The sequence below is a fragment of the Burkholderia sp. lig30 genome, assembly GCF_000687455.2.
Lineage (GTDB): Bacteria > Pseudomonadota > Gammaproteobacteria > Burkholderiales > Burkholderiaceae > Burkholderia.
The window spans coordinates 1-56,121 of sequence record NZ_JGVW01000069.1 but is presented as its reverse complement, the minus strand read 5'-3'; the positions used below and the strand labels follow the sequence as shown (position 1 = coordinate 56,121).

Sequence of the window (56,121 nt, the reverse complement as noted above, 5' to 3'; positions counted from 1 at the left end):
GCATCCCCGACGACGTGACGATCGAAGTGCTCGTGCAGTCGCGCGAGGACCTGATCGCCCGCACGTTCGACGCGCTCGAAGGCGTGCCGCGCGCGATCGTGCACCTGTACAACGCGATCTGCCCGTCGTTCCGCCGCATCGTGTTCGGACAGTCGAAGGACGAGGTGAAGGCGCTCGCGGTGGAAGGCACGCGGCTCATCAAGGCCTGCGCACAGGCGCGCCCGGACACGCACTGGACCTACCAGTATTCGCCGGAAACCTTCAGCATGACCGAGCTGGCGTTCGCGCGCGAAGTATGCGACGCGGTCGCACAGACCTGGCGGCCGACCCGCGAGCACAAGATGATCGTCAACCTGCCGGCGACCGTCGAAGCCGCGATGCCGAACGTGTTCGCCGACCAGGTCGAATGGATGGACCGCAACCTCGGCTTCCGGGACAGCATCGTGCTGTCCGTGCACCCGCACAACGATCGCGGCACTGCGGTCGCGGCCGCGGAGCTTGCGCTGCTCGCCGGCGCCGACCGGATCGAGGGATGCCTGTTCGGCAACGGCGAGCGCACCGGCAACGTCGATCTCGTCACGCTCGCGCTCAACCTCTACACGCAGGGCATCGATCCGGGCCTCGATTTCTCGGACATCGACGCAGTGCGCCGCATCGTCGAGCGCTGCAACCAGATCCCCGTGCATCCGCGCCATCCGTATGCGGGCGACCTCGTGTTCACCGCGTTCTCCGGCTCGCACCAGGACGCGATCCGCAAGGGTTTCGCGCAGCAGCGCCCGGACGCGATCTGGGAAGTGCCGTACCTGCCGATCGACCCGGCCGATCTCGGCCGCAGCTACGACGCGGTGATCCGGGTCAACAGCCAGTCCGGCAAGGGCGGCGCGACCTATCTGCTCGAGCGCGGGATGGGCTTCACGCCGCCGCGCCGCGTGCAGATCGAATTCAGTCACGCGGTGCAGACGCTCGCCGACCGCTCCGGCGAGGAAGTGACGGCCGACGCGATCTGCGCGCTGTTCAGCCGCGAATTCCTCGAGACCGACGGCCCGGCCGTGCGCAACGGCGGCGGGATCGGCTGGGCACGGCGCGAGATCGCCTGCGCGCTGCCGGGCGGTGCGGCGCCTGAGCAGGCCGCGGCACGCGCGGCCGCCGCGTTCGCCGCCGCGGCGAACATGACGATCGACGTCGCGTCGTGCGAAGACGCGCGCGCGGCCGACGGCCGCACCGCGGTATTCGTCGGCTGCCGGGTCGGCGACGCGCCGCTGCGGCACGGGGTCGGCGTGCATGCCGACCCGGCGGCGGCCGCGCTCGACGCGGTCGTCAGCGCGGTCAACCGCTCCGCGCGGCACTGCGCGGACCACCGCGCGGCGGCGTGACCGCGCGTTTCAGGTTCTGAGCAACAGCGAGCGGTGCGAGACCGCCCGTGCGACGCGCGATCCGCGCGCACGGGCAAAGAAAAAGCGGCCCACGAGGCCGCTTCGGATCGGGAACGACAACGCGCGCCACACGCGCTCAGGTCTCGGTCGCGCACCGCGTCGCCTGCCAGGCGAGCAGCCGCCAGCGCCCCTGCTCCTGCGCCTGGACGGCGGTATACGCGATCGGAAACACGAGGCCGCCGTTGTTGGTTTCCATCTCGATCAACGCGCGCCCGGCGATGACGCACAGGTCGTCGCCCACGGTCAGCACGTCCTGCGACTGGATTTCGATCTGACGATAACGGCGGCGGCCGGAGGCGATCGAGTCGATGAACTGCTGCTTGGTCTCCCGTTTGCCGCTGGTGTGCACGTAGAACACCTTGTCCGACAGCAGCGCGTCGAGCGCCTCGCCGTCGCCGTCCACCATCGCGCGGAACCGATCGCGCTCGAGTGCGCGGATCGCATCGATCACCTTCGCCATCGCCCTGCTCCTCGGCAACCCGCACGCCGTGCGCGAACGCGCGGATCAGAAGTTGTATTGCACGTAGAACTGGTGGAAATCTATACCAGGATTCGGCTCTTTGATACCCACGTTCGACACGTGCTGAAAGCGGTAGCCGAGCTGATACTGCTGGCGATCCCCGAACTGCGCGCCGACGCCGGCCATGGAGGCGACCTGGAACGCCGTCGACATCGAGTAATCCGACCCGATCGTCGGGTGCGTCAGCAGGCGCGGGCCCGCGCCGACCTCGACGAACGGACGGACGGCGCCCGCGCTCCTGACGAAGCGAATCACCGGGGTCGCGCCGAATTCCCACACGCTCGAATGGATGTTGCCGTTCGTGTTCCAGTAGCCGACGTGGCCCTCGACCAGGAACGCGAAGTGCCAGCCGCCGATCTCCCACCACGTCCAGTCCGGATCCCACACCACGCCGAGGTCGCCCTTGTGGATCCCGCGACGATCCGAGAAGCCGCCGCCCGCCTGGATCCCCCAACGATCGGCGCATGCCGCGCCGGATCCCGCCAGCAACGCCGCCGCGAGCGCCACGTGCAGCATCAATCGGCCACCCCGCCGACTATTCTTATTGTTCATATGAACTCCAGCTTCGTGGGTTGAATGGAGCCTGCCACTGAGCTGGCCTGCTCGCGCGGCCAGCATCTTATGGTAAAGAATTTTTCCTATCGGCATCAGGAATCGAAATGGTTTACTTCAAAATCTACAAAAATCGAAGCCGTTCGCCAAATCGCAGCTGAAAACAACCACTTAAGGAACCTGCGAGAAAAAGTCGCAGTCTCAAGAATGCTATCGGAATATAGAATTCGATAGAAAACTGGAACTCGAAAGCCCGCGCGCCCTCTAAGGATTAGCACTCAATTTGCGGGAGTGCTAAGATTGACCGCGGAATCATCCGATACCGGGGTTCATCCCTGATTCCAAAGGAGTTCTCTTACGTGAGCAACGCATTGACCCTCCCGAACACCCTGCGCCCGGCGTCCGCTCTGGCCGAATCGGCAGGCTCGCTGGCGCTCGCTTCCCATTCGATGCTGCCGGGCCAGCTGGGCAACATCGACGCCTATATCCAGGCAGTCAATCGTATTCCGCTGCTGACGCCCGAGGAAGAGCGCCGGTACGCGACCGAATTCCGCGAGCAGAACAACCTCGGCTCGGCCCGCCGCCTGGTGCTGTCGCACCTGCGGCTCGTCGTGTCGATCGCCCGCAACTACCTGGGTTACGGCCTGCCGCACGGCGACCTGATCCAGGAGGGCAACATCGGCCTGATGAAAGCGGTGAAGCGCTTCGACCCGGCGCAGAACGTGCGCCTCGTGTCGTACGCGATTCACTGGATCAAGGCCGAGATCCACGAATACATCCTGCGCAACTGGCGCATGGTGAAGGTTGCCACAACCAAGGCGCAGCGCAAGCTGTTCTTCAACCTGCGCAGCCACAAGAAGGGCGTGCAGGCGATGACGCCCGACGAGATCGACGGCCTGGCGCAGGAGCTCAACGTCAAGCGCGAGGATGTCGCCGAGATGGAAACCCGGCTGTCGGGCGGCGACATCGCGCTCGAAGGGCAGGTCGAGGACGGCGAGGAATCCTATGCGCCGATCGCCTATCTGGCCGATTCGCACAACGAGCCGACCGCCGTGCTCGCCGCGCGTCAGCGCGACGCGCTGCAGACGGACGGCATCGCGCAGGCGCTCGACGCGCTCGACGCGCGCAGCCGCCGCATCATCGAGGCGCGCTGGCTGAACGTCGACGACGACGGCTCGGGCGGCTCGACGCTGCACGATCTGGCTTCGGAATTCGGGGTGTCGGCCGAACGCATCCGCCAGATCGAAGCGAGCGCAATGAAGAAGATGCGCACCGCCCTCGCCGCATACGCGTAACGCGCCCGCGCGATCGTCGCCAGCCCGCTGCCTCGCAGCGGGCTTTTTTCTTTTCGGCGCCGCCCGCTTGCCTGCCGGCCGGTCGCGCCGGTCCCCACACCGGTCCCCACACCGGTCGGCAGCGTACGCCTCTCGTGCGACAAATCATCACGATCCGAAACGCGGCGCGCGACGATACAATCGTTGTCCGGCATTGACGCCGGTACCGCGTCGCCAGCCGTGCGGCACGCCCTTTGCGCCCTTCTATGACGCCTCCCTCCTCGCATCTCAACAAGACCCTCGACGCGTGGCTCGCCCGCCGCGCCGTCACCGCGCGCGCGAGCCTGCGCGTCGCGGTCGCCGCCAGCCTCGCCGCCGGCATGCTGGTGATCGCGGCGTCCGCGCTGCTCGCATGGACCGTCAACGCCGTCGTCGTCGGCCACGCGACGCTCGGCGACGTCTGGCCCGCGCTCGCCGCGATGCTGCCCGTGTTCGCGGCGCGCTTCGCGCTCGTGCTCGTCTCCGAGCGGCTCGCGTTTCGCGGCGCGGCGAATGTCCGCGGCGAACTGCGTTCGCAGCTCGTGCGCAAGATCCATGCGCTCGGCCCCGCATGGGCCAAGGGACAGGCCACGGGCGCGCTCGCGGCCCACGCGGTCGCCGGCATCGACGCACTCGAAGGCTACTACGCGCGCTGGCTGCCCAATCGCGCGCTGACGGCCATGCTGCCCGTCGCGGTCCTCGTCGTCGTGTTTCCGATCGACTGGGTGTCAGGGCTCGTGCTGACGCTCACCGCGCCGCTCATCCCCGTCTTCATGATCATCGTCGGCAAGCGCTCGGTCGAGATGAACCAGCGCCAGTGGCAGCAGCTCGCGCGGCTCTCCGCGCGCTTCCTCGACACGCTGCAGGGCCTCACGACGCTGAAGCTCTTCAACGCGAGCCGCCGTGAGGCGCAGATCGTCGCGCGCCTGTCGGAAAGCTACCGCCAGAGCACGATGCAGGTGCTGCGCATCGCGTTCCTGTCGGCTGTCGTGCTCGAGTTCCTGTCGACGGTCAGCATCGCGATCGTCGCCGTGCTGATCGGCTTCAACCTGCTGTACGGCAAGGTCCATTTCCAGCCCGCCTTCCTCGTGCTGCTGCTCGCGCCCGAGTTCTACCTGCCGCTGCGCACGCTCGGCACGCACTACCACGCGCGGATGGAGGCGATCGGCGCCGTCGAGCGCATCGCCGAGGTGCTCGACCTGCCGGAACCGGATGCGCGCACCGGCCGCCCGCCGCTTGCGGCCGCCGATCGCTACGCGATCGCGTTCGATGCGGTCTCGTTCGCGTACGAGTCCGACAAGCCCGCGCTCGAGCGCGTGAGCTTCACGCTCGAGCCCGGCCGCGTCACCGCGCTCGTCGGGCCGAGCGGCGCGGGCAAGAGCACGGTGCTCAACCTGCTGCTCGGCTTCGTCGCCGAGCAGGAGGGCGCGATCCGCATCAACGGGCAGCCGCTCGCCGACATCGATCCGGCGAGCTGGCTCGAACACGTTGCCTGGGTGCCGCAGCGCGCGCACGTATTCCTCGGCAGCGTCCTCGACAACCTGCGGCTCGCGAACCCCGACGCCTCGCTGGAAGCGGTACGCGCCGCCGCCGCGCAGGCTGGCGCCGACGACTTCATCATGGCCCTGCCGCAAGGCTACGACACGCCGCTCGGCGAGCGCGGCGCCGGGCTGTCGGGCGGGCAGATCCAGCGGCTCGCGCTCGCGCGCGCGTTCCTCAAGGACGCGCCGGTGCTGCTGCTCGACGAGCCCACCGCCCACCTCGACGCGCTGACCCAGACGCAGATCCACGACACGCTGCGCCGGCTCGCGCGCGGCCGCACGGTGCTGCTCGTCGCGCATCGCCCGAGCACGGCGCGACTCGCCGACCACGTCGTCGTGCTCGACGGCGGCAAGGTCGCGCAAAGCGGCACGCACGACGCGCTCGGCGCGCAGGCCGGGCTGTACTGCGACCTGATCGGCTCGCCGCCCGAGAATGCCGCGAACGCCGCGCCGCAAACCGTGAACGAGTGAGACCCAGATGACGTCCCCCAATCCGATGGCCGCGCCCCCGCAGGCCGCACACGCGGACGACGCCCGCGCAGATTTCGCGCGACTCGTGGCCCTGTTCCGGCCGTACTGGAAATGGATGGCAGCCGGCATCGCGGTGTCGCTCGTCACGCTGATCGGCAACGTCGCGCTGATGGCGATCGCCGGCTGGTTCATCACGTCGATGGCGCTCGCCGGCATCAACCACGTCGCGATCGACTACTTCACGCCGGCCGCGATGATCCGCGGCTGCGCGATCGTGCGCACGGGCGGCCGCTACATCGAGCGGCTCGTCACGCACGAGGCCACCTTCCGCCTCCTCGCGAAGCTGCGTGTGTGGTTCTACACGCGCATCGAGCCACTCGCGCCCGCCTGTCTGCAGCACACGCGCGGCGCCGATCTGCTCGCGCGCATCCATGCCGACATCGAAAGCCTGAACCACGTCTATCTGCGCGTGATCGTGCCGATGGCGACAGGCGCGCTCGGCACGCTGCTGATCGTCGCGACGATGGCCGCGTTCAGTGTCGCGGGCGCGCTCGTCACCCTGTTCTTCCTCGCGCTCGCGGGTGTCGTGCTGCCGGCGCTCGTGTTCCGGCGCACGCGCGGGCCGGCCGCGGCGGGCGTCGCGCAGCGCGCGCAGCTGCAGGATGCCGTCGTCGACGACCTGCAGGGGCTCGCCGAGCTGCGCGTGTACGGTGCGACGGAACGCCATGTGCAGCGCGTCGAGCGGCTGTCCGGCACGCTGATCGACACGCAGGTCCGGCTGAACGACGTGAAGGCGCTGTCGCAGGCCGCACTCGGCACATGCGCGTCGCTCGCGATGTGGGGCGTGCTACTGATCTCGATTCCGCGCGTGAGCGGCGGCACGCTGCCCGCCGCGGATCTCGCGATGCTCGCGCTGTTCACGCTCGCGAGCTTCGAGGCCGTGATGCCGCTGCCGCTCGCGACGCAGATGCTCGGCGAGAGCCTCGCCGCCGCGCGGCGGATCTTCGCGCTCGCAGATTCGGCGCCCGCGGTGCACGACCCGGAGGTCGCGACGCCGCTCACGGCCGGCAACGACCTTCGCTTCAGCCACGTCGGCATGCGCTATCCGGGCGCGAGCCGCGCGGCACTCGACGACGTGTCGTTCGAGTTGCCGGCGGGGCGCCGGATCGCAATCGTCGGCGAAAGCGGCGCGGGCAAGAGCAGCATCGCGAACCTGCTGCTGCGCTTCTGGGACTACGAGAAAGGCAGCATCACGCTCGGCGGCGTCGAGCTGCGCGACGCGTCGCCGACCGAGCTGCGCGCGCGCATCGCGGTGGTCGCGCAGGACACGTATCTCTTCAACGCGACGATCCGCGAGAACCTGCTGCTGGCCCGGCCCGATGCCGGCGCCGACGCGCTCGTCGCGGCATGCCGCACCGCGCAGCTGCACGATTTCATCATGAGCCTGCCGCAGGGCTACGACACCGAAATCGGCGAGGCCGGCACGCGCCTGTCCGGCGGCCAGGCGCGGCGTCTCGCGATCGCGCGCGGCCTGCTGCTCGACGCGCCGGTCCTGATCCTCGACGAGCCGACGGAAGGGCTCGACACGGTCACCGAAGCGGCACTGCTGCGCACGATCATGGAGCTGATGCGCGGGCGCAGCGTGCTGCTCGTCACGCACCGGCTGTCGGCGCTCGCCGAGCTCGTCGACGAGGTAATCGTGCTCGACGACGGACACATCGCGCAGCAAGGGCCCGCACCCGCACTGCAGGCGGCGAACGGCCCGTTCCGCACACTGCTGAGCCATCACGGTTCGGTGCCGGCCTGACACGCGCGTCCCGTCGCGCCGCATGACGGCGGCGCCGGGACAGCCGGCGCCCGCACCTGCGCGCGGCTGCGATACCGCCGCACACGCCCCTTTCGTACCCGCACCATGCCGACGGGCGCGCGCATTTGTCGCGCCGCTCGGCAAGCCCTCGCCGCGCGCGCCTCCAGTCATCTCCCGATACGCGTCCGGGCCGTCCCGCCACGCGCTTCACGCTTATTTACGAGATAGCGAGAACCCGCTTCAAGCCGTGCGCTGATCGGCGAATGCCTTGCTGCCTGCGACAATGCGCCCCCCCGTATGAAATTGCAGTTTTGATTTGAGACAAATATGCTGCGCATGGAAATCCATACCATCGCTCTGTACGCGCCGGCTATAGGGGAATAGCCCACGCTAACGTGTGCCGTGTCCGCAGTATCGGCTGCGGACACCAGACGGATGCCTGTGCGGGCTCGATCCTGCAACCGATTCAAATCGTCTTGACTGGAGTGTCAAATGATCAACAATACCGTGGTTGAGCTGTCGCGGATTCAGTTTGCCGCCACCGCGCTTTACCACTTCCTTTTCGTCCCGTTGACGCTGGGCATGTCGTTCATGCTCGCGGCGATGGAGACCGTCTACGTGATCACCGGTAAGCAGATCTACCGGCAGATGACGGAATTCTGGGGCAAGCTGTTCCTCATCAACTTCGCGCTCGGCGTCGCGACCGGGCTCACGATGGAGTTCGAGTTCGGCACGAACTGGTCGTTCTATTCCGGTTTCGTCGGCGACATCTTCGGCGCACCGCTCGCAATCGAAGGCCTGATGGCCTTCTTCATGGAGTCGACCTTCATCGGCCTCATGGTGTTCGGCTGGAAGCAGCTGTCGAAGGGCAAGCACCTGATCGTCACCTACCTGGTGGCGTTCGGCTCGAACTTCTCGGCGCTGTGGATTCTCGTCGCGAACGGCTTCATGCAGCACCCGGTCGGCGCGACGTTCAACCCGGTCACGATGCGCATGGAACTGACCAACTTCGGCGCGCTCATCTTCAGCAGCGACGCGCAGACGAAGTTCGTCCACACCAGCATCGCCGGCTACGTGACCGCGGCGATCTTCGTCACCGCCGTCAGCGCGTACTACATGGCACGCAAGCGCCACGTCGAGCTCGCGAAGCGTTCGTTCCAGATGGCGAGCATCTTCGGCGTGCTGTCGGTCGCCGGCGTGCTGACGCTCGGCGACGCGCTGGGCTTCGTCGATGCGCAGGCGCAGCCGTCGAAGCTCGCGTCGATGGAAGCGATGTGGAAGACCGAGCCGACGCCGGCCGCGTTCAACCTCGCCGCATGGCCGGACAACGCAGCCCGCACCAACACGTGGGCGCTGCAGATTCCGTACGTGCTGACGCCGCTGATGACCCACACGCTGGACACGCCGGTGGCGGGCGTCGAGCAGATCGAAGCGGAAGCCGTGCAGCGGATCAAGAACGGGATCCCGGCCGTCCAGGCGCTCAAGACGCTGAGCGGCAACCCGACCGATGCCACGGCGCTCGCGCAGTTCAACGCACATAAGGCCGACCTCGGCTACGGCTTCCTCGTGAAGCGCTATGCGGAAGGCCAGGACGTGTCCAACGCGACCCCGGAGAACATCGTCAAGGCGTCGCAGGACACCGTGCCGAACGTCTTCCTGATGTTCTGGGTGTTCCGCGCGATGGTCGCATGCGGCCTGCTGATGCTCGCGTACTTCGTGATCGCGGTGATCCTGTCGCTGCGCGGCGACGTCCACCGTCAGCAGTGGTTCCTGAAGCTCGCGCCGTGGATGATCCCGGTCCCGTTCCTCGCATGCGAGATGGGCTGGCTCACGGCTGAAATCGGCCGCCAGCCGTGGACGGTGTTCGGCCTGCTGCCGACCTGGATGTCCGCATCGAGCCACACTGTCGGCTACATGGTGTTCTCGCTCGTCGGCTTCGTGCTGCTCTACACGATCTTCATCATTGTCGAGATGTACCTGATGGTCAGAGCGATCCGCAAGGGTCCGGACGAAGACCACGTCGACGCCGGCCTGACGCCTGGCTCCCTCAACCCGGCGCTCGCCGCCGAATCGACGCGATGATCGGCAAGGAATAAAACCATGGAACTCTATCTCTTCCTGAAAGTGCTCTGGTGGCTGCTGCTCGGCGTGCTGCTGATCGGGCTTGCAACGATGGTCGGCATGGACATGGGCGTCGGCGCGCAGCTGCGCTTCGTCGGCCGCACCGACGTCGAGCGGCGCGTCGCGATCAACACGATCGCGCCGCACTGGGACGGCAACCAGGTGTGGTTCATCCTCGGCGGCGGCGCGATCTTCGCGGCGTTCCCGCTGATCTATGCGACCGCGTTCTCCGGGCTGTACGTCGTGATGCTGCTGCTGCTCTGGACGATGATCATGCGCCCGCTCGGCTTCGAGTACCGCAGCAAGCTCAACTCGCCCGCATGGCGCAACGTCTGGGACTGGGTGCTGGTCGTGAGCGGCGCCGTGCCGATGATCGTCTACGGCGCGGGCATGGGCAACATGTTCGTCGGCGTGCCGTTCCACTTCAACTGGGATCTCACGTCGTACTACACCGGCAGCTTCATTTCGCTGCTCAACCCGTTCGCGGTGCTGTGCGGCGTGCTGTCGCTGTCGCTGTCGCTGTACATGGGCGCGACGATGCTCTACGGCCGTACCGAAGGCGCGATCCAGGAACGTGCGCAGCGCGTCGCGACGGTCGCGATCGTGATCGCGGTCGTGGTGTTCTCGGTGTGCGGCGTGTGGGTGTCGCAGATGGACGGCTTCCGCCTGGTGCACTCGGTCGCCCCGGGCCTCGCGCAAACGCCGCTGCAGCAAAGCGTCGAGCGCGTATCGGGCGCATGGCTCGACAACTTCCGCCTCCACTCGATCCTGTGGATCGTGCCCGCTCTCGGCTATATCGGGATGATCTTCGGGCTGCTGTCGCTGCGCGCAGGCCGTTCGACGTGCGCATGGTGGCTCGGCGCGATCGCATGGATCGGCGTGATCGGCACGGCCGGCACCGCGCTGTTCCCGTTCATGATGCCGTCGTCGAGCACGCCGGACCAGAGCCTCACCATCTGGAACTCCATCTCGAGCCGCCTGACGCTCCTGTGGATGACCGGCTGGGCCGCGGTGTTCGTGCCGATCATCCTCGCCTATACGAGCTGGGCATTCCGCGTGATGCGCGGCAAGGTCAAGGCTGAACGCATCGAATCCGATCCGCACGCATATTGAGGCATTTACGATGAAAACCCTGTTCCACTTTCTCATCCTCGCTGCGCTGGTCGTGATTGCGGTCGTGATCGGCGTGGTGCTCGGCGCCTATGGCGCGTGGTACTTCTCGTGGCTCGTCGGCACGATCATGATCGTGCTGTTCGCGGCGGCGGGCGGGGTGCTCTACGACACCCAGCAGAAGGAGCGCAAGGCGAACGGCAGTTAAGCCGCAGCGCTTTGGCACGATGACGCAAACGGCACCTCAGGGTGCCGTTTGTCGTTTTGGCGGAGGCCTGTCGCGATGCGGCCGAGGTGCGTGCGCCGGCCCGGCGCCCGTCAGTCGAGCGGCCAGAGCGCGCGGCTCGCCGCCCTCACCGCCTGCGCCGAATCGAGCGCGAGCAGGTCCGGCGCGCGCTGGCGGCACTGCGCGTAATCGAGACGGCGCACGCGCGCCTTGATGCCCGGCACCGATACGGGGTCGACCGACAGCTCCGTCACGCCGAGGCCGACGAGGATCGGCACCGCGAGCGGATCGCCGCCGAGCGCGCCGCACACGCCGATCCATTTGCCGTGCCGGTGCGCGCCGCGCACGGCCATCTCGACGAGGCGCAGCACCGCCGGATGCAGCCCGTCGGCCTGCGCGGCGAGATCGGCATGACCGCGGTCCATCGCGAGCGTGTACTGGGTCAGGTCGTTGGTGCCGATCGACAGGAAATCCGCATGTTGCGCGAGCTGGTCGGCGAGCAGCGCCGCCGACGGCACCTCGATCATCGCACCGACCTCGACCGGCGCGTCGCGCCCCATCTGCCGTGCGATGGCGTCGATGCGCCGGCGCACGCGCACCAGTTCGCCCGCGTCGGTCACCATCGGCAGCAGGACCCGCACCGCGCCGAACGGCTTCACGGCGAGCAACCCGCGCAACTGCTCGTCGAGCAGGTCGGGACGCAGCTGCGCGAGACGGATGCCGCGCAGCCCCAGGGCCGGGTTCGGCTCGGGCGGCAGCGTCAGGAATTCGACGCGCTTGTCCGCGCCGACGTCGAGCGTGCGGATGATCGCGGTGCGGCCCCGCAGCGCGTCGACGACGGCTTGATAGCCCTGCCGCTGCTCGTCCGCCGTCGGCGCCACCGCGCGGCGCATGAACATCAGCTCGGTGCGCAGCAGGCCGACGGCGTCCGCGCCATGCTCGAGCGCCGCGTTCGCGTCGTCGAGCGTCGCGATGTTTGCGGCGACTTCGATCGTGCGCCCGTCTGTCGTCACTGCCGCTTCGCGTGCGCTGCCGCAATCCGCTTCGCGCATCCCGGCCACGCGCTGCCGCTCGACACGCGCGCGCTCGACGTCGCGCGCGGACGGCGCCGGCTCGAGCCGGCCCGCCGTCGCGTCGACGACCACCTGCGTGCCGTCCGGAATCGCGTACAGCGCGTCGCCGACCGCGACGAGCGCGGGGATGCCGAGCTGGCGGGCGATGATCGCCGCATGCGACGTCGCGCCGCCGCGCGCCATCACGAGCGCCGCGACGCGCCCGCGGTCGAGCGACGACAGATCGGACGGCGTGAACGCCTCCGCGGCCAGCACCGCGTCGTCGGGCAACGCGCGCGCCGCGCCGGACGCGCAGCCGAGCGCACGCAGCACGCGTTTCTCGATGTCGCGCAGATCGGCCGCGCGTTCGGCGAGCAGCGTGTCGTCGACACGCGCGAGCACGTCGATCTGCGCGCGGATCGTCGCGCGCCACGCAAAGCCCGCGCTCTTGCCGAGGCTGATCAGGTCGCGCGCCGCGTCGATCAGCGTCGGATCCTCGAGCAGCACGCGATGCACCGCGAAAATCCCCGCCTCGCACACCGAGCCGCGCTGCGACGCGGTGCGCACGGTGTCTTCCAGTTCGGCATCGACGGCCGCAAGCGCCTTGTCGAGCATCCGGCTTTCGGCGGCGGGCGTGCCGCTCGCCGCCTCGGGCGGCGCGATGTCCGCATCGCCCCAGTGCGCCAGCGTGCCGACCGCGATGCCGGGCGCGGCGCACACGCCGGCCAGCGTATTCGGATCGGGCGGCGCGCCATCGCCGCACGGCGCCGGTTGCGGCGCGGGCGAGATCGCGCGCGCCGGCGTTTCGTCGGTGTGGCCGGGCGCTTCGCGCAGCAGCTCGCGCGCGACCGCGTCGACCGCCTGCTCCGCCTGCGCGCCGCAGCCGACGAGCTCGACCGTTGCGCGCTCGCCCGCCCCGAGCGCCAGCAGCCCGACGACACTTTCGACGGACGCCGCGCGGCCGCCGAAATGCACGTCGACGCGCGCGTCGAGCCCGCGCGCCGCGTCGCGCGCCCGCGCGGCGGGCCGTGCATGCAGGCCGCCCGGCTGCGTCACCACGATCGAACGGCGTACCTCGTGCAGCGCGGTGGTGGCCGCCGCCGCACGCGCGGCCCCCGCCGTGCCGCGCAGCGTCAGCAGCGGCGTCACGCCCGCCGTCGCGACGCCGCCCGTCGCGCGCTCGACGATCGGAAACGCGTCCGAATTCGCGATCGCGATCACCGAGACGAGGCTGGGCGCGGCGCGCGCCACTTCGTCCCGATCGAATTCGATCAGCAGGTCGCCCGCCTTCACGCGCGCACCTGCCTCGATGCGCGTGGTGAAGCCGTGGCCGTTCAGCACGGCGGTGTCGATGCCGATGTGCAGCAGGATGTCGACGCCCTGCGGCGTCGTGAGGGTGACCGCGTGACCGGCCGGCGCGAGGTGCGACACGACGCCGTCGCACGGCGCGACGAGCCTGCCTTGCGTCGGGTCGATACCGATGCCGTCGCCGAACAGCCCGCCGGAGAACACCGGGTCGGGCACGTCGGCCAGCGGAACGATCTGCCCGGTCAACGGCGCGAGCAGGACGATCGGATCGTGGGTGGGGGTCTTCAACGGGGCCTCCCCGGCGCGGCACGCTCGCCGCATCAATACGTTTCGATGACGGCGTCCGGCGTGGACCCGGCCGCCTCGTTACGCCCGTTCGTGAACCGGCTCCCCTTCGACGTAGGTTGCGACGAGGTTCAGGTCGCGGTCGAACACGACGAGATCGGCCCACGCGTCGCGCGCGATGCGGCCGCGATCGGCGATGCCGAGGTAATCCGCGGCAAAGCGCGACATGCGATTCGACACGTCGGCGATCGGCAGGCCGAGCGACACCAGGTTGCGCAGCGCCTGCTCCATCGTCAGCGTGCTGCCCGCGAGCGTGCCGTCGGCGAGACGCACGCCGCCCAGGCACTTCGTCACGTGCTGGCTGCCGAGGCGGTATTCGCCGTCGGGCATGCCGGTCGCCGACGTGCTGTCGGTCACCACGTAAAGATGCGGGATCGCGCGCAGCGCCGCGCGGATCGCGCCCGGATGCACGTGCAGCAGATCGGGAATGATCTCCGCATAGTCGGCGTGCGCGAGCGCCGCGCCGACGAGACCGGGATTGCGGTGATGCAGCGGCGACATCGCATTGAACAGGTGCGTGAAGCCGCACGCGCCGTGCCGGAGCGCGGCGACCGCGTCGTCATAGGTCGCGAGCGAGTGGCCGAGCTGCACGCGCACGCCGCGCGCGGCCATCTCCGCGATGATCTCGATATGGCCGGCGATTTCCGGTGCGAGCGTGACGACGCGGACCGGCGCGAGCGCCAGGTACGTCAGCACCTCGTCGAGCACCGCCGACACCGCCGCGTCCGGCTGCGCGCCGAGCTTGCCCGGATTGATGTACGGCCCTTCGAGATGCACGCCGAGCACGCGTGCGCCGCCCGGCGTGCGGCTGCGCGCCTGCTCGCCGAGGTGCGCGACGACAGCCATCAGCTCGTCGCGCGGCGCGGTCATCGTGGTCGCGAGCAGGCTCGTCGTGCCGTACTGCGCGTGGGTGCGGGCGATCGTGCCGAGCGCGTCGCCGCCCTCCATCACGTCGGCGCCGCCGCCGCCGTGCACGTGCAGGTCGATGAAGCCGGGCAGGATGTACGGCGCGTCGTTGCTCGCGGGATCGACCGGGGCGCCCGCGAGCGTGCCGATGCGGCCGTTCCCGACTTCGAGCGAGCCGTGAATCCAGCCTTCGGGCGTGAGTATGTTTCCGGTCAGCATGACGTTCTCTCGATGGTCCGGCGACGCATGAGGCCGCGTCGCGATGCCTGCCGCCCGACGCGCGTCGCATCGGGCACCGGCCCGCCGCCGCTTGCGATGCGCGATCGGAGGGGATGACGGCACCGTCGGGGCGCCGGCGGCGGGGCCGTCGCATCGGCACCATGATACCAACCGGCAGCGAACGGATGCTTCAATGGAAATTGCGGCTGCTGTAGCGCAGGCCGTTCAGCAGCGGCGTCAGGTCGACGAGCTGGTGCGCGATCAGGTGCCGCACCTCGCCCTCGCACTGCCAGACCCCGTAGACGGCCAGCAACGACGCATGCAGCGCCTCGCGGCGTTGCGCCTCGAGCACCTTGGGCCAGACGATCACGTTGACGCAGCCGGTCTCGTCCTCCAGCGTGACGAACAGCACGCCCTTGGCCGTGCCGGGCCGCTGGCGCGCGGTGACGAGGCCGCAGCCGCGCGCGAGCTGCCCGTTGCGGCAGCGGCCGAGTGCCTGCGCGGTGCGCAGCCGGCGCGCGTCGAGCGCGGGCCGCAGCAGCGCGAGCGGATGGCGGTTCAGCGTCAGGCCGGTGGCCCGGTAATCGTCGACGATGTCGTCGGCCTCGGTGGGCACGCCCAGCTCCGGCCGCACCGCGTCCTCGATCGGTGCGTCGGCGAGCAGCCCGCGCCCGGGCGCCGCGACGACGGCCTGCCACAGCGCGTCGCGGCGGTTGCCGGCGAGCGGCGCGAGCGCGTTGGCGGCGGCGAGCGCCTCGAGATCGCGGCGTTCGAGCTGCGCGCGGCGCGCGAGATCGTCGACGCTCGCGAACGGCCGCCGCGCCCGCGCGGCCTCGATGCGCCGCGCGGCGGCCTCGCCCGTCCCGCTCACGAGCGACAGGCCGAGCCGCACGGCCGGCTGGCCGGACGCCTGCCCGGGCTGCGCCTGCAGCGACGCGTCCCAGCCGCTCGCCGTCACGTCGACCGGCAGCACGGTCACGCCATGCCGCCGCGCGTCCTGCACGAGTTGCGCCGGCGGATAGAAGCCCATCGGCTGGCTGTTGAGCAGCGCGGCGACGAACATCGCCGGGTAGTGGCACTTGAGCCAGCTGCTCGCATAGACGAGGTGCGCGAAGCTCGCCGCATGGCTCTCGGGAAAGCCGTATTCGCCGAAGCCCTTGATCTGCTCGAAGATCTGCTCGGCAAATTCGGCCGGATACTGGCGCTCGCGCATCCCCTCGACGATCCGGGCGCGATACTGGCCGAGATCGCCCTTGCGCTTCCATGCCGCCATCGCGCGCCGCAACTGGTCGGCCTCGCCGGCGCTGAAGCCGGCGGCGATCATCGCGATCTGCATCACCTGCTCCTGGAAGATCGGCACGCCCTCGGTGCGCTCGAGCGCAGCCCTCAGCTCGTCCTTCGGATAACTGACGGGTTCGAGCTTCTGCCGCCGCCGCAGGTACGGATGCACCGCGCCGCCCTGGATCGGGCCGGGCCGCACGATCGCCACCTGGATCACGAGGTCGTAGTAATTACGCGGCCGAAGCCTCGGCAGCATCGACATCTGCGCGCGCGATTCGATCTGGAACACGCCGACCGTGTCCGCGCGCGAGATCATCTCGTAGGTCGCCTTGTCGCCTTGCGGGATGTCCGTCATGCCGAACGGCTCGCCGCGATGCGCGGCGACGAAATCGAACGCGCGATGCAGCGCCGACAGCATCCCGAGCGCGAGCACGTCGACCTTCATCATGCCGAGCGCCTCGAGATCGTCCTTGTCCCACTGGATCACGCGCCGCCCCGCCATCGCCGCGTTCTCGACCGGCACGAGCCGGGTCAGCTTGCCGCGGCTGATCACGAAGCCGCCCGAATGCTGCGACAGATGGCGCGGGAAATTCAGGAGTTTGGTCGCGAGCGACGCCCACGCGCGGATCAGCGGCGCGCCGGGATCGAGGCCGGTGGCGGCAAAGCGGGCCAGCAGGTCGCCGCGGCCGTCGAACCACTGATGCTCCTTCGCGACCCGCTCGATGATCATCGGATCGACGCCGAGCGCCTTGCCGGTCTCGCGCAGCGCGCCGCGCGGACGATAGGTCGACACGGCCGCGGCCAGCGCCGCGCGGTCGTGCCCGTATTTCTCATAGAGATACTGGATCACCTCCTCGCGCCGCTGATGCTCGAAATCGACGTCGATGTCGGGCGGCTCGCCGCGCTCCCTGCTGATGAAGCGCTCGAACAGCAGCGTGCTCTGCTCCGGGTTCACCTCGGTGACGCCGAGGCAGTAGCAGACCGCCGAATTCGCCGCGGAGCCGCGCCCCTGGCACAGGATGTTGCGGCTGCGCGCGAAGCGCACGATGTCGTAGACGGTCAGGAAGTACGGCTCGTAATTCAGCTCGGCGATCAGCGCGAGCTCGTGGTCGATCTGCTTGCGCACGCTGTCCGGCACGCCGTGCGGATAGCGTCGCTGCGCGCCCGCCCGGGTTTCCTGCTTCAGATAGCTGGCGGCCGTATGGCCGGCCGGCACGATCTCATCGGGATAGTGGTAGCGGTATTCGAGCGAAGCGAGCGAGAACGTGCATTGCGCGAGGATCCGGCACGTTTCGGCGAGCGCGTCGTGCGGGTACAGGTTCGACAGCCGCACGCGCGAGCGCAGGTGCTGCTCCGCGTTCGGCGCGAGCGCATAGCCGCACTCGGCAAGCGGCGTGCCGGTCCGTATCGCTGTCATCGTGTCCTGCAGCGGCTTGCGCGAGCGCACGTGCATCGTCACGTCGCCCAGCGCGACGACGGGCACCGCGTAATGCAGCGCCGCCGCCTCGACGTCGATGCGGTGCGCCTCGTCCAGCGAGCGCCGATGCAGCACGAGCCCGATGCGGGCGCGCTCGCCGAACGTCGCGCGCATCCACGCGAGCTGCACGTCGAGCGTCGCGGCCTGCGCCGGATAGGCCGGCACCAGGATCGCGAAGCAGCCGGGCATGCCGCGCAGATGCGCATACGGCTCGCCGGGCTCGGCCAGCTCCGCCGGCGCGAGCCGGTAGGTCCCCTTCGGCGCGCGCATGCGCAGCCACGAGATCAGTTCGGACAGGTTGCCGTAGCCGTCGTCGTTGCACGCGAGCAGGACGAGCCCGAACGGCGGCGCGCCGTCGTCGGGCGTGACCTGGAACGAGGCGCCGATCACGAGCGGCAGCCCGGCCGCCGTCGCGGCGACGTGCATGCGCACCGCGCCGGCAAGCGAGCATTCGTCGGTGATCGCGATGCCGCTGTAGCCGAGCGCCGACGCGCGCGCGACCAGCTCGTCGGCCGACGACGCGCCGTGCAGGAACGAGAAACTGGACCGGCAGAACAGCTCGGCATACGCCGGCAGCGGCCTGGCACCGGGCTTCATCGCGTTTCGCTCATCCGAACAGGCCATGCAGGAACCAGCGCGGCGCGGCCCCGGCGTCGCCCTCGCCGACGAGCCGCTCCCGGTAGATCCAGTAGCAGGCGCCCGCGTCGTCCAGCGCGACGAAGTAGTCGCGGGCGGCGAGCCGGCCGTCGAACCAGCCCGACTCGATCCGCTCGCCGAGCGACTCGATGCGCAGCGGCGAACGGTAGACCGGCCGGTTGCCGCGCACCACGAGCGGCAGCGGCATCTCGAGCAGCCAGGCCGGACGCGGCGCCGCCGCAGGCAGCGCAGGTGCGCGGCCGGGCCGCTCGGCGAGCGGCAGCCAGCGGTTCGCGATCTCGGGGCGATGGTCGGCGACCGGCGCCGGGCGCCGCACGTTGTCCGCGCCGAGCCGCGCGCTCAGCAGCTCGATGAGCCGCGCGCGGTCCTGCGGCGTGCCGCCCGGCTCGGGAAACAGGTCGTCCGGCGGCGGCTCGGCCTCGGCCACCCGCGTCACGGTCAGGCGCACCGCGATCACCGCAGCCGGCAGGCTCACGCGGGCGAGCCGCTCGCCCAGCACGCGGACGAAATGCGCGTCGTCGCGCACCGGCTCGGCGAACGCGAGCTCCAGCACCGTCGGCGCGACCGCCTGGCGCCCGCGCTCGTGCTCGAGCTGGAACAGCATCGCCGCCAGCATCAGGTGCCGCGCCGCCAGCCAGCCGCCCAGCTGCGCGATCAGGCGGCGCGCGGCGAACAGCACCGCCTCCGCATGCTCGACCCGCTCGGGCAGCTCGAGCCGGGCATCGAACACCGGTGGCACCGGCAGCCACGCGTACAGCTCGGCCTGCTGGCCGTACGCAGTGTCGAGCGCCGCGACGAGCGCCGGCCCGCAGCGGCGCTGCAGTTCGGCGCGCGGCAGGCGACGCAGGTCCGCGAGCGTCGTGCAGCCGAGGCCGTCGAGCCAGCCGGCAAACGGCCGCGCCGCCGGCAGCAGCGCGCACGGCAACGCGGCCAGCACGCGCGTGAGCGACGCGAGCCGCACCACCCGCCTGCCGCGCAAGCGCGCGCCCGCACGCGCCAGCAGCCAGGCGCCGCCGCCCGTCGGCGCGACGCCCACGCGCACCGCATAGCCGAGCGGCACCAGCGCCGCGCGCACCCGGCGGCACAGCGCCGGCACGCCGCCGAACAGCCGCAGGCTCGCGCCGACCTCGACCAGCAGGGTCGCCTCGCCGCCGTCGGCCACGCATGGCGAGAAACGCAGCAGCGCCATCGCGACCTCGCGCGCCGCGTCCGCCTCGCGCGCCGGATCGCGCTCGAGCAAGCGGGCGCCGGGCGCGAGCGTCAGCACGCCGGCGCGCTTCATGCCCGCGCACACGCCGGCCGCCCGCGCGGCGGCATCGGCCTGCAGCACGATGCCCTGCTCGAGCACCACGCACCCCGGCGCGCCGTCAGGCTGCGCGGGCAGCGGCCGGAACACGTCGAGCGGCAGGCTCGGCAGATGCACGCCGAGAAAGACGCGCATGGCGGCTCTCCAGAATCGGGGAAGGGGGCAGCACCAGCGACAGCGCATCGCGCCGCACCGGCCCGCGACGCTTGACGATCTCGACCGCGACGCCGGCCGGCTCGGGAAAGAGCGCGAGCCGCAGCAGCGCCGGCGACGGCTGCTGCGCGGCGGCGAGCGGCCGCAGCATGACGAACAGCGTGCCGGCCGAGCGCGCGGCCGCGAGATGCAGCCGCCGCAGCGCCTCGTGGCGCACCGTCTCCTGCCAGAGCAGCAGCGCGCCGCAGCAGCCGGCCCTCAGCGCCTGTTCGGCGGCCCAGAGCGCATCCGTGCCGCGCCCGGCACGCAGCCACAGCAGCGCGTCGCCCGGCACGCCCAGCCCCGCGAGCGCCGCCGCGTGCGGCGCATGCGGCGGCGCGACGAGTGCGAGCGGCCGCGCGCCGCTCACGGTGCGCGCCAGCGCCGGCGCGAGCAGCCGCATCTCGCCACAGCCGGCCTGCGGCACCAGCAATTCGACGAGACCGCCGACCGGCCAGCCGCCGCCCGGCAACTCGGCCGACAGCGCCGCGAAGCCTGTGTCGATCGTGCGCAAGCCGCCCTGCGCGAGCTGGGAGCCGCGCCACAAGGACGGATGCAGCGTTTCGGGAGAAATGGAGGATGCGAGCATGACGCCACCCATATACTGTATGGATATACAGTATATGGCAAGACGCCGCCGCGGGACAGCCCCGGGCGCATGGACCGGGGCGCCGTCGAGAAGAGGACAACGCGGCACCTGGCGCGCCGCGTTTCGTGCTGGATCGGTCGGGCCGCGTCAGGTCGCCCCGCGTCAGGCCGCGCCACGTCAGGCCGCGCCCATCTCAGGCCATGCGCGGCACGTCGACCCGCCGAAAGCCCGCCTTTGAAAGAGGCCGGGCCGCAATCGCCCGGCCGCATCGGCCTGCCCGAACCGTCCGGCTCCGGCAGGCCATCCAGCCTGCCGCGTCAGCCGAGCAGCAGCGCGTCGTCGTCGAGCTGTTCGTGGCGCATCTTCTCGAACATTCGCAGCAGATCCGGCACGTCGAGTCCGCGGCGCTCGTCGCCCGACACGTCGAGCACCACCTGCCCCTGATGCAGCATCACGGTGCGATCGCCGTAATCGAGCGCCTGACGCATGCTGTGCGTGACCATCATCGTCGTCAGCTTGTTCTCCGACACGATGCGCGCGGTCAGCTCCAGCACGAACGCCGCCGTCTTCGGGTCGAGCGCCGCCGTGTGCTCGTCGAGCAGCAGGATCCGCGACGGCTGCAGCGACGCCATCAGCAGGCTCACTGCCTGCCGCTGGCCGCCGGACAGCAGGCCGATCCGGTCGGACAGGCGGTTCTCGAGGCCAAGATTGAGCAGCCGCAGCTTGTCGCGGAAACGCTCGCGCGCGTCACGGTCGAGCGCCGGCCGGAAGCCGCGCCGCACGCCGCGCGCGAGCGCGAGCGCCATGTTCTCCTCGATCGTCAGCGCCTCGCAGGTGCCCGCCATCGGGTCCTGGAACACGCGCGCGACGAGGTGCGCGCGATCCCACGCCGGCTGGCGCGTGACGTCGATGCCGTCGATCGCGATCCGGCCGGTGTCGACCCGCTGGTCGCCGCTGATCGCGTTCAGGAAGGTGGACTTGCCGGCGCCGTTCGAGCCGATCACCGCAACGAACTGGCCGTCGGGAATCTCGAGCGTGAGGCCGCGCAGCGCGCGCGTCTCGATCGGCGTGCCCGGGTTGAAGGTGAGCTTCAGGTCTTGTGCGGACAACATGGTCATGCCCCTCCGTTCTTGCGCGCGAACAGCTTCTTGCGCGTCGCGGGCAGCACCAGCGCGACCGTCACCAGCGCGGCGGTCACGAGATTCAGGTCCTGCGCCTTCAGGCCGATGAATTCGCTGTTCAGCGCGAGCGCGATGAAGAAGCGGTAGACGATCGCCCCGAGCACGACGGCGAGCGTCGTCAGCACCAGACGGCGCGCGGGCAGCAGCGTTTCGCCGATGATCACCGCGGCCAGCCCGATCACGATCGTGCCGATGCCCATCGAGATGTCCGCGCCGCCCTGGGTCTGCGCAAACAGCGCGCCGGCGAGCGCGACGAGCGCGTTCGACAGCGCCATCCCGGCGAGCGTCGCGCGGCCCGTCGCGATGCCCTGCGCGCGCGCCATGCGGGGATTCGCGCCGGTCGCGCGCATCGCGAGGCCGAGCTGCGACGAGAAGAACCAGTCGAGGCCGAGCTTCGCGACCACGACGACGACGCACAACAGCGCCGGACGCAGCACGTAATCGGGCATCCAGTCGGGCTGCAGCACGGTGAAAATCGTCGGTTCGGTGATGAGCGGCACGTTCGGCCGGCCCATGATCCGCAGGTTCACCGAGTAGAGCGCGATCATCATCAGGATGCTGGCGAGCAGATCCATGATCTTCAGGCGCACGTTCAGCCAGCCGGTGATGAAGCCGGCGAGCGCGCCCGCGGCGATCGCGATCGCGGTCGCGGCGAACGGGTCGTAGCCTGCCGAAATCAGCGTCGCGGCGACCGCGCCGCCAAGCGGGAAGCTGCCGTCGACGGTCAGGTCGGGAAAATTGAGGATGCGAAACGAGATCAGCACCCCGAGCGCGACGAGACTGAAGATCAGCCCGATCTCCAGCGCGCCCAGAAACGAGAAGAGAGACATGATGGGGAAATCCTGTTGCGTTCCGGCCGGCGATGCCCGGCCGAAGCGAAACGGACGCGCGGCCCCGGCAAGGGCCGCCGTCCACGTGGTCGGTCGTTCGTTCAGCTCAGGCCACGCGCCGGCCATGCGGCGCGTGGCCTGTCATGGCTCAACGGATGACCGTCTTCGCTTCCTTGACGAGATCCGGCGACAGCGTCGCGCCCTGCTTCGCGGCGGCCGACGTGTTCACGAACAGCTCGAGGTTGCTGCTCGTCTCCGACGCGATCGCGCCCGGCTTCTCGCCCTTCAGGATCCGCGCGACCACCTTGCCGGTCTGGCGCCCGAGATCGCCGTAGTTGATGCCGAGCGCCGCGATGCCGCCGCGCTTCACGCTGTCGGTGTCGCCCGCGATGAGCGGGATCTTCGCCTCGTTCGCGACCTTCACGAGCGCCTCGTACGCGGACACGACGTTGTTGTCGGTGTTCGTGTAGATCACGTCGACCTTGCCGATCAGGCTCTTCGCGGCCGGGCCGATGTCGACCGTGCGCGGCGCCGCCGCTTCCTTGAGGCTCATGCCCTGCTTCGCGAGCAGCGCCTTCAGCTCGTTGACGACGACGACCGAATTCGCCTCGCCCGGGTTGTAGACCATGCCGACCGTCTTCGCCGACGGCACCACGCGCTTGATCAGCGCGACCTGCCGGTCGAGCGGCAGCTTGTCGGACACGCCCGTCACGTTGGTGCCCGACGGCCCCCAGCCCTTCACGAGCTGTGCGGCGACCGGATCGGTCACGCCCGCATAGACGACCGGCACGCTCTTCGTCGACGCGACAACCGCCTGCGCGGCCGGCGTCGCGATCGCGACGATCACGTCCGGACGGTCGCCGATGAACTTGCGGGCGATCTGCGCGGCGGTGCCGGTATTGCCCTGCGCGCTCTGGTATTCCCACTTGAGCTTGTCGTCGCCGTAGCCCTCGGCCTTCAGCTCGGCACGCACGCCGTCGCGGATCGCGTCGAGCGCCGGGTGATCGACGATCGACAGCACCTTGACGGTCTGCGCGTGCGCGGCGCCGCACACCATCGCCAGCGATGCGACGCCGGCCACGATCGAACGAATTGCAAATGCGTTGAAACGCTTCATGGGTCAGTCCCCCCCGATTATCGGTTTTAATTGCTGGAATCCCGCGGCGGCCGTTGCATGGCGCGGCGGCGAGCGCACGAGGATACCACTTTGGGCAGGCCGCCTCCTTGCCGCCGGCCCGTCCCGGCGTCGCACACAAAAAAGGCCTGCGCCGCGCGCAGGCCTTTCGTGCCCACCGGTGGATTCGGCTCGCTCAGAACGACGCGACCATCGAACCCTTGAACTGCTTCTTGATGAATTCCTTCACCTCCGGCGACTGGTACGCCTTGACCAGCTTCTTCACCCACTGCTGATCCTTGTCCTTTGCGCGCACCGCGATCAGGTTCGCGTACGGGCTCGTCAGCGACTCGAGCGCGATCGCGTCCTTGGTCGGCTGCAGGTTCGCGGCGAGCGCATAGTTGGTGTTGACCACGGCAGCGTCGACGTCCGACAGCACGCGCGGCAGCTGCGCCGCATCCAGCTCGGAGATCTTCAGCTTCTTCGGGTTGTCGGCGATGTCGAGCACCGTCGCATTGTTGCCGCCCGTGCCGGCGCCCGCCTTCAGCTTGACGACGCCTTGCGCCTGCAGCAGCAGCAGCGCGCGGTTCTCGTTCGACGGATCGTTCGGCACCGCGAGCTTCGCGCCTTGCGGCAGGTCCTTCAGCGCCTTGAACTTCTTCGAATAGACGCCCATCGGCGAAATGTAGGTCAGGCCCGCGCTGACGATCTTGTAGCCGCGCTGCTTCACCTGGCTGTCGAGGTACGGCTGGTGCTGAAAGCTGTTCGCGTCGAGATCGCCCGCGTCGAGCGCCGCGTTCGGCTGCACGTAGTCGTTGAACTCGATGACCTTGACGGTCAGGCCTTCCTTCTCCTTCGCGACCTTCTGCACGAGTTGCCACACTTCCGCGTCCGGGCCGGCCACCGTGCCGACCTTGATCACCTTGTCCTGCGCCTGTGCGCCGGCGGACAACGTCAGCGCGGCACCAGCGGCCAGCACGGAAAACACCTTCAGGAGACTGCGACGCTTCATCTGATTCTCGCTTTCTTGCAAACTGAAAAGGACGCGATGCCGGTCACGCACCGGCTCGCTGGAAAGGGGCAAATGGTGTCACAGGATCGCGGGGATGTGAAATACATCCCGCTTATATAGGTATGCGCCATCCCGGTGCAGGCCGGGCGCCGGGCGAACCAGCGGGAGCATGCAGGCGCCGAACGCGACGCACTTCGCCGCGCACGGGACACATGGGGTCGGACTGTGCTACAAAAACGCCTGGCCGGGGCGAACCGCCCCGCGGACACTCCGAGGCAAGTCATGTACGTCATCGACATTCACTACACCGCATCGCTCGATTGCATCGACGACGCGCTCGAGCGGCACCGCGCGTACCTGCAGCCGCTTCTCGACAAGGGGATCTTCATTGCGGCGGGCCCGAAGGTGCCGCGCGACGGCGGCGTGATTCTCGCGGCCCGCATCGACCGCGACGAACTCGAAGCGATCCTGAAAACGGACCCGTTCGTCACCGATGGCCTCGCGACCTACCGCGTCACCGAATTCCGGATGACGCGCGCGGCGCCGGGCTTCAACCTGCCCGCGCTGCCGTAACGCACGCCGCCGCGTTCAGTCCAGCAACAGCTTCAGGTCGTGCACCCACGACCCCGGGCCCTGCCCGTCGCGCACGAACAGGCGCAGCTTGCCGTTGGTGTCGAACACGTAGCTCGCGGCCGTGTGATCCATCGTGTAGCTGCCGGGCGTCTTGCCCGGCACCTTCGCGTAATAGACGCGGAAATCCTTCGTCACCTTCTTCAACTGCGCTTCGTCGGCCGGACGCAGGCCGATGAAGGCCGGATTGAACGCCGGCACGTACTGGCCGAGCAACTGGGCCGTGTCGCGCTCCGGATCGACCGTGACGAACAGCACCTGCACGCGCTTCGCGGCATCCGGCCCGAGCTCCTTCAGCGCCTCGGACAGCTCGGCCATGGTGGTCGGGCACACGTCCGGGCAATGGGTATAGCCGAAGAACAGCACGACCGCGCGGCCCTTGAAGTCGCCGAGCGTGCGCACCTTGCCGGTCGTGTCGGGCAGCGCGAAATCGCTGCCGAACTGCGTGTTGCCGGTGATGTCGAGGTTCTGGAACTTCGGCGCGCTGTTGTCGCACGCCGCGAGCAGCAATGCGCCCGCGAACGCGCAGGCAAGCAGCCAGCCCCGGCGCGCACCGCGCCCCAACCATGAATTGAGCATCGCGTTCAAACCGTTGAGTTACGCGCCGAGCAGCGGGCGCGCGTAGTGGTCGACGAGCAGCGCCGCGAACAGCAGCGACAGGTAGACGATCGAATAGCGGAATGCCTTGCGGGCCAGCGCGTCGGAGTAGTCGCGGTAGATCTTCCACGCATACGCGAGGAACACCGCGCCGAGCAGCACCGCGCTCGCCAGGTAGACGACCCCGCTCATGCCCGAGATGAACGGCATCAGCGTGACCGCAAACAGGACCACCGTATAGAGCAGGATATGCAGCCGCGTGTACTGCTCGCCGTGCGTGACCGGCAGCATCGGCAGGCCGGCGTTCTCGTAGTCCTTGCGGCGGTACAGCGCGAGCACCCAGAAGTGCGGCGGCGTCCAGACGAAAATGATCAGCACGAGAATCCACGCGTCGCCGGGCACCGCGCCCGTCACCGCGGCCCAGCCGAGCGCCGGCGGCATCGCGCCGGACGCGCCGCCGATCACGATGTTCTGCGGCGTCGCGGGCTTCAGCAGCAGCGTGTAGATCACCGCGTAGCCGACGAACGTCGCGATCGTCAGCCACATCGTCAGCGGATTCGTGAACGTGTAGAGCGTCCACGCGCCGATGCTGCCGAGCACGGCCGAAAACACCAGGATCTGCGCGGTCGTGATCTCGCCGCGCGCCGACGGGCGCCACGCGGTGCGGCGCATCAGCGCGTCGATCTTCTGCTCGACGAGACAGTTGATCGCGAACGCCGCGCCCGCCAGCATCCAGATCCCGACCGTGCCGCCGACCAGCACCTTCCACGGCACCATGCCCGGCGTCGCGAGGAACATGCCGATCACGGCGCAGAACACCGCGAGCTGCGTGACGCGCGGCTTCGTCAACGCCATGTACTGGGAGATTCGGCTACCGGGCGATTGGGACAAGGTGCTTTGCATGGGCGCTGGTGTCACGCGTGCGCGGCGTCGCGCGCGGACAGCGCAACGCGGCCGGGACGGTTTGAAAGGATGCGAAAGTTTAACATGACGACGAGCAGCAGCAGGATCGCGGCCCCGCCGTTATGGGCGACCGCGACCGGCAGCGGCCACTGCAGCACGATGTTGGTCAGGCCGGTGACGAACTGCAGCACGACCACCGCGAGCACGCCGGTCGCCGGCCGCCGCAACGACGCGAAGCGGCGCATCTTCCACGCGAACGCGGCCAGGTACGCGACGACGACGAACGCGAACGTCCGGTGCGTCCAGTGGATCGCGACGAGCGCGTCCTGGGTGATCGCGTCGCCGTCGCCCGTCATGCCGAGCGCGCGCCACAGGTGGAAGCCCTGCCGGAAATCCATCGGCGGAATCCACTGGCCGTTGCAGGTCGGGAAATCGGTGCAGGCGAGCACCGCGTAGTTCGTGCTGACCCATCCGCCGAGCGCGATCTGCGCGACGAGCAGCACGAGCGCCGCGAGCGCGGCCGCGCGATACCGGCCCACCTCCGGCTCGAGGGCGGGCAGCGGCGTCTGCCGCGCGGCGAGCCAGCCGAGCGTGCCGAGCAGCATCAGGCCGAGCAGCAGGTGGGTCGTGACGATCACCGGCTGCAGCTTCATCGTGACCGTCCACGCACCGAACGCGCCCTGCACGAGGATCAGCGCGAGCAGGCCGGTCGGCCACCACGGCGACACGTGGAGCGACCGGCGGCGCAGGCGCGCGGCCCATGCGATCACCGTCTGCGCGATGATCAGCACGCCGATCGCCATCGCGAAATAGCGGTGAATCATCTCGATCCACGCCTTCATCATGCTGACAGGGCCGGTCGGCATCGCCTGGTGCGCGGCGGTGATCGCCGCGTGCGCGATGAACGGCGACGACGTGCCGTAGCAGCCCGGCCAGTCCGGGCAGCCGAGCCCGGAGTCGGTCAGGCGCGTGAAGCCGCCGAACATCACGAGATCGAGCGTGAGGAACGTGGTGATCCAGACCAACTTGCGGAACTTGTTGTCGTCCGCCTTCACCCACACGTACGACAGCGGCAGCAGCGCGATACAGAAGCCGATCAGGCCAAGTTGCATTAAATACGACATCGGATTCCCTCGTTACCGGCGCGTCAGCCGATGCTCGACCACTTCAGCAGCTTCGTCACGTCGCCCTTGATCTTGCTCGGGTTCGGATTCTTCGGGAAGCGCATCATCAGGTTGCCGTTCGGATCGACCATGTAGATGTGGTCGGAGACCTGCGTGCCGGCGTCCGCCGGCAGCCACGCGGCGACCGCCGCCGGATCGGCGACGAGCTTGCGGGTGTCCGGATACGCGTCGCTCACGTTCTGCGGAATCGGGCCGGTATCGCTGCGCAGCCACACCGTCGTGATCCGCTGCCGCTCGCCGGCCTGCGTCGCGCGCACCTGGCGCATGAAGTAGAGCTTGGTCGCGCAGGCTTCGTCGCACGCGCTGCGGTCGGCCATCACGAGCAGCCACACGCCGCGCAGCGACGCGAGCGGGATCGTCTTGCCGGTTTCGTCGGTGACCGTCAGCGCCGGCGGAATCGGGCGCTGCGGGTCGATCAGCGTGCCGTAGTTCGTCGAGCCGCCGTGCGGCTTGATCACGTAATAGGTGAAATACGACGCGATCACCGGCGCCGCGCACACGAATGCGATCAGCAGCAGCATCCAGCGGCCGCGCCGCGAGCCTTGCGAAGCGGGGGTGCCGCCGGGGCCGGCGGCCTGTCCGCGCGGGTTCTGGCGGGAAGATTGCATAGACAAATCAGACCTCTCCAAACAAGTCGCGGCACCGCTGCCGCGCACGGGCATCGCGCCGCTTACGCGCCGGACGGCTTCTTCGCCGCGCGCCGCGCCGCATACAAGCCGAAGCCGAGCGCGGCCGCCGCCATGCCCCACCACTGAAACATGTAACCGTAGTTACGCTCGACGTCCAGCGTCGGTGCCGGCCAGTCGCGCACCAGCTTGTCGCCGTCGTCGCTCGTCTGCTGGATCACGAACGGCTGCAGCGGCAGCCCGGTTTCGTGCGCATACGCGGCGACGTCCAGATTCTGGCGAATCTTCTGGTGCGGCGCCGAGCCGCCCGAGCCCAGCTCGTACGCACGCGACGCGTCCGCGCGCGCGATGCCTTCGATCGCGATGTCGCCCGCCGGCGTGGCGAACGGCTCGATCGCGGCGCGGTCGGCGATGTTGCGCGGCAGCCAGCCGCGATTGACCAGCACGTAGCCGCCGCCCGCCAGTTTAAACGGCATCACGACGTAAAACCCCGGCTGGTCGTTGTACGGCCGGTTGTCGAGCAGGACGGCCTGCTCCGGCATGAAGCGGCCCGTCGCGCGCACCCGGTGAAACTCGATCGACTCGAGCGGAACCGGCTGCGCGCCCACCTGCACGGGCGCCGCATGCGCGTAGCGCTCGATGCGCGCCTCGAGCGCTTCCTTCTGGCGCGCGCGGTCGAGCTGCCAGAAACCGAGCCGCACCGTCAGCGCGACCACCGCAAGAATCAGCAACGCGGGAAGCAAGCGGATCTTCATCGCGCCACCCCGCGGGAGGAGCGTGCGCGGGAGCGAAGTGCGATAATGACCGCTTCTCTCCCGAATTGCCGTCTTCCGGTTAGCTTCATGCACATTTTCGTTGCCATCGCCTTCATATTCATCGTTGCCAGCATGGGCTCGGCGCTCTATTTCATGATGAACGACCGGGGCCATACGAAACGCATGGTCTGGTCGCTCGCCGCCCGCGTCGGGCTGTCGATCTCGCTTTTCCTGTTCATCCTGTTCGCGAACTGGATGGGCTGGATCCATTCGACCGGCATTCCTGCCGGTCGCTGATGCGGCATATCGCCGCACCGGTCACCCTGACAAGCAAAAACGCCGCCTGACTGAGTCGCGGCGGCGTCCGGGTGCTGCTTTCTTCGCCGGGCGGCACGCTTGAGCGCGCCGCCCGGCCAACATGCAAACGGCCCGCGCATCGCTGCGCGGGCCGCTTTTCATTACAGCCAGTAGACGACGACGTACAGGCCGAGCCAGACGACGTCGACGAAGTGCCAGTACCACGCGGCGCCTTCGAACGCGAAGTGCTGCTCCGCCGTGAAGTGGCCGCGGATCATCCGCACCAGCACGACCGCGAGCATCGTGCCGCCGAGGAACACGTGGAAGCCGTGGAAGCCCGTCAGCAGGAAGAACGTCGAGCCGTACACGCCCGAGCCGAGCGTCAGGTTCAGTTCGTTGTACGCGTGGAAGTACTCGAAGCCCTGCAGGAACAGGAAGCAGACGCCGAGCATGAGCGTCGCGGCCAGCCAGGCGATCGCCTTGTTGCGGTGATTGTCGCGCAGCGCGTGGTGCGACACCGTCAGCGTCGCGCCCGACGACAGCAGCAGCGTGGTGTTCAGCGTCGGGATCGGCCACGGGCCCATCGTCTTGAAGTGGCCGGCGAGCGCTGCCGGGCCTTCGTTCGGCCACACGGCGGAGAAGTCCGGCCAGATCAGCTTGTAGTCGAGGCTGCCGAGCTGGTTCAGCGCGATTTCACGCGCATAGAACAGCGCGCCGAAGAACGCGGCGAAGAACATCACTTCGGAGAAGATGAACCAGCTCATGCTCCAGCGGTACGAGCGGTCGACCCGCTTGCCGTACATCCCGCCTTCCGACTCGCCGATCGCGTCGCCGAACCAGTGATACAGCGTGAAGAGGAACCACAGCAGGCCGGCCAGCGCCGTATAGGGCGCCCAGGCTTCACCGTTGATCCAGAGTGCGAACGATCCGAGCATGACCAGCAGGCCGCAGGCCGCGCTGATCGGGTGCTGCGACGGATGCGGCACGAAATAGTACGGGCTCTCGTTTTGACCGCTCATGCTTGATTCTCCACTTCAGTCCAATTTGTACCGGAACCGCTCCGGCTTTATTTCTCGCGCGGCGCGACGGCCGCCGCTCTTTCCTTCACGAGCGCCTGCGCGCCCGCCATCATTTCTTCGACCCGCGCGGGGCTAGCCCACCACGGCGCGCACGACCAGGATCAGCACGCCGATGAACATGGCCGCCGCGAGCAACGCGACGATCAGCACGTGCAGCGGGTTCAGCCGCGTCGCGTCCGCTTCCAGGTCGCGCCGCTTGCGCACGCCGAGAAACGACCACAGCACCGCCTTCAGCGCCTGGGCAAACGTCCCGCCCTTGTTGCCTTCCGTCACTTCACCGCCCTCCGTCGTCAAGCGTCCGGCTTGGGCGACCCAGTGCGCCCCGCCGTGCCGCGCGTCGCCGGCGCGGGTGTATTCAGTTCGAAGAACGTGTACGACAGCGTGATCGTCTTCACGTCCTTCGGCAGCTTCGGATCGATCACGAACACCACCGGCATCTTGCGCGACTCGTGCGCGGCCAGCGTCTGTTGCGTGAAGCAGAAGCACTCGATCTTCTTGAAAAACTCGGTCGCCTGCTTCGGCGCGTAGCTCGGGATCGCCTGTGCGACGACCGGACGGCCCTGGCCGTTCGTGACGTCGTACACGATCGTCGTCAGCTCGCCCGGATGCACGTCGAGACTGTTGTGCTCCGGCTTGAAACCCAGCGGCCCGCGCGCGTTCGCATCGAACTCGACCGACACGGTACGGCTGTAGTCGACCTGCGTGTTCTTCGCCTCGCGCTCGCTGACGTCGCGCTGCACGAGGTTGTTGATACCGGTGATCTGGCAGATCGCCCGATACATCGGCACCAGCGCGAAACCGAAGCCGAACATCAGTCCGGCCACGACGACGAGCTTCACCAGCATCGAACGGTTGAAAGCGCGATCCGGCTCGACTTCCGGCTTCGACATACGACGACTTCCTCGCTACTGCATCAGTGAGTGGACAGCCACCACTGCTTGATCACGACACCCACAAAAAAAACGGCGGCGATAGCGAGCATGATCAGGCCAAGCCGCTTGTTGCCCGCACGGATCTCGTCGGGCGTTCGTCTTTGTTGTGGATTCCGGGTCATCTGGTACTGGGGGGTTGGCTGCTCCGCCGTCGCCCGCCTGCTGCGGCAGGCGAAGGCGGAGCCGTTCATCTGGAACTTACTCGACGGTCGGCGGATGCTCGAACGTGTGGAACGGAGCCGGGCTCGGCACCGTCCACTCGAGGCCCACCGCGCCATCCCACGGCTTGTCGGATGCCTTCTCCAGTTCGCCGCCGCCACGGTACGCCGGCAGCACGACCGCGAACAGGAAGTACACCTGCGCGAGACCGAAACCGAACGCGCCGATCGTCGCGAGCTGGTTGAAGTCGGTGAATTGCGCCGGGTAGTCCGCATAGCGACGCGGCATGCCGGCCAGACCGACGAAGTGCATCGGGAAGAACGTGATGTTGAAGAAGATCATCGACGACCAGAAGTGGATCTGGCCGCGCGTCTCGTTGTACATCCAGCCCGTCCACTTCGGCGACCAGTAGTACCAGCCGGCGAACAGCGCGAACAGCGAACCCGCCACCAGCACGTAGTGGAAGTGCGCGACCACGAAGTACGTGCCGTGATACTGGATGTCGAGCGGCGCCATTGCCAGCATCAGGCCCGACAGACCGCCGAACGTGAACACGAACAGGAAGCCGAGCGCGAACATCATCGGGGTTTCGAAGGTCATCGAGCCGCGCCACATCGTCGCGAGCCAGTTGAACACCTTCACGCCGGTCGGCACCGCGATCAGCATCGTCGCGTACATGAAGAACAGCTGGCCCGTCACCGGCATGCCGGTCGCGAACATGTGGTGCGCCCACACCATCATCGACAGGATCGCGATCGATGCCGTCGCGTACACCATCGAGCTATAGCCGAACAGCTGCTTGCGCGCGAACGCCGGGATCACCTGCGAGATGATGCCGAACGCCGGCAGAATCATGATGTACACCTCGGGGTGGCCGAAGAACCAGAAGATGTGCTGGTACATCACCGGATCGCCGCCGCCTGCCGCGTTGAAGAACGACGTGCCGAAGTGGCGGTCGAACAGCACCATCGTGATCGCGCCCGCGAGCACCGGCATCACCGCGATCAGCAGGTACGCCGTGATCAGCCACGTCCACGCGAACATCGGCATCTTCATCAGCGTCATGCCCGGTGCGCGCATGTTCAGGATCGTCACGATGATGTTGATCGCGCCCATGATCGACGATGCGCCCATCAGGTGAACCGCGAAGATCGCGAAGTCCATGCCCGGGCCCATCTGCGTCGACAGCGGCGCGTACAGCGTCCAGCCGGCGGCCGTCGCGCCGCCCGGCGCGAAGAACGAGCCGACCAGCAGCGTTGCCGCGACCGGCAGCAGCCAGAAGCTGAAGTTGTTCATCCGCGCGAACGCCATGTCCGACGCGCCGATCTGCAGCGGAACCATCCAGTTCGCGAAACCGACGAACGCCGGCATGATCGCGCCGAACACCATGATGAGACCGTGCATCGTCGTGAGTTCGTTGAAGAACTCCGGACGCATGATCTGCAGGCCCGGCGAGAACAGCTCGACACGGATGGCGAGTGCCATCACGCCGCCCGACAGCAGCATGATGAACGAGAACAGCAGGTACAGCGTACCGATGTCCTTATGGTTGGTGGCGTACAGCCAGCGCCGCCAGCCATGCGGTGTTTCGTGCGCGTGGTCGTCGTGCGCGTGGCCCGCGGCTACGTCGTGCCCGATGCTAGACATGAGAATCTCCTAATGCGAATACGTCGACAAACACAGCGACACGTCAAGCCGCCAGCCCGATCTGGACCCGCCGGGCTTCCTTCGCGTCAGCCGCGCCCGTGATCGTTTCCGGCTTTTTCAGAATGATGCGGTCTTCCGCCACGCCCGCCGTCTTCAGCGCGTCGCGCACGGCTTGCGCGCGGTGCTTGGCCAGCTCGGCGTTCGCGTCGGCCGCGCCCGACTTGTCGGTGTAGCCCGACAGCGCGAGCTTCGCGTCCGGATGGGCCTTCGCGAAATCGGCTGCCGCCGCGACCGCCGCCTGCGCGTCGGCCGGCAGCGCGCTCTTGCCGGTTTCGAAGTAGATCGTCGACAGCGCGGCCTGGGGCTGTGCCGCGCCCGATGCGGCCTGCGCCGGCTCGGCCGCCGCGGTGTCCGCCGGCAGCTTGCCGTTACGTGCGTCCGCCACCTGCTTCGGCTGCAGCGAATCGCCCGTGTGGTTGCTCCACGAATTGCGCTGGAACGTGATGACCGATGCGATGTCGAGGTCCGACAGCGACGCCCACGACGGCATCGCGTTCTTGCCCTTCAGCACCTGTTCGATGTGGCCGGCAACCGGACCGTTGACGATCTTGCCGCCGTCGATCGCGGGGAATGCGCCGAGGCCCTTGCCGTTCGGCTGGTGGCAGACCGCGCAGTTTGCCTTGTAGACCTGCTCGCCGTGCGCCATCAGCTCGGCCTTCGTGTAGACCTTGTCCGGATCGACCGGCGCGCCGGCCTGCTTCGACTTCTGCGCGCTGACCCACTTCGCGTAGTCTTCATCCGACAGCACTTCGACGACGACCGGCATGTATGCGTGTTCCTTGCCGCACAGCTCGGTACAGAAACCGCGGTAGGTGCCGACCTTCTCGGCCTTGAACCACGTGTCGCGCACGAAGCCCGGGATCGCGTCCTGCTTCACGCCGAACGACGGCACGTACCACGAGTGGACGACGTCGACCGCGGTCGTGATGATGCGGACTTTCTTGTTGACCGGCACGACGAGCGGGTTGTCGACTTCCTGCAGATAGGTGTCGCTGACCGGCTGCGAGCTGTTCGTCTCGGTACGCGGGGTCGACAGCGTCGACAGGAAGCCGATGCCTTCGCCCGGGCCCTTCAGGTAGTCGTAGCCCCACTTCCACTGGTAGCCGGTGACCTTGATCGTGAGATCGGCGTTCGTCGTGTCCTTCATCGCGACGACGGCCTTCGTGGCCGGCAGCGCCATCAGCACGACGATGATGAACGGCACTACCGTCCAGATGATTTCGACGGTCGTGCTTTCATGGAAATTGGCGGCCTTGTGGCCTTTCGACTTGCGATGCGCGAAGACCGAGTAGAACATCACGCCGAACACGCCGATGAAGATCACCGTACAGAGGATCAGCATCATCGTGTGGAGGTCGTAGAGCTCCTCGGCGATCTTCGTGACAGGCGGCTGGAGATTGATCTCGTTGACGCGGGGGCCGCCCGGGCTGTCACCGACCGCCAGAGCGGCACCGGCAAAGAGCAGTCCGCTGCATGCCAGCACGCCCGTGAGGGCTCGCTTGATTGTTTTCATAGCTTCCTTACCCAAAATTTCCATTCAAACCCTCCCCCGTCGCAAGCCGCCTGCGCAGCGCCGGCTGCCAACGCGAGCCACCTCGTTCAGCCGTAGCGCCCAAGCGACGCCCGCAGCTCCCGAGCGAACTGCGGGCGCTTGTACTGCGCGAGATGCCGCCCGATCACAACGGTCTGCCCGCGCGACACCAGCCGAATCGGATCGCGAGGTGTCGCGCCCGGCTCGACCCGCACCCAGCGCGGGTTGAATTCGATCTGCGTGAGCCGCTCCGCACTCATCCGCTCGATCACGAGCCGGTGCGGAAACAACCTGATGCGTTCGTAATCGACTGCGTGGCGCGCATGGATCGCAAATGCGATGCCCACCGCCAGCAACTCGATTCCGGTGAAGGGCATGACGAGCCATGCTCCCCACCACATCAGCAACGCCGCAATCACCAGCGAGAAGCCCGCGAGCGACGCGTAAAACAGCATGAACTGGCGCGGCGACACCGAACAGTTGCGCTTCATGAGCCAGTCCTCGAGGACCGGCTCGGCAACCGCTGCAGCGCCCGTCGCTTCCGTCAAACCCCTCGCTGCTTCCATCGCCGCCTCACGCGAATGGCATGCGATGCATGCCTGCATCGGACTCGCCGCCCCGTATTGCGGGGACCCCGGAGCGACAAGCTGACGCATTATAGGCGCGTTCAATGGCATCCACAAGCAAGCGCCTATCGACCCGCGAGCCAAGCGCGACAAGCCTCCCGGCCATTTCGGCGGGGTCTTCCGCCCCGCTCCGCACCACCGGTTTACATCATGCCGAATCCGTGCTTTGCCACTTCAGCGATCCTTCGGGCGCCCTTTTCCGATATCCTCGAGGCGCACGATGCCGTGGCCTTCGGGGGTCGTGCGCGGCACCGCCTTCCATGCGTGCCCGTAGATCACCTCGAACGTCAGCGGGATGGTGCCGTCGTCGCGCCGGCGCGCGTCGAGCGCGTCGCCGAGCGCCTGCCTGAAGCGCCGCGTCGCGCCGTGCGGCGCCGCGCGCTCGAACGGATACGCGCCCCAGCGGCGCACGTCGGCCAGCAGCGAGTCGGGCGACTGGTACGTCACGGTCAGCACTTCCTGGTCCATCACGGGAATCTCGAAGCCGCTCTCGACGAGCATGTCGCCGAGGTCGTGCATGTCGACGAAATCGATCACGCGCGCACCCGCGGGCGCAATCCCGAGCGCCGCTTCGGCGTCCGCGTACGCGGCGCGCAGCTCGCGCAGCGTGTCCGGGCCGAGCGTGCTGAACATCAGAAGACCATTGACGCGCAGCACGCGCTGCCACTCGGGCAGCACCGCATCGGGACGCGAATGCCAGTGCAGCGCGAGATTCGACCAGATCAGCTCGAACGCGCCCGCCGCGAACGGCAGCGCGGAGAAATCGGCCTGTGCGACCCGCGGGCCGCGCTGCCCGAGCGCCTTGCCGAGCGACGCAGGCAGCCAGCGGCGCCAGCTCGTCTGATCCGTCTCGCGGCGGCCCGCGCGCGCGAGCATCGCGCCGGACAGATCGACGCCGTACACCGGCGCCTCCGGAAAGCGCGCGCGCAGCGCCGGCAGGTCGTCGCCCGCGCCGCACCCGGCGTCGAGCACGGCCGTGGGGGTCACCTTGATGTATTCGAGACGCTCGCACATCCGCTGCGCGATCTCGCGCGGCAGGAATGCGACCGCGTCGAACGCGGCGGCGCGGCGATCGAAGATCTGCCGCAGACGCCGGGAATCATTGGCCGGACGGCTAGATGAGGTCGAGGGTGAGGACATGTCGGGCACACTGGCGAAGAGCCCGAAGTATACTCGCTCGCCTCGCTCGCTTCAGCGAAGCGGGGCGGCCAGGAGCGTTCACGATGGATCGCCGCTCTCTTTCGCTGCCGCCGATGCGCGTCATTGTGTCGCATGCGTGCGCGCTCGCCGCGCGCGTTGCGGCTGCCGCGCTGCCGAACCGCTGCGCGCTGTGCGGCAATATGTCACATCGAACGATTTGTGACGCATGCGATGCCGCGTACTGGAATGAAGCGCGCGTGCGCTGCGTCGTCTGCGCGCTGCCGCTCGCGCCCGGCCGCGCCGGACGCACGGCCGGCTACCGGTGCGATGCGTGCCGCGCCACGCCGCCGCCGTTCGATGCGACACTCGCGCTCGCCGACTACCGGGCGCCGCTCGACGGGCTCGCGCGGGCGCTGAAGTTTCACGCGCAGCTCGCGCTGGGCCGCGAGTTCGCCGGCCGGCTGGCCCGGCTGGCCGCGGACACGGATGCCGCACGCGACCGCTTCGACATGATTGCGCCGGTGCCGCTCGCGCGCGGGCGGATCGCCACGCGCGGCTACAACCAGGCGTGGGCGATCGCGCGGCCGCTCGCCCGCCGGCTCGGCGTGCGCGCACAACCACAGTTGCTCGTGCGCGTCGCGGAGACGGCACCGCAATCGCGGCTCGCCGCCGGCGCGCGGCGCGGCAACGTCGCGGCGGCGTTCGCGGTCGCGCACGACGTCGCGGGCCGCCATGTCGCGCTCGTCGACGACGTGATGACGTCGGGTGCGACGCTCGCGGCCGCCGCGCACGCGCTCAAGGCGGCAGGCGCGCGGCGCGTGACGAACCTGGTTGCGCTGCGCACCGCCAGGGATTATTAGACTCAAACTGACTCAGATATCGATTGGCTGCCCGCAGCCGGTCGGCCATGCCGGAAACCGAAACATGTTCAACGTCGTTCTCGTCGAACCCGAAATCCCGCCGAACACCGGCAACGTCATCCGCCTGTGCGCGAACACCGGCGCGCGGCTGCACCTGATCGAGCCGCTCGGCTTCCCGCTCGACGACGCGAAGATGCGCCGCGCCGGCCTCGACTATCACGAATACGCGGAAATGCGCGTCCACAAGGACTGGGACGCGTTCGTCGCGGCGGAAGCGCCCGACCCGGCGCGCATGTTCGCGTTCACGACACGCGGCTCGGGCCGCTTTCACGACCATGCATTCCTGCCGGGCGACTGGTTCGTGTTCGGCGCGGAAACGCGCGGCCTGCCTGCGGCGCTGGTCGAGCGCTTTCCGGACACGCAGCGCGTGCGCCTGCCGATGCGGCCGGGCAACCGCAGCCTGAACCTGTCGAACACCGTCGCGGTGGTCGTGTTCGAGGCATGGCGCCAGGCGGGCTTCGAAGGCGGCGCCTGAATGTGCGCGCCGCGCGCCGCCGGTCACTCGGCGCGCGCGTCCCGCCGCAACAGGCCGTCCACCGCGTCACGCGGCGCGACGCCGTCGAACAGCACCCCGCACACCGCCTCGGTGATCGGCATTTCGATCGCGTGCGCCTGCGCGATCGCGAGCACCGCCTGCGCACAGTGCACGCCTTCGGCCACGTGGCCGAGCGCGCCGAGGATGTCCGCAAGCGAGCGCCCGGTCGCGAGCTGCAGGCCGACCCTGCGATTGCGCGACAGGTCGCCCGTCGCCGTGAGGATCAGGTCGCCGAGGCCGGTGAGGCCGGTGAAGGTTTCCGCGCGGCCGCCGAGCGCGACGCCGAGCCGCGACATCTCCGCGAGGCCGCGCGTGATCAGCGCGGCGCGCGCGTTCAGGCCGAGGCCGAGGCCGTCGGCGATGCCGGTCGCGATCGCCAGCACGTTCTTGACCGCGCCGCCCACTTCGACGCCGACGACGTCGTCGCCGGTGTAGATCCGCATCGCGCCGTGATGGAACGCGGCGAGCGTGCGCTCGCGGCACGCGGCGGATGCGCTCGCGACCGTGAGCGCGACCGGCAGGCCCAGGCCGACCTCGCGCGCGAAGCTCGGGCCGGACAGCACGCCGTTGCTGTGCTGGTCCGGCAGCTCCGCGGCGACCACCTGATGCGGCAGCAGTCGAGTGTCGGCCTCGAAACCCTTGCAGACCCAGACGACGTGCGCGGGCACGCAACCCGCATCGCGCATCGCGCGGCACAGCGCGCGCAGCCCGGCGACGGGCGCGGCGATCACGCACAGCGCGTCGTCGGCCGCGCCGTGCGCAAGCGCCGCGGCGAGATCCGCGTCGTAGCGCAGCGCGGCAGGCAACGCGATGCCGTCGAGATAACGGGTGTTTTCATGCCGGGCCTGCAGCCCGGCGACGAGCGCGCGATCGCGCGCCCAGAGAAGCGTGTCGTGCCGCGTGGCCAGATGGCCCGCGAGCGCGGTGCCCCAGGCACCGGCACCGAGAACGGCTACTTTCATACCCAGCACCGGTCCTTGTGCGCCACTCAGTTCAGCGTCGAGCCATTCGGCGCGCCTTCTGCCTGCTGCTGCAGCTGCGCGAGACGCTGCTCGTAGAGTGCCTGGAAGTTGATTTCCGCCAGGTGGATCGGCGGGAAGCCTGCGCGCGTGATCGCGTCGGCGATGTTCGAGCGCAGGTACGGGAACAGGATCGTCGGGCAGGCGATGCCGACGAGCGGGTCCAGCTGCTCGTCAGGAATGTTGCGAATGTCAAAAATGCCGGCCTGCTTCGCTTCGATCAGGAACGCGACCTTGTCCTTGACCTTCGCCGTCACGGTGCCCGACACGACGATCTCGAAGACGCTTTCCGCCAGACGCTCCGCCTTCACGTCGACTTCGACCTCAACCGACGGCATGTCCTGCTCGAGGAAGATCGCCGGCGAATTCGGCTGCTCGAGCGACATATCCTTCAGGTAGATGCGCTGAATGTTGAAAAACGGTTGGTTCTCGACGTCGGACATGTTGTTTCCCTAAAAATGATGACGGGACGGCCGGCATTCGCCGGCACGCCCGGTATGAACGTGCGCCGCCATGCCGCGCGGCCGGCGGCCATTCTGCCCGATTTACGCGGCTTGCAGAAGCGGCAGCAGGCCGCCTTCGCGGTCGAGCTTCGACAGATCGTCGTAGCCGCCGACGTGCGTGTCGCCGATGTAGATCTGCGGCACGGTGCGGCGGCCGGTGCGCGACATCATTTCCTCGCGGCGCGCCGGCTCCCTGTCGATCAGCACCTTCTCGACGTGCTCGACGCCGCGCAGCTTCAGCAGCCGCTCGGCCTGGATGCAATACGGGCACACCTGGGTGCTGTACATGACCACTTTGCTCACTTCGTCGCTCCTTGTTTGACGACCGGCATCCCGGCCTGCTGCCACGCGCTCACGCCGCCTTCGAGAACGTGCACCTCGGCGTAGCCCGCCGCCTCGACCTCGCGCGCCGCCTTCTGCGACTGCTGGCCGTTCTGGCACACGAGCAGCACCGGCGTGCTCTTGTTCTTCGCGACCTGCGCGATCTTCGCGCCGATCTCCGCCGCCTCGATCTGGCGCGCCGACGGCAGGTGGCCGGCGGCGAACTCGGTGGCGGGACGCAGGTCGATCACGACCGCATTGCGGCGATTGATGAGCTGCGTCGCCTCGGCGGCCGACAGCCCGCCGCGGCCGCGGCGCAGCGCGGGCACGGCGAGCAGGCCGCCGGAGACCAGCAGGATCGCGATGAGGGCCAGGTTCGTGTAATCGGTAAAGAACGTCACGGAAATCCGCCGGAAAAAGAGAAATCGGGAAAGGACAATCCGCCCATTATAAAATAACAGCCTTGCGCGATGGCGCGCCCGCCCCGGGCCGCGACGCCACGCCCCCCGCTTCCCTTACTACCGACCGCAAGCATCTATGTACAAGCTCGTTCTCATCCGCCACGGCGAATCGACGTGGAACAAGGAAAACCGCTTCACCGGCTGGATCGACGTCGACCTGACCGAACAGGGCCGCAACGAAGCCTACCAGGCCGGCGAGCTGCTCAAGGAAGCCGGCTACACGTTCGACCTCGCCTACACGTCGGTGCTCAAGCGCGCGATCCGCACGCTGTGGCACGTGCAGGACCGGATGGACCTGATGTACCTGCCCGTCGTGCACTCGTGGCGCCTCAACGAGCGTCACTACGGCGCGCTGTCCGGCCTGAACAAGGCGGAAACCGCCGCGAAGTTCGGCGACGACCAGGTGCTCGTCTGGCGCCGCAGCTACGACACGCCGCCGCCCGCGCTCGAGGCGACCGACGAACGCGCGCCGTACGCGGACCCGCGCTACGCGAAGGTGCCGCGCGAGCAGCTGCCGCTGACCGAATGCCTGAAGGACACGGTCGCGCGCGTGGTGCCGCTCTGGAACGAATCGATCGCGCCGGCGATCAAGAGCGGCAAGCAGGTGCTGATCGCCGCGCACGGCAACTCGCTGCGCGCGCTGATCAAGTATCTCGACGGCATCTCGGATTCGGACATCGTCGGCCTGAACATCCCGAACGGCGTGCCGCTCGTGTACGAGCTGGACGAAAACCTGAAGCCGGTCAGGAACTACTACCTCGGTGACCAGGACGCGATCGCGAAGGCGCAGGCCGCCGTCGCGAAGCAGGGCAAGGCGAGCTGATCCCGCGCAGCCGCGCCGGCCATGCGCCGGCGCGGCTGCCCGCCGTGACGCGAACCTCCCCGCCCGGGCACTGTCGAACCGGTTTCGGCCCGATCCACAGGGTGACGGTGCGAACAGTTATATACTTGATTGCCTTATCCCCGCAAAAGCCTCGCGCTTTCCGACCGCACCAGACTCTATGCGAATGAAATTGAAGAACATCGGCCTGATTGCCGCGGGCCTCGCCACGGGCGTATTCGCCACGCTGCAAATCTCCGCATCGGCAGAGCAGACCGCCACGGCGCCGCTTCCCCTCGACCAGCTTCGCCTGTTCGCGGAGGTGTTCGGCCAGATCAAGCGCGAGTACGTCGAGCCGGTCGACGACAAGAAGCTGCTGACGTCGGCGATCAAGGGCATGGTCTCGAGCCTCGACCCGCACTCGTCGTTCCTCGACAAGACCGACTACGAAGAGCTGCAGGAGCAGACGAAGGGCCGCTTCGCCGGCCTCGGCATCGAGATCTCGCAGGAAGACGGCCTCGTCAAGGTGATCTCGCCGATCGAAGACACCCCCGCGTTCCGCGCCGGCATCCGCCCGGGCGACCTGATCACCCGCATCAACGACAAGCCGGTGCGCGGCATGACGCTCGACAAGGCGGTCAAGCAGATGCGCGGCGAGCCGGGCACCAAGGTCACGCTGACGATCTTCCGCAAGAGCGACGACCGCACGTTCCCGGTCACGGTCACGCGCGCGGTGATCCGCGTGCAGAGCGTGAAGATGAAGCTGCTCGACCCGGGCTACGCGTACATCCGCATCACGAGCTTCCAGGAACGCACGACGCCCGATCTCGCCGCGCGGCTGCAGGACATCGCGCGCCAGCAGCCGAACCTGAAGGGCCTGATCCTCGACCTGCGCAACAACGGCGGCGGCCTGCTGCAGAGCGCGGTCGGCGTCGCCGGCGCGTTCCTGCCGCCGGATTCGGTCGTCGTATCGACCAACGGCCAGATCCCGGATTCGAAGCAGGTCTATCGCGACACCTACGACAACTACCGCCTGCCGTCGTTCGACGGCGATCCGCTGAAGGGGCTGGCGCCGGTCTTCAAGACGGTGCCGCTGGTCGTGCTGACCAACGCGTACTCGGCATCGGCGTCGGAAATCGTCGCGGGCGCGCTGCAGGATTCGAAGCGCGCGCAGATCATGGGCAAGACGACGTTCGGCAAGGGCTCGGTGCAGACGGTCCGCCCGATGACGGCCGACACGGCGCTGCGCCTGACGACCGCGTACTACTACACGCCGAGCGGCCGCTCGATCCAGAACAAGGGCATCACGCCCGACGTTCCGGTCGATCAGTACGCGGACGGCGATCCGGACGACGTGCTCGTGACGCGCGAAGTCGACTACACGAACCACCTCGCGAACACGCAGGATCCGAACGAGAAGAAGGAACAGGAAGATCGCGAGCAGCGCCGGATGGATCAGCTGCGCATCCTGGAAGAGCAGAACGACAAGAAGACGCCGGAGCAGCGTCAGAAGGATCGCGACCGCAAGCCGATCGAATTCGGCAGCGCGGACGACTTCATGATGCAGCAGGCGCTCGCGAAGCTCGAAGGCAAGCCGGTGCAGGAGTCGAAGTCGCTGCTCGCCGAGAGCACGAAGAGCGCGACGGCCGGCAAGCCGGCTGCCGCATCGAAGGCCGCACCGGCATCGAAGCCGGCGTCGAAGCCGGCGGCCACGCCGAAGCCCGTGCCGGCACCGCAGTAAGCGCCGGCCGGCACCCGACGGGCCATCGCGGCACTCCCGCGATGGCCCGTTTTGCTTGTATGCGCGGAACGGGCCGAATCACCGCACGCCCGCCGGCACGGCACGCGGCGCCCCGCCGCTCGCGCGAACAGGCCCTAGAATAAGCAGATCCGCACCGCGCATCGCCCGCCCTCCGCTCATGAACGACGATCAACTCCTCCGCTACTCCCGCCACATCCTCGTCGACGAGATCGGCATCGAAGCCCAGCAGCGCTTTCTGGACGCGCATGCGATCGTCGTCGGCGCAGGCGGCCTCGGCTCGCCCGCGGCGATGTATCTCGCGGCGTCCGGCGTCGGCACGATTACGCTCATCGACGCGGACACGGTCGACCTCACCAACCTGCAGCGCCAGATCCTGCACGCGACCGCGTCGATCGGGCGCAAGAAGGTCGAATCGGGGCGCGACACGCTCGCGCAGCTCAATCCGGAGGTGACGGTCCACGCGGTCGCCGAGCGCGTGGACGACGCCTGGCTCGACGCGCACGTCCCGCAGGCGGGCGTCGTGCTCGACTGCAGCGACAATTTCGCGACCCGTCATGCGATCAACCGCGCGTGCGTCACGCATCGCGTGCCGCTCGTGTCGGGCGCGGCGCTGCGCTTCGACGGGCAGATCAGCACGTTCGATTTCCGCGATCCCGCGGCGCCCTGCTACGCGTGCGTGTTCCCGGAGGACCAGCCGTTCGAGGAGGTCGCCTGCTCGGCGATGGGCGTGTTCGCGCCGACGGTCGGCATCATCGGCGCGATGCAGGCGGCCGAGGCGCTGCGCGTGATCGGCGGCATCGGCACGACGCTCAGCGGCCGGCTGATGATGCTCGATTCGCTGCGGATGGAATGGACGACGATGAAAATCGCGCGCCAGGCGGATTGCCCGGTGTGCGGCGGCGCGCACTGACGCGCCGGACCGCACTCGGCACGCGCAACGCGCGGCCGCGCGCTCAGGCGGTGGCGTCCGCCCGCAGCGCGGCCTCCGACAGGCGCTTGAGCGCCGACTGCACTTCCTCCGGCTCGAACGCGGCGAGCACGTCGGCCGTCGGCTTTTCGAGCGCCTTCAGGTGCGCGCGCAGGATCTCCTGCTTGACGACGAGAAGCTGGCTCGGATGCATCGAGAATTCGGTGAGCCCCATGCCGAGCAGCAGGCGCGTGAGCGCCGGATCGCCCGCCATCTCCCCGCATACCGACACCGGCACGCCCGCGCGCTTCGCCTCGCGCAGCGTGTACGAGATCAGGTGCAGCACCGCCGGGTGCAGCGGATCGTAGAGGTGCGCGACCGCGTTGTCCGCGCGGTCGATCGCGAGCGTGTACTGGATCAGGTCGTTCGTGCCGATCGACAGGAAATCGAAGCGCTTGAGGAACAGCGGCAGCGCGATCGCCGCGGCCGGGATCTCGATCATCGCGCCGATCTGCACGTTCGGATCGTAGCCGAGCCCCGCATCGTCGAGCTGGCGCTTCGCCTCGCGGATCAGGTCGAGCGTCTGGTCGATCTCCTGCGCGTGCGCGAGCATCGGGATCAGGATCTTCACCCGCCCGAACGCGGACGCGCGCAGGATCGCGCGCAACTGCGTGAGGAACATCTGCGGCTCGGACAGGCTCCAGCGGATCGCGCGCAAGCCCAGCGCCGGGTTCGGCGCGGTCTCGTAACCTTCGTCGAGCGCCTCAAGCGGCTTGTCGGCGCCGACGTCGATCGTGCGGATCGTCACCGGCATCCCCTTCATCCACTCGACCGCACGCCGGTACGCGGCGAACTGCTCCTCCTCCTCCGGCATCTGCTTCTTGTGATTCATGAACAGAAACTCGGAACGGAACAGCCCGACGCCCACCGCGCCCGCCTCGACCGCCGCCTTCGCGTCGTCGGGCAGCTCGATGTTCGCGTACAGGTCGATTTTGGTGCCGCATAACGTTTGCGTCGGCGAAAACTTGAGACGCTGCAGCTTGCGTTGCTCCAGCGCCTTTTCGGACTGGCGGTACGAATATTCCTCGAGGACGATCGGCGCCGGATCGACGATCACGATGCCCTGGTCGCCGTCGACGATGATGAGGTCGTCCTGCCGGATCAGCGCGCTCGCGTGCTGGACGCCGACCGCCGCCGGAATGCCGAGGCTGCGCGCGACGATCGCGGTGTGGGACGTGCGCCCGCCGAGATCGGTGACGAACGCCTGGAACGACTGGGTCTTGAACTGCATCATGTCGGCGGGCGCGATGTCGTGCGCGACGACGATCATCTCGTCGCTGCACTTCGCGGCGCTGTCGAGCGCCTGCGTGGCCGACGGCGCGCCCGCGAGCGCCTTCAGCACCCGCTCGACCACCTGCTCGATGTCCGCCTTGCGCTCGCGAAGATATTCGTCCTCGATGTCGTCGAAGTGACGCGTGAGCACGTCGAGCTGCTCGGTCAGCGCCCACTCCACGTTGTAGCGCCGGGTGCGGATCAGGTCGATGGTTTCCTGCACGAGCATCGCGTCGCTCAGGATCATCGCGTGCACGTCGATGAACGCGCCGACCTCGGTCGGCGTGTCGTCGCTCAGATCGGCGCGCAGCGCATCCAGCTCGCCCCGCACGGCGTCGAGCGCCGCGCGGAAGCGCTCGACTTCCGCGTCGATCTGATGCGCGTCGATCAGATAATGCGCGACGTCGAGCGCAGCCCTCGCGATCAGATACGCACGTCCGATCGCGATACCTCGTGAAACAGGAATTCCATGCAGCGTGAACGACACGCGCACCTCCTCTTACATGTATGACCGCGGCACACCGCCGAGATGCGCTTATGACCCTGGATCCCGATTATAAATTCCGAGACTCGTTCATGACTGCATGCAGCGCAACATTGCGCCCGTCGAATGGAGGATCGCATCGAAAAAAATGCCGCGGCACGCCGCGGCATTCTTATTGAAAACCGTAACGATGCCGCCGCGTATCACTGCCCTTCGCCAAACTTGTCGGCGATCAATTTCAGCAGCGCATCCATCGCCTCGGTCTCGTCGGGCCCTTCGGTCTCGATCGTGACGGTGCTGCCGATGCCGGCCGCCAGCATCATCACGCCCATGATGCTCTTCGCGTTGATCCGGCGGCCGTTGCGCGTCATCCATACCTCGGCCTGGAAGTTGCCCGCGAGCTGCGTGAGCTTGGCCGATGCGCGAGCATGCAGCCCCAATTTATTGACGATGGTGGTTTCTTGTTGAAGCATGGTTTTCGTTCGGTCGAGGCCGTCGGCGGCTTGCGCCGGCGGGATGGGTGAAACGGGACGCGGCAGGCGGCACGCGCCTGCCGTGATGCACGGCCGGCGGCACTACCGCTGACCGGTGCGCGGGCACGGCGCCGGCGGAATCGGCGCGCATTCGCCGCAGCCGAGCGCGGACGCCGGCGCCGGCGTGTTCGCCGCAACCTCGTGGACGCCCTTCGCGCCGCCCGACAGTGCCTTGTCGACGAGCGTGTCGAGCGGCGTCGTCCGGTAGCAGACCGCGCGCACCAGCATCGGCAGATTGACGCCCGCCAGCACCCGGACGTTCTCCATCTTCGCGAACTGGCCCGCGATGTTCGCGGGCGTCGCGCCGTACATGTCGGTCAGCACGAGCGCGCCGTTGTCTTCCTTCAGGCGCGCGAGCTCGGCGTGCGCGAACGCCATCACCTGGGTCGGATCGCTGTCCGCCTGCACGTCGACGACGCCGATGCGCGCCGGCACGCCGCCGTAGATGTGGGCGATGCAGTCCCGCAGCGCGCTCGCGAGCGGCGCGTGCGCAATGATGAGAATCCCTGCCATGTCAGTACGCACCGAGCCGCCCCGAGCCGGCTGACACCTCGTTGAGGAGCAGCGGACGAAGCGAGTGAGAGGGTCGGTTCATTTTCAGCCTTGCAACAAGTTCGGCCCGGCCGCCGGGCCATCGACACCGGAACCGTGCCGGGCGAACGGGCATTGTAGCAGGCCAATCAAGCCATTCCGGCAGCGGGGGACCTGCGCGGCCGCCGCCGGCATTACGCGGATTTCGCCGCTTACGCGGCCGCGCGCTCGAGCGCGTCGACGAACATGCCGGCGACGTCGAAGCCCGTCTGCTCCATGATTTCGCGGAAGCACGTCGGGCTCGTGACGTTCACCTCGGTCAGCCAGTCGCCGATCGCATCGAGGCCGACCAGCAGCAGGCCGCGCGACGCGAGCACCGGCGCGAGCGCGCCGGCGATCTCGCGATCGCGCGCCGTCAGCGGCTGTGCGACGCCCAAGCCGCCCGCCGCGAGATTCCCGCGCACCTCGTTGCCCTGCGGAATCCGCGCGAGCGAATACGGCACCGGCTCGCCGCCGATCAGCAGGATGCGCTTGTCGCCCGCCTTGATCTCGGGAATGAACTTCTGAATCATCAGCGAGCGCGTGCCGTCATGCCCGAGCATCTCGATGATCGAGCCGAGGTTCATCCCGTCTTCCTTCACGCGAAACACGCCCATGCCGCCCATGCCGTCGAGCGGCTTGACGATCACGTCGCCGTGCTCGGCATGGAACGCGCGCAGCCGCGCGGCATCGCGGGTGACGAGCGTCGGCGCGACGAACTGCGGGAACTCGCCGATCGCGAGCTTCTCCGAATGATCGCGGATCGCCTGCGGCTTGTTGAACACGCGCGCGCCGGCGCGCTCGGCGACCTCGAGCATCCAGGTGGCCGTCACGTATTCCATGTCGAACGGCGGGTCCTTGCGCATCAGCACCGCGCCGAACGACGTCAGCAGGCGCGACTCATGCGCGGCCGCCTCGAACCACGGATCGCGGTGCAGGTCGGCCGGATCGCCGACGATCGTCACGCGACGCACGTCCGCCTCGACACCCGACCCGGTCCACGCGAGCTGGTGCGGCTCACACGCGTAGATCGCATGCCCGCGCCGCGCGGCCTCCGCCATCATCGCGTAGGTCGAATCCTTGTAGATCTTGAAGCGCTCGAGCGGGTCGGCGATAAAGAGAATGTCCATGCGGGTCCTGATACGTTGCGGTGGCGGCCGGCTGGCGGCCGTCACACCTGAATGGCTTCCGGATCGGTCTTTTCCAGCTCGATCGACGATGCGATGAGCGCGAGCCGCGCGACCACGCCGTACATGTAGAAACGGTTCGGCGGCGCGGCGCCCGGCTTCGCGCCCGCATCGGGCAGCGCGGTGTGCTCGAAGCCGAGCGGCACGTAGTGCATGCCCGGCGCGTTGAGGTTCTGGTCGCGCTCGCGGCCGCCGTGCGTGCGGTAGAAGCCGCCGACGACATAGCGGTCGATCATGTAGACGACCGGCTCCGCGACTTCGTCGCCGATCCGCTCGAACGTATACACGCCTTCCTGCACGATCACGTCGCGTACCGCGAGGCCGGCCTTCGACTCGGCCATCTGCGCGCGCTCCGCCTTCGACAGGCGGCCGATCTCGGCGGCGTCGTGCACGGTCATCACGCCGCGCCCGGCGGTGCCGGCATCGGCCTTCACGACCACGTAGGGCTTCTCGCTGATGCCGTATTCGCGATACTTGCGCGCGACCTTCTTCAGCACGCCGTCGATCGCGTCGGCAAGCGCCTCGTCGCCTTCGTGCGCCTGCCAGTCGATGCCCTCGACGTGCGCGAAGTACGGATTCACCATCCACGGATCGACGCCGACCATCTTCGCGAACTTCTTCGCGACGTCGTCATAGCACGAGAAATGCGTCGACTTGCGGCGCACCGCCCAGCCCGCATGCAGCGGCGGCAGCAGGTACTGCTCGTGCAGGTTTTCCAGCACCGGCGGAATGCCCGCCGACAGGTCGTTGTTCAGCAGGATCGAGCACGGCTCGAAATTCTTCAGGCCGAGGCGGCGCGGCGTGCGTTCGAGCGGCTCGAGCACGATCTGCTGGCCGTTCGCCAGCGTGATCGGCGTGATCGCCGTGACCGACGGATCGAGCGAGCCGAAACGCACGTTGAGGCCGGCCTGGCGCATGATCGTCGCGAGCCGCGCGACGTTCTCGAGATAGAACGCGTTGCGGGTCGGCAGCTCGGGAATCACGAGCAGGTTCTTCGCGTCCGGGCAGATCTTTTCGATTGCGGCCATCGCCGCCTGCACCGCGAGCGGCAACACTTCGGCCGGCAGATTGTTGAATCCGCCGGGAAAGAGGTTCGCGTCGACGGGCGCCAGCTTGAAGCCGGCGTTACGCAGGTCGACCGAGCAGTAGAACGGCGGCGTGTGCTCCTGCCATTCGAGCCTGAACCAGCGTTCGATGGCAGGCGTGGCGTCGAGGATCTTCCGCTCCAGTTCGAGCAGCGGGCCGTTTAACGCCGTAACGAGGTGGGGAACCATGAATCACTCGCGAGCGGGAGAAAAAAGATTGTAGAGCAATTGCCCGGCCCATTTGGGGATTGTTCCCGGATTCGCAAGGATTTACAGGTTGTTTATAACTATAGACCCGATAGCATGCGGCGTTAGGCCACACCACACCGGCCCGGCGACGAAAAAAAACCCGCCGGAAACGGCGGGCCGAAGTCGCTGCGCTCATTCGTTTCGGGGGCGGCGTCGCGGCCGCCCCGCACCGGTCGATCCGGCTTATTCGACGTGCTCGCCGTGGAGGATCACGTCGAGGCCTTCGCGCTCTTCCTCTTCCGTCACGCGCAGGCCGATCACCATGTCGATCGCCTTCAGCAACACGAAGCTCAGCACGCCGCTGTAGACCAGCGTGATCGCGACGCCCTTCGCCTGCAGCAGCAGGCTGCCGTCGGCGCCGCCGATGTCCTTCACCGCGAACACGCCCGTCAGCAGCGCGCCGAGGATGCCGCCCACGCCGTGCACGCCGAACGCGTCGAGCGAATCGTCGTAGCCGAGCTTCAGCTTGAGCCACGTGGCCGTCCAGAAGCAGACGACGCCCGCCGCGACGCCGATCACGAGCGCGCCCGTCACGCCGACGAAGCCCGCCGCCGGCGTGATCGCCACCAGGCCGGCAACCGCGCCCGACACGATGCCGAGCACCGACGGCTTGCCCTTCGCGATCCACTCGGCGAACATCCAGCCGAGCGCCGCGCAGGCAGTCGCGACTTGCGTCGTCAGCATCGCGAAGCCGGCACGGCCGTCAGCCGCCACCGCCGAACCCGCGTTGAAGCCGAACCAGCCCACCCACAGCATCGAGGCGCCGATCAGCGTCAGCACCAGGTTGTGCGGCGCCATCGATTCGCGGCCGTAGCCGACGCGCTTGCCGAGCACCAGGCACGACACCAGGCCCGCGATACCCGCGTTGATGTGCACGACCGTGCCGCCCGCGAAGTCGAGCACGCCGTCCGACGACAGCCAGCCGCTCGGTTCCCAGACCATGTGCGCGACCGGCACGTAGACGATCAGCGACCAGAGCGTCATGAACACCAGCATTGCCGAGAACTTCATCCGGTCGGCGAACGCGCCGCAGATCAGCGCCGGCGTGATGATCGCGAACGTCATCTGGTAGACGAAGTAGACCGATTCCGGAATCGTCGTCGCCAGGTGGCTCACGGTCAGCGTCGTCGCCTTGTCGCCCTTGATGTAGTTCATCCCCGACAGGAACGCGCGCGAGAAGCCGCCGATGAAACCGTTGCCCGGCGTGAACGCGAGGCTGTAGCCGATCACCGTCCAGAGCACCGTGATCAGCGCGGTGATCGCGAAGCTCTGCATCACCGTCGCGAGCACGTTCTTCTTGCGGACCATGCCGCCGTAGAACAGCGCGAGGCCCGGGATCGTCATGAACAGCACCAGCGCGGTGGAAGTCAGCATCCACGCGGTGTCGCCCGAATTGATCTTCGACGAATCGACGGAGAACGGCGCGGTCGGCGCGGCCGGTGCGGCGGCTGCCGATGCAGGCGCGGCAGCCGATGCCGCGGCGGCCGGTGCCGTGGCGGCGGAAGCCGACGTGTCGGATGCGACGGCGGCCGAAGCAGCCGGCGCGGCGGTGGCCGATGCCTCGGGCGCCGATGCTGCAGGTGCGGACGCCGTCACGGCGGAAGCCGCGTCGTCCGCCAGCGCGGAGCCGACGCCGGCCGCGATCAGCGAGCCGGCCATCAGCAGGGACATCAGAAGTTTGCGCATGTTGGTTTTCCTCTTGTCGCTCGTCTCGTATTACAGCGCGTCCGCGCCTGTCTCCCCGGTGCGGATCCGGATCACCTGCTCGATCTGCGTGACGAAGATCTTGCCGTCGCCGATCTTGCCGGTGCGGGCGGCCCGTTCGATCGCCTCGACGGCCTGGTCGACGAGATCGTCGGACACGGCTGCCTCGATCTTCATCTTCGGCAGGAAATCGACCACGTACTCGGCGCCCCGATACAGTTCGGTATGGCCTTTCTGGCGTCCGAACCCTTTCACCTCCGTCACCGTGATGCCGGAGACGCCGAGGGCGGAGAGCGCCTCGCGCGTCTCATCGAGCTTGAACGGCTTGATGATTGCGGTAATGAGTTTCATGAAGTCCTCTCGCTGGGTTGTCCCGTCGAACTGGTTGGATAGGTAGCGGACTTTCATCAGCAACTCGCATGCCAGTCCGCGTAAACAGCGGCGAGAATCGCGTCGCGCGCACCGCAGGACGGCCTTTTGCTCCCCAAACCCCGGCCGAACGGCCAACGCACGGCGGGTTTGCTGGCGCCGCGCGTGGAACGTTGCTAGAGTGCACGCACGTCCCGCGGATCGGGGCATTGACCCATGCGGGCGCCGTGCCCGGAAATCGCGCCTGACGCGCACCATTTCCGGTCATGCGTGCATCATGGGCGCGAACGTAACGGAACACGCACATTTTTTGTGCAAAAGAAGGGGAACACCATGAAGCAACCCAGCGGCGTTTTTAACGACCTGCAGGCGCGTGTCAGCGATCTGCTGAAAAACTCGCCGGTCAAGGATGTCGAACGCAACGTGAAGGCCGTACTGTCGCAAGGCTTCTCGAAGCTCGATCTCGTCACGCGTGAAGAATTCGACACGCAGGCGCAGGTGCTCGCCCGCACCCGCGTGCGGCTCGAGGAGCTGGAAAGGCGCGTCGCGGAGCTCGAGCAGAAGCTCGCCTCGTCGCAGTCCTGAGCGGATCACGCGGTTCCGGCCGACTCCCGGCCGCACGCCTGTCCTCAGTCGTAGTCGTAGTCGTCAAGTCTCGCGCCACGCCGGCAAGCGCGCATCGATTTCTCCCTTTTCCGCGGCGGCGGCCACACCGGGCCGCCCGCCCGCCTCAACAGGAGCCTCGTCATGTCGCTTGCCGTGGTGCGCAGCCGCGCGCCGGCGGCCGGCCGCGCGCCGGAAGTCACCGTCGAAGTCCATCTCGCCAACGGGTTGCCGTCGTTCTCGATCGTCGGCCTGCCCGATCTCGAAGTCCGCGAAAGCCGCGAGCGCGTGCGCGCCGCGCTGCAGAACTGCGGCTTCGAGTTTCCCGTGCGCCGCATCACCGTCAATCTCGCGCCAGCCGACCTGCCGAAGGAATCCGGCCGCTTCGATCTGCCGATCGCGCTCGGCATCCTCGCCGCGAACGGGCTGATCCCGGCCGACGCGCTCGCGCGGCGCGAATTCGCAGGCGAACTGTCGCTGACCGGCGCGCTGCGGCCGATGCGCGGTGCGTTCGCGATGGCGTGCGGCGCTGCCCGCGCGCGGCACACTGTCGATCCGGCTGTCGCGGCCTCTGCCGATCCGGCGATCGATCCGGCTGCCGCTGCCGATCCCGCCGAGCCTGCTGAAGCCCCCTCGCCCGCGCTCGAGCTTTACCTGCCGCTCGCGAGCGCGGCCGAGGCGGTCCTGGTGCCGGGCGTCACGGTATTCGGCGCACCCGACCTGCCGGCGCTGTGCGCGCACCTGACCGGCGTGCCCGACGGGCGGCTTTCGCCGGTCGCCGCGCCCGCGCTCGACAGCCGCCCGGCGCCGGCCGCACCCGACCTCGCCGACGTGATCGGCCAGCGCGGCGCGCGGCGTGCGCTCGAAGTCGCCGCCGCGGGCGGGCATCACATGCTGATGGTCGGTCCGCCGGGCGCCGGCAAGTCGATGCTGGCCGCCCGGCTGCCGGGATTGCTGCCGCCGCTCACCGACGACGAGGCGCTGGCGTCGGCCGCGCTGCTGTCCGCGAGCCGGGCCGGCTTTTCGCCGGCGCAGTGGCGGCGGCGGCCGTTTCGCACGCCGCACCACTCGTCGAGCGCCGCCGCGCTGGTCGGCGGCCGCAATCCGCCGCAGCCGGGCGAGATCACGCTCGCGCACCTGGGCGTGCTGTTTCTCGACGAGCTGCCCGAATTCGACCGGCACGTGCTGGAAATGCTGCGCGAGCCGCTCGAAGCGGGCCGCATCACGATTTCCCGCGCCGCGCTGCAGGCCGATTTCCCGGCCGCGTGCCAGCTGATCGCCGCGATGAATCCGTGCCCGTGCGGCTGGCACGGCGATCCGTCCGGCCGCTGCCGCTGCTCGCCGGACGTCGCCGCGCGCTATTTACGCAAGCTGTCCGGGCCGCTCCTCGACCGCATCGACATCCAGATCGACCTGCCCGCGCTCACGCCGGCCGAGCTCAGCGCCCGCACGGAGACGCCCGGCGAGCCGAGCGCCGCGGTCGCCGCGCGAGTCGCGCGCGCCCGCGCGCTGCAGCTCGGCCGGCAGGGCAAGACGAACCACATGCTGACGGGCCGCGAAACCGACGACCTGTGCCGGCCGACCGGCGAAGGCGAGCGCCTGTTGCGCGAGGCCGGCGACCGGTTCGGCTGGTCGGCGCGCGCGTATTACCGCGTGCTGAAGGTCGCCCGCACGATCGCCGACCTGGCCGGCGATGCAGGGCCCGACGCCGCGCAGATTGCCGAGGCGATCCGTTACCGGCGCGCGCTCGCGCCCCATTAAATATAAAAATCGCGTGTCAAGACTTGACTTATGCACAATTTCGCCGATCCCCATCTCGGCGGGGCGGCGGCGGGCATCGGTCCGGGCGGATTTCCCACAGCATTGATTTTATTGATCTTTTTTTGATTCAACGGGCATGTGTAATCGGCTGAAAAGGCCGCCCGGCGTGCCTTGGCGGCGAATTCCGAGAACTTTTCAACAAAGTTATCCACATGCTTTGTGGAAAGCCGAAAAACCTCAACAAAATCCGGCCACTAGCGGCGAATCCTGCGAAGGAACTTCCAGTTCCCCGGCGCAGTCTGAGGGCAGGCCCGGGCGGCCTGCTTCTAATCGAGTTTCAGCGAACCGAAGAACTGGTCGAGTTGCTCCGCCGGCAGCGCCGTGTCGGAAATCACGACCGCCTCGTACACGTGGCGCCCGCGCGCCGCAAGCCGCGCGACGATCATCTTGTTCGCGTGCGCCTGCCCCGCCGGCGTGCCGGTCACGCGTACCTCGAGCCCGCTCACCGCGCCGCCCGACGCGAGCGGCACCGCCACCGCCGTGACCTGCGCCGCGCCGCCCAGATTGCGCGACAGGCCGGCGCGCAGGTAGTCGAGCGCCGCACGCCGGGTTTCGTCGCGGTCGTCCGGCAGCATCACGGTGCCGACTGCGAACACGCCGTCAGCGATGTGCGCCGCCTGCATGCGCATCTTCATCGGCGTGCCGGCGATCTCGATCGCATGTTCGTCGACGGTCGGCTTGGCCGGCAGATCGACCGTGTAGCCGGCGTCGTTGTGCAGCGTGCGCCAGTCGTAGGCCGGCGAACAGGCCGCGAGCACCGCGCTCGCGCATGCGAGTGCCGCGAAGCGACGCAGCGGACGAAAAAGGGGATGCAACGAATCGACGAGGGCCTTCGGCATGACGCGCAGGGAAGCGGGCAAAACCGCCATTATCCGTCCAACCGGCAATTCGGGACGTGCGACCCCGTATCCGCCTGGCGCGGCGCCCCGGCAGCGCCCGCCGCAGTGCGCCTGCGCTATTTCATTTCGCGCGCATGCGCCGCGCATCGCGCCCCCGATACGCAGGCCGTATACGCGCTAAAATGAGCGCCAAATTTTGACATCCTTTGCGATCCGCGCGTCTTCGACCGCCTTCCAGAGCACCTGCCGATGAACTCACCTTCCCAAGGCCGCCGCGCCAGCCCGATGCGCTATCTCGCGCTGGCCGCCGCCGCCATCGCGATCGCCGTAGCCGGCTTTTTCGCCTTCAACGGCAAATCGAGCGCGCCCGACGCGACGTTTACGCTGCTGTCGGGCCAGAAGATCTCGACGTCCGCCGACCTGAAAGGCAAGGTCTACCTGATCAACTTCTGGGCGACGAGCTGCGCGACCTGCATGCAGGAAATGCCGCAGATGGTCGAGACCTACAACCGCTTCAAGGGTCAGGGGCTGGAATTCGTCGCGGTGGCGATGAACTACGATCCGCCGATGTACGTCGCGAACTACGCGCAGACGCGCCAGTTGCCGTTCAAGGTCGCGCTCGACGACGGCAGCGTCGCGAAGCAGTTCGGCAACGTGCAGCTCACGCCGACCACCTTCGTCGTCGACAAGGACGGCAAGATCCTGAAGCGCTATGTCGGCGCGCCGCAGTTCGCGGAGCTCGACCAGCTGCTGCGGAAGGCGCTGAACGGCGCCGCCTGACCTCCCGAAGCCGGGGCGCGTGCCGCGCCCCGCTCCCGCAACGGACCGCATGACCGGCCACGCCGGCTCAGCGGTCCGTTTCTCCTTTGGCCGACAGGCCGTAGCGCTTCATCTTCTCGTACAGCGTCGCCTTGCCGACGTGCAGCCGGTCGGCGGTCGCCGCGACCGTGCCGCCCGTCTGGTTCAGCGCTTCTGCGATCACCGCCCGCTCGAACTGCTCGATGCGCGCCTTCAGCGTCTGCTCGCCCGCGTCGTCCGGGCCGCCCGACGCGCCCGCCTCCGGCGGCATGTCGGCGACGCCGAGCACGAAGCGGTCGGCCGCGTTGCGCAGCTCGCGCACGTTGCCGGGCCAGTCGCGCTGCATCAGGCTCGCGCGCTGGCGGTCGCTGAGCACCGGCGCGGGGCGGCCGTAGCGCACGGCCGCGTCGAGCATGAAATGCTCGAACAGCGGCACGATGTCCTCGCGGCGCTCCGCGAGCGGCGGCAGCGCGATCGTCACGACGTTGAGCCGGTACAGCAAGTCGCGCCGGAACGTGCCGGCCGCGACGAGTTCGCTCATGTCGCCCTTCGCGGCCGCGACGATCCGGC

Annotated in this window: 54 protein-coding genes (1 of these 54 only partly in view); 17 read left to right on the top strand and 37 right to left on the bottom strand. The window is 68.4% G+C overall.

The window, feature by feature from the left end; translation table 11 throughout:
• Positions 1-1,373, top strand: partial view of a 2-isopropylmalate synthase gene (gene leuA / locus LIG30_RS10220; protein WP_038711819.1) — the 3' portion only. Its footprint begins 274 nt before the window's first position; the window shows 1,373 of its 1,647 coding nt (coding positions 275-1,647); its start codon lies beyond the left edge, outside the window; its stop codon occupies positions 1,371-1,373.
• Between the two features lie 136 nt (positions 1,374-1,509).
• Here leuA and LIG30_RS10215 read toward each other — a convergent pair whose 3' ends face one another.
• Together LIG30_RS10215 and LIG30_RS10210 are read right to left on the bottom strand one after the other, a co-directional pair.
• On the bottom strand, positions 1,510-1,893 hold the full coding sequence (locus tag LIG30_RS10215) for a nuclear transport factor 2 family protein (protein WP_038711818.1): 384 nt from the start codon (positions 1,891-1,893) through the stop codon (positions 1,510-1,512).
• A 45-nt stretch (positions 1,894-1,938) separates the two neighbouring features.
• Entirely contained in the window at positions 1,939-2,505 is a 567-nt protein-coding gene (locus LIG30_RS10210) for an acyloxyacyl hydrolase (RefSeq protein ID WP_038711817.1), read from the bottom strand.
• A gap of 359 nt (positions 2,506-2,864) precedes the next feature.
• On the opposite strand from LIG30_RS10210, the gene rpoH reads away from it, so the two are divergent.
• The 6 genes from rpoH to LIG30_RS10180 all read left to right on the top strand — a co-directional run bounded on the left by rpoH (position 2,865) and on the right by LIG30_RS10180 (position 11,076).
• Positions 2,865-3,800 carry an RNA polymerase sigma factor RpoH gene (gene rpoH / locus LIG30_RS10205; protein ID WP_038711815.1) on the top strand — a complete coding sequence of 312 codons (936 nt, stop codon included), beginning with the start codon at positions 2,865-2,867 and terminating at the stop codon, positions 3,798-3,800.
• A gap of 245 nt (positions 3,801-4,045) precedes the next feature.
• A complete protein-coding gene (gene cydD / locus LIG30_RS10200; RefSeq protein ID WP_051994953.1) occupies positions 4,046-5,830 on the top strand; it encodes a thiol reductant ABC exporter subunit CydD in 1,785 nt (594 codons plus the stop codon).
• Positions 5,831-5,837: 7 nt separating this feature from the next.
• The gene (gene cydC, locus LIG30_RS10195) at positions 5,838-7,637 is read left to right on the top strand and encodes a thiol reductant ABC exporter subunit CydC (RefSeq protein ID WP_235510275.1); all 1,800 of its coding nucleotides are present in this window, start codon (positions 5,838-5,840) and stop codon (positions 7,635-7,637) included.
• Between the two features lie 492 nt (positions 7,638-8,129).
• Positions 8,130-9,719, top strand: coding sequence for a cytochrome ubiquinol oxidase subunit I (locus LIG30_RS10190; RefSeq protein ID WP_038711812.1), 1,590 nt, complete (start codon positions 8,130-8,132; stop codon positions 9,717-9,719).
• A gap of 18 nt (positions 9,720-9,737) precedes the next feature.
• Positions 9,738-10,871, top strand: a complete 1,134-nt coding sequence (cydB, locus tag LIG30_RS10185) for a cytochrome d ubiquinol oxidase subunit II (RefSeq protein WP_038711811.1) — start codon at positions 9,738-9,740, stop codon at positions 10,869-10,871.
• A 10-nt stretch (positions 10,872-10,881) separates the two neighbouring features.
• Positions 10,882-11,076, top strand: coding sequence for a hypothetical protein (locus tag LIG30_RS10180; RefSeq protein WP_038711810.1), 195 nt, complete (start codon positions 10,882-10,884; stop codon positions 11,074-11,076).
• Positions 11,077-11,186: 110 nt separating this feature from the next.
• Here LIG30_RS10180 and ptsP (LIG30_RS10175) read toward each other — a convergent pair whose 3' ends face one another.
• The 9 genes from ptsP (LIG30_RS10175) to LIG30_RS10135 all read right to left on the bottom strand — a co-directional run bounded on the left by ptsP (LIG30_RS10175) (position 11,187) and on the right by LIG30_RS10135 (position 24,563).
• Positions 11,187-13,775: a phosphoenolpyruvate--protein phosphotransferase gene (gene ptsP, locus LIG30_RS10175; RefSeq protein WP_038711808.1), complete on the bottom strand. Its 2,589-nt coding sequence runs from the start codon at positions 13,773-13,775 to the stop codon at positions 11,187-11,189.
• A 45-nt stretch (positions 13,776-13,820) separates the two neighbouring features.
• Positions 13,821-14,924 carry an N-acetylglucosamine-6-phosphate deacetylase gene (gene nagA, locus LIG30_RS10170; protein ID WP_038711807.1) on the bottom strand — a complete coding sequence of 368 codons (1,104 nt, stop codon included), beginning with the start codon at positions 14,922-14,924 and terminating at the stop codon, positions 13,821-13,823.
• Positions 14,925-15,114: 190 nt separating this feature from the next.
• A complete protein-coding gene (locus LIG30_RS10165) occupies positions 15,115-18,279 on the bottom strand; it encodes an error-prone DNA polymerase (RefSeq protein WP_038711805.1) in 3,165 nt (1,054 codons plus the stop codon).
• 10 nt (positions 18,280-18,289) lie between these two features.
• Complete coding sequence (locus LIG30_RS10160; protein WP_038711803.1) at positions 18,290-19,780, bottom strand: Y-family DNA polymerase; 1,491 nt, start codon at positions 19,778-19,780, stop codon at positions 18,290-18,292.
• Positions 19,707-20,426, bottom strand: a complete 720-nt coding sequence (gene imuA / locus LIG30_RS10155) for a translesion DNA synthesis-associated protein ImuA (RefSeq protein WP_038711802.1) — start codon at positions 20,424-20,426, stop codon at positions 19,707-19,709. The genes LIG30_RS10160 and imuA overlap by 74 nt, the downstream gene beginning before the upstream one ends.
• Before the next feature lie 317 nt (positions 20,427-20,743).
• Complete coding sequence (locus LIG30_RS10150; RefSeq protein ID WP_038711800.1) at positions 20,744-21,538, bottom strand: ABC transporter ATP-binding protein; 795 nt, start codon at positions 21,536-21,538, stop codon at positions 20,744-20,746.
• A gap of 2 nt (positions 21,539-21,540) precedes the next feature.
• The gene (locus LIG30_RS10145; RefSeq protein WP_038711874.1) at positions 21,541-22,437 is read right to left on the bottom strand and encodes an ABC transporter permease; all 897 of its coding nucleotides are present in this window, start codon (positions 22,435-22,437) and stop codon (positions 21,541-21,543) included.
• Between the two features lie 148 nt (positions 22,438-22,585).
• Entirely contained in the window at positions 22,586-23,554 is a 969-nt protein-coding gene (locus LIG30_RS10140) for an ABC transporter substrate-binding protein (protein WP_038711799.1), read from the bottom strand.
• Positions 23,555-23,747: 193 nt separating this feature from the next.
• Positions 23,748-24,563, bottom strand: a complete 816-nt coding sequence (locus LIG30_RS10135) for a MetQ/NlpA family ABC transporter substrate-binding protein (protein WP_038711796.1) — start codon at positions 24,561-24,563, stop codon at positions 23,748-23,750.
• Between the two features lie 282 nt (positions 24,564-24,845).
• Between LIG30_RS10135 and LIG30_RS10130 the strand changes: the two genes are divergently transcribed.
• Complete coding sequence (locus LIG30_RS10130) at positions 24,846-25,136, top strand: YciI family protein (RefSeq protein WP_038711794.1); 291 nt, start codon at positions 24,846-24,848, stop codon at positions 25,134-25,136.
• Positions 25,137-25,151: 15 nt separating this feature from the next.
• Here the strand turns inward: LIG30_RS10130 and LIG30_RS10125 are convergent, their stop codons facing one another.
• The 5 genes from LIG30_RS10125 to LIG30_RS10105 form a co-directional block, all read right to left on the bottom strand.
• A complete protein-coding gene (locus LIG30_RS10125) occupies positions 25,152-25,772 on the bottom strand; it encodes an SCO family protein (protein WP_038711793.1) in 621 nt (206 codons plus the stop codon).
• Between the two features lie 18 nt (positions 25,773-25,790).
• The gene (gene cyoE / locus LIG30_RS10120) at positions 25,791-26,693 is read right to left on the bottom strand and encodes a heme o synthase (protein ID WP_038711791.1); all 903 of its coding nucleotides are present in this window, start codon (positions 26,691-26,693) and stop codon (positions 25,791-25,793) included.
• Positions 26,694-26,704: 11 nt separating this feature from the next.
• Complete coding sequence (locus LIG30_RS10115; RefSeq protein ID WP_038711789.1) at positions 26,705-27,817, bottom strand: COX15/CtaA family protein; 1,113 nt, start codon at positions 27,815-27,817, stop codon at positions 26,705-26,707.
• A gap of 23 nt (positions 27,818-27,840) precedes the next feature.
• Positions 27,841-28,485, bottom strand: a complete 645-nt coding sequence (locus tag LIG30_RS10110) for an SCO family protein (RefSeq protein ID WP_038711788.1) — start codon at positions 28,483-28,485, stop codon at positions 27,841-27,843.
• 62 nt (positions 28,486-28,547) lie between these two features.
• Positions 28,548-29,258, bottom strand: coding sequence for an SURF1 family protein (locus LIG30_RS10105; RefSeq protein ID WP_038711787.1), 711 nt, complete (start codon positions 29,256-29,258; stop codon positions 28,548-28,550).
• Positions 29,259-29,345: 87 nt separating this feature from the next.
• On the opposite strand from LIG30_RS10105, the gene LIG30_RS10100 reads away from it, so the two are divergent.
• Positions 29,346-29,555: a twin transmembrane helix small protein gene (locus LIG30_RS10100; protein ID WP_038711785.1), complete on the top strand. Its 210-nt coding sequence runs from the start codon at positions 29,346-29,348 to the stop codon at positions 29,553-29,555.
• A gap of 161 nt (positions 29,556-29,716) precedes the next feature.
• On the opposite strand, the gene LIG30_RS10095 is transcribed toward LIG30_RS10100, so the two are convergent.
• The 8 genes from LIG30_RS10095 to LIG30_RS10060 form a co-directional block, all read right to left on the bottom strand.
• A complete protein-coding gene (locus tag LIG30_RS10095) occupies positions 29,717-30,574 on the bottom strand; it encodes a cytochrome c oxidase subunit 3 (RefSeq protein ID WP_038711784.1) in 858 nt (285 codons plus the stop codon).
• Positions 30,575-30,706: 132 nt separating this feature from the next.
• A complete protein-coding gene (locus tag LIG30_RS10090; protein WP_038711872.1) occupies positions 30,707-30,907 on the bottom strand; it encodes a DUF2970 domain-containing protein in 201 nt (66 codons plus the stop codon).
• A gap of 17 nt (positions 30,908-30,924) precedes the next feature.
• The gene (locus tag LIG30_RS10085) at positions 30,925-31,524 is read right to left on the bottom strand and encodes a cytochrome c oxidase assembly protein (protein ID WP_038711782.1); all 600 of its coding nucleotides are present in this window, start codon (positions 31,522-31,524) and stop codon (positions 30,925-30,927) included.
• 23 nt (positions 31,525-31,547) lie between these two features.
• Positions 31,548-31,688 (bottom strand): cytochrome oxidase small assembly protein, encoded by a 141-nt coding sequence (locus LIG30_RS10080; protein WP_038711871.1) that lies wholly within the window; start codon positions 31,686-31,688, stop codon positions 31,548-31,550.
• Between the two features lie 76 nt (positions 31,689-31,764).
• On the bottom strand, positions 31,765-33,372 hold the full coding sequence (ctaD, locus tag LIG30_RS10075) for a cytochrome c oxidase subunit I (RefSeq protein ID WP_038711781.1): 1,608 nt from the start codon (positions 33,370-33,372) through the stop codon (positions 31,765-31,767).
• 43 nt (positions 33,373-33,415) lie between these two features.
• Positions 33,416-34,969, bottom strand: coding sequence for a cytochrome c oxidase subunit II (gene coxB, locus LIG30_RS10070; protein WP_038711779.1), 1,554 nt, complete (start codon positions 34,967-34,969; stop codon positions 33,416-33,418).
• Between the two features lie 62 nt (positions 34,970-35,031).
• Entirely contained in the window at positions 35,032-35,529 is a 498-nt protein-coding gene (locus tag LIG30_RS10065; RefSeq protein ID WP_038711777.1) for a DUF2244 domain-containing protein, read from the bottom strand.
• 234 nt (positions 35,530-35,763) lie between these two features.
• Positions 35,764-36,729: a methyltransferase domain-containing protein gene (locus LIG30_RS10060; RefSeq protein ID WP_038711776.1), complete on the bottom strand. Its 966-nt coding sequence runs from the start codon at positions 36,727-36,729 to the stop codon at positions 35,764-35,766.
• Positions 36,730-36,812: 83 nt separating this feature from the next.
• On the opposite strand from LIG30_RS10060, the gene LIG30_RS10055 reads away from it, so the two are divergent.
• Both LIG30_RS10055 and trmL read left to right on the top strand, forming a co-directional pair.
• Positions 36,813-37,589, top strand: a complete 777-nt coding sequence (locus tag LIG30_RS10055; protein ID WP_038711773.1) for a phosphoribosyltransferase family protein — start codon at positions 36,813-36,815, stop codon at positions 37,587-37,589.
• Positions 37,590-37,653: 64 nt separating this feature from the next.
• Positions 37,654-38,124: a tRNA (uridine(34)/cytosine(34)/5-carboxymethylaminomethyluridine(34)-2'-O)-methyltransferase TrmL gene (gene trmL / locus LIG30_RS10050; RefSeq protein WP_038711772.1), complete on the top strand. Its 471-nt coding sequence runs from the start codon at positions 37,654-37,656 to the stop codon at positions 38,122-38,124.
• A gap of 23 nt (positions 38,125-38,147) precedes the next feature.
• On the opposite strand, the gene LIG30_RS10045 is transcribed toward trmL, so the two are convergent.
• The 4 genes from LIG30_RS10045 to LIG30_RS10030 all read right to left on the bottom strand — a co-directional run bounded on the left by LIG30_RS10045 (position 38,148) and on the right by LIG30_RS10030 (position 40,428).
• A complete protein-coding gene (locus LIG30_RS10045; RefSeq protein ID WP_038711771.1) occupies positions 38,148-39,146 on the bottom strand; it encodes an NAD(P)H-dependent glycerol-3-phosphate dehydrogenase in 999 nt (332 codons plus the stop codon).
• A gap of 26 nt (positions 39,147-39,172) precedes the next feature.
• A complete protein-coding gene (gene secB, locus LIG30_RS10040; protein WP_038711769.1) occupies positions 39,173-39,646 on the bottom strand; it encodes a protein-export chaperone SecB in 474 nt (157 codons plus the stop codon).
• 102 nt (positions 39,647-39,748) lie between these two features.
• Entirely contained in the window at positions 39,749-40,009 is a 261-nt protein-coding gene (gene grxC, locus LIG30_RS10035) for a glutaredoxin 3 (protein ID WP_038711767.1), read from the bottom strand.
• Positions 40,006-40,428: a rhodanese-like domain-containing protein gene (locus LIG30_RS10030; protein ID WP_038711766.1), complete on the bottom strand. Its 423-nt coding sequence runs from the start codon at positions 40,426-40,428 to the stop codon at positions 40,006-40,008. Before LIG30_RS10030 ends, grxC begins: the two co-directional genes overlap by 4 nt.
• 136 nt (positions 40,429-40,564) lie before the next feature.
• Here LIG30_RS10030 and gpmA point away from each other — a divergent pair, with 136 nt between their 5' ends.
• The 3 genes from gpmA to LIG30_RS10015 all read left to right on the top strand — a co-directional run bounded on the left by gpmA (position 40,565) and on the right by LIG30_RS10015 (position 43,980).
• The gene (gene gpmA, locus LIG30_RS10025; RefSeq protein ID WP_038711765.1) at positions 40,565-41,311 is read left to right on the top strand and encodes a 2,3-diphosphoglycerate-dependent phosphoglycerate mutase; all 747 of its coding nucleotides are present in this window, start codon (positions 40,565-40,567) and stop codon (positions 41,309-41,311) included.
• Positions 41,312-41,489: 178 nt separating this feature from the next.
• Positions 41,490-43,049, top strand: a complete 1,560-nt coding sequence (locus LIG30_RS10020) for a S41 family peptidase (RefSeq protein WP_038711763.1) — start codon at positions 41,490-41,492, stop codon at positions 43,047-43,049.
• A 178-nt stretch (positions 43,050-43,227) separates the two neighbouring features.
• Entirely contained in the window at positions 43,228-43,980 is a 753-nt protein-coding gene (locus tag LIG30_RS10015) for a HesA/MoeB/ThiF family protein (RefSeq protein WP_038711762.1), read from the top strand.
• A 43-nt stretch (positions 43,981-44,023) separates the two neighbouring features.
• On the opposite strand, the gene ptsP (LIG30_RS10010) is transcribed toward LIG30_RS10015, so the two are convergent.
• The 7 genes from ptsP (LIG30_RS10010) to LIG30_RS09980 form a co-directional block, all read right to left on the bottom strand.
• Positions 44,024-45,796 carry a phosphoenolpyruvate--protein phosphotransferase gene (gene ptsP, locus LIG30_RS10010; RefSeq protein WP_038711870.1) on the bottom strand — a complete coding sequence of 591 codons (1,773 nt, stop codon included), beginning with the start codon at positions 45,794-45,796 and terminating at the stop codon, positions 44,024-44,026.
• A 200-nt stretch (positions 45,797-45,996) separates the two neighbouring features.
• Entirely contained in the window at positions 45,997-46,266 is a 270-nt protein-coding gene (locus LIG30_RS10005; protein WP_038711760.1) for an HPr family phosphocarrier protein, read from the bottom strand.
• A 102-nt stretch (positions 46,267-46,368) separates the two neighbouring features.
• Positions 46,369-46,839, bottom strand: a complete 471-nt coding sequence (locus tag LIG30_RS10000) for a PTS sugar transporter subunit IIA (protein ID WP_038711758.1) — start codon at positions 46,837-46,839, stop codon at positions 46,369-46,371.
• A gap of 230 nt (positions 46,840-47,069) precedes the next feature.
• The gene (gene gshB, locus LIG30_RS09995) at positions 47,070-48,026 is read right to left on the bottom strand and encodes a glutathione synthase (RefSeq protein WP_038711756.1); all 957 of its coding nucleotides are present in this window, start codon (positions 48,024-48,026) and stop codon (positions 47,070-47,072) included.
• Positions 48,027-48,067: 41 nt separating this feature from the next.
• On the bottom strand, positions 48,068-49,357 hold the full coding sequence (gene gshA / locus LIG30_RS09990; RefSeq protein ID WP_038711755.1) for a glutamate--cysteine ligase: 1,290 nt from the start codon (positions 49,355-49,357) through the stop codon (positions 48,068-48,070).
• A gap of 243 nt (positions 49,358-49,600) precedes the next feature.
• On the bottom strand, positions 49,601-51,103 hold the full coding sequence (locus LIG30_RS09985) for an ammonium transporter (RefSeq protein ID WP_038711753.1): 1,503 nt from the start codon (positions 51,101-51,103) through the stop codon (positions 49,601-49,603).
• A 30-nt stretch (positions 51,104-51,133) separates the two neighbouring features.
• Complete coding sequence (locus LIG30_RS09980) at positions 51,134-51,472, bottom strand: P-II family nitrogen regulator (RefSeq protein WP_038711752.1); 339 nt, start codon at positions 51,470-51,472, stop codon at positions 51,134-51,136.
• Between the two features lie 351 nt (positions 51,473-51,823).
• On the opposite strand from LIG30_RS09980, the gene LIG30_RS09975 reads away from it, so the two are divergent.
• A complete protein-coding gene (locus LIG30_RS09975; RefSeq protein ID WP_038711750.1) occupies positions 51,824-52,075 on the top strand; it encodes an accessory factor UbiK family protein in 252 nt (83 codons plus the stop codon).
• Between the two features lie 162 nt (positions 52,076-52,237).
• Positions 52,238-53,854 (top strand): YifB family Mg chelatase-like AAA ATPase, encoded by a 1,617-nt coding sequence (locus tag LIG30_RS09970; RefSeq protein WP_038711748.1) that lies wholly within the window; start codon positions 52,238-52,240, stop codon positions 53,852-53,854.
• Positions 53,855-54,180: 326 nt separating this feature from the next.
• On the opposite strand, the gene LIG30_RS09965 is transcribed toward LIG30_RS09970, so the two are convergent.
• On the bottom strand, positions 54,181-54,753 hold the full coding sequence (locus tag LIG30_RS09965) for a hypothetical protein (RefSeq protein WP_038711747.1): 573 nt from the start codon (positions 54,751-54,753) through the stop codon (positions 54,181-54,183).
• Positions 54,754-55,002: 249 nt separating this feature from the next.
• On the opposite strand from LIG30_RS09965, the gene LIG30_RS09960 reads away from it, so the two are divergent.
• Positions 55,003-55,533, top strand: coding sequence for a peroxiredoxin family protein (locus LIG30_RS09960; protein ID WP_038711745.1), 531 nt, complete (start codon positions 55,003-55,005; stop codon positions 55,531-55,533).
• A 67-nt stretch (positions 55,534-55,600) separates the two neighbouring features.
• Here the strand turns inward: LIG30_RS09960 and LIG30_RS09955 are convergent.
• The coding region (locus LIG30_RS09955; protein WP_038711744.1) for a helix-turn-helix domain-containing protein at positions 55,601-56,121 on the bottom strand (521 nt) is incomplete at its 5' end.

Excerpts from the sequence above, each read along its gene's own strand:
- LIG30_RS10215 (WP_038711818.1), bottom strand. The coding sequence starts at position 1,893 with ATGGCGAAGGTGATCGATGCGATCCGCGCACTCGAGCGCGATCGGTTC.
- LIG30_RS10210 (WP_038711817.1), bottom strand. The coding sequence starts at position 2,505 with ATGAACAATAAGAATAGTCGGCGGGGTGGCCGATTGATGCTGCACGTG.
- cydD (WP_051994953.1), top strand. The coding sequence starts at position 4,046 with ATGACGCCTCCCTCCTCGCATCTCAACAAGACCCTCGACGCGTGGCTC.
- cydC (WP_235510275.1), top strand. The coding sequence starts at position 5,838 with ATGACGTCCCCCAATCCGATGGCCGCGCCCCCGCAGGCCGCACACGCG.
- LIG30_RS10190 (WP_038711812.1), top strand. The coding sequence starts at position 8,130 with ATGATCAACAATACCGTGGTTGAGCTGTCGCGGATTCAGTTTGCCGCC.
- cydB (WP_038711811.1), top strand. The coding sequence starts at position 9,738 with ATGGAACTCTATCTCTTCCTGAAAGTGCTCTGGTGGCTGCTGCTCGGC.
- LIG30_RS10180 (WP_038711810.1), top strand. The coding sequence starts at position 10,882 with ATGAAAACCCTGTTCCACTTTCTCATCCTCGCTGCGCTGGTCGTGATT.
- ptsP (WP_038711808.1), bottom strand. The coding sequence starts at position 13,775 with ATGCGGCGAGCGTGCCGCGCCGGGGAGGCCCCGTTGAAGACCCCCACC.
- nagA (WP_038711807.1), bottom strand. The coding sequence starts at position 14,924 with ATGCTGACCGGAAACATACTCACGCCCGAAGGCTGGATTCACGGCTCG.
- LIG30_RS10165 (WP_038711805.1), bottom strand. The coding sequence starts at position 18,279 with ATGAAGCCCGGTGCCAGGCCGCTGCCGGCGTATGCCGAGCTGTTCTGC.
- LIG30_RS10160 (WP_038711803.1), bottom strand. The coding sequence starts at position 19,780 with ATGCGCGTCTTTCTCGGCGTGCATCTGCCGAGCCTGCCGCTCGACGTG.
- imuA (WP_038711802.1), bottom strand. The coding sequence starts at position 20,426 with ATGCTCGCATCCTCCATTTCTCCCGAAACGCTGCATCCGTCCTTGTGG.
- LIG30_RS10150 (WP_038711800.1), bottom strand. The coding sequence starts at position 21,538 with ATGTTGTCCGCACAAGACCTGAAGCTCACCTTCAACCCGGGCACGCCG.
- LIG30_RS10145 (WP_038711874.1), bottom strand. The coding sequence starts at position 22,437 with ATGTCTCTCTTCTCGTTTCTGGGCGCGCTGGAGATCGGGCTGATCTTC.
- LIG30_RS10140 (WP_038711799.1), bottom strand. The coding sequence starts at position 23,554 with ATGAAGCGTTTCAACGCATTTGCAATTCGTTCGATCGTGGCCGGCGTC.
- LIG30_RS10135 (WP_038711796.1), bottom strand. The coding sequence starts at position 24,563 with ATGAAGCGTCGCAGTCTCCTGAAGGTGTTTTCCGTGCTGGCCGCTGGT.
- LIG30_RS10130 (WP_038711794.1), top strand. The coding sequence starts at position 24,846 with ATGTACGTCATCGACATTCACTACACCGCATCGCTCGATTGCATCGAC.
- LIG30_RS10125 (WP_038711793.1), bottom strand. The coding sequence starts at position 25,772 with ATGCTCAATTCATGGTTGGGGCGCGGTGCGCGCCGGGGCTGGCTGCTT.
- cyoE (WP_038711791.1), bottom strand. The coding sequence starts at position 26,693 with ATGCAAAGCACCTTGTCCCAATCGCCCGGTAGCCGAATCTCCCAGTAC.
- LIG30_RS10115 (WP_038711789.1), bottom strand. The coding sequence starts at position 27,817 with ATGTCGTATTTAATGCAACTTGGCCTGATCGGCTTCTGTATCGCGCTG.
- LIG30_RS10110 (WP_038711788.1), bottom strand. The coding sequence starts at position 28,485 with ATGCAATCTTCCCGCCAGAACCCGCGCGGACAGGCCGCCGGCCCCGGC.
- LIG30_RS10105 (WP_038711787.1), bottom strand. The coding sequence starts at position 29,258 with ATGAAGATCCGCTTGCTTCCCGCGTTGCTGATTCTTGCGGTGGTCGCG.
- LIG30_RS10100 (WP_038711785.1), top strand. The coding sequence starts at position 29,346 with ATGCACATTTTCGTTGCCATCGCCTTCATATTCATCGTTGCCAGCATG.
- LIG30_RS10095 (WP_038711784.1), bottom strand. The coding sequence starts at position 30,574 with ATGAGCGGTCAAAACGAGAGCCCGTACTATTTCGTGCCGCATCCGTCG.
- LIG30_RS10085 (WP_038711782.1), bottom strand. The coding sequence starts at position 31,524 with ATGTCGAAGCCGGAAGTCGAGCCGGATCGCGCTTTCAACCGTTCGATG.
- LIG30_RS10080 (WP_038711871.1), bottom strand. The coding sequence starts at position 31,688 with ATGACCCGGAATCCACAACAAAGACGAACGCCCGACGAGATCCGTGCG.
- ctaD (WP_038711781.1), bottom strand. The coding sequence starts at position 33,372 with ATGTCTAGCATCGGGCACGACGTAGCCGCGGGCCACGCGCACGACGAC.
- coxB (WP_038711779.1), bottom strand. The coding sequence starts at position 34,969 with ATGGAAATTTTGGGTAAGGAAGCTATGAAAACAATCAAGCGAGCCCTC.
- LIG30_RS10065 (WP_038711777.1), bottom strand. The coding sequence starts at position 35,529 with ATGGAAGCAGCGAGGGGTTTGACGGAAGCGACGGGCGCTGCAGCGGTT.
- LIG30_RS10060 (WP_038711776.1), bottom strand. The coding sequence starts at position 36,729 with ATGTCCTCACCCTCGACCTCATCTAGCCGTCCGGCCAATGATTCCCGG.
- LIG30_RS10055 (WP_038711773.1), top strand. The coding sequence starts at position 36,813 with ATGGATCGCCGCTCTCTTTCGCTGCCGCCGATGCGCGTCATTGTGTCG.
- trmL (WP_038711772.1), top strand. The coding sequence starts at position 37,654 with ATGTTCAACGTCGTTCTCGTCGAACCCGAAATCCCGCCGAACACCGGC.
- LIG30_RS10045 (WP_038711771.1), bottom strand. The coding sequence starts at position 39,146 with ATGAAAGTAGCCGTTCTCGGTGCCGGTGCCTGGGGCACCGCGCTCGCG.
- secB (WP_038711769.1), bottom strand. The coding sequence starts at position 39,646 with ATGTCCGACGTCGAGAACCAACCGTTTTTCAACATTCAGCGCATCTAC.
- gpmA (WP_038711765.1), top strand. The coding sequence starts at position 40,565 with ATGTACAAGCTCGTTCTCATCCGCCACGGCGAATCGACGTGGAACAAG.
- LIG30_RS10020 (WP_038711763.1), top strand. The coding sequence starts at position 41,490 with ATGCGAATGAAATTGAAGAACATCGGCCTGATTGCCGCGGGCCTCGCC.
- LIG30_RS10015 (WP_038711762.1), top strand. The coding sequence starts at position 43,228 with ATGAACGACGATCAACTCCTCCGCTACTCCCGCCACATCCTCGTCGAC.
- LIG30_RS10005 (WP_038711760.1), bottom strand. The coding sequence starts at position 46,266 with ATGCTTCAACAAGAAACCACCATCGTCAATAAATTGGGGCTGCATGCT.
- LIG30_RS10000 (WP_038711758.1), bottom strand. The coding sequence starts at position 46,839 with ATGGCAGGGATTCTCATCATTGCGCACGCGCCGCTCGCGAGCGCGCTG.
- gshB (WP_038711756.1), bottom strand. The coding sequence starts at position 48,026 with ATGGACATTCTCTTTATCGCCGACCCGCTCGAGCGCTTCAAGATCTAC.
- gshA (WP_038711755.1), bottom strand. The coding sequence starts at position 49,357 with ATGGTTCCCCACCTCGTTACGGCGTTAAACGGCCCGCTGCTCGAACTG.
- LIG30_RS09985 (WP_038711753.1), bottom strand. The coding sequence starts at position 51,103 with ATGCGCAAACTTCTGATGTCCCTGCTGATGGCCGGCTCGCTGATCGCG.
- LIG30_RS09980 (WP_038711752.1), bottom strand. The coding sequence starts at position 51,472 with ATGAAACTCATTACCGCAATCATCAAGCCGTTCAAGCTCGATGAGACG.
- LIG30_RS09975 (WP_038711750.1), top strand. The coding sequence starts at position 51,824 with ATGAAGCAACCCAGCGGCGTTTTTAACGACCTGCAGGCGCGTGTCAGC.
- LIG30_RS09970 (WP_038711748.1), top strand. The coding sequence starts at position 52,238 with ATGTCGCTTGCCGTGGTGCGCAGCCGCGCGCCGGCGGCCGGCCGCGCG.
- LIG30_RS09965 (WP_038711747.1), bottom strand. The coding sequence starts at position 54,753 with ATGCCGAAGGCCCTCGTCGATTCGTTGCATCCCCTTTTTCGTCCGCTG.
- LIG30_RS09960 (WP_038711745.1), top strand. The coding sequence starts at position 55,003 with ATGAACTCACCTTCCCAAGGCCGCCGCGCCAGCCCGATGCGCTATCTC.